53 protein-coding genes (1 of these 53 cut by a window edge) are annotated in these 56,127 nt (G+C 70.0%); 32 read left to right on the top strand and 21 right to left on the bottom strand.

The genetic code is table 11. The features are described from left to right. From ABB55_RS09465 to ABB55_RS09425, 9 genes are all read left to right on the top strand, one after another. Positions 1-67 carry the 3' portion of an ABC transporter ATP-binding protein gene (locus ABB55_RS09465; protein ID WP_054358590.1) on the top strand. Its footprint begins 1,538 nt before the window's first position, so 67 of the gene's 1,605 nt are visible here — the last part of the coding sequence; the start codon falls outside the window, past its left edge; it ends in the stop codon at positions 65-67. Then, on the top strand, positions 57-1,142 hold the full coding sequence (locus tag ABB55_RS09460) for an ABC transporter permease (protein WP_054358589.1): 1,086 nt from the start codon (positions 57-59) through the stop codon (positions 1,140-1,142). The genes ABB55_RS09465 and ABB55_RS09460 overlap by 11 nt, the downstream gene beginning before the upstream one ends. After that, positions 1,135-2,049 carry an ABC transporter permease gene (locus ABB55_RS09455; RefSeq protein WP_054358588.1) on the top strand — a complete coding sequence of 305 codons (915 nt, stop codon included), beginning with the start codon at positions 1,135-1,137 and terminating at the stop codon, positions 2,047-2,049. Before ABB55_RS09460 ends, ABB55_RS09455 begins: the two co-directional genes overlap by 8 nt. A 159-nt stretch (positions 2,050-2,208) precedes the next feature. Beyond that, a complete protein-coding gene (locus ABB55_RS09450; protein WP_054358587.1) occupies positions 2,209-3,288 on the top strand; it encodes a BMP family ABC transporter substrate-binding protein in 1,080 nt (359 codons plus the stop codon). 434 nt (positions 3,289-3,722) lie between these two features. After that, the gene (locus ABB55_RS09445; protein ID WP_054358586.1) at positions 3,723-4,904 is read left to right on the top strand and encodes a urate hydroxylase PuuD; all 1,182 of its coding nucleotides are present in this window, start codon (positions 3,723-3,725) and stop codon (positions 4,902-4,904) included. A 13-nt stretch (positions 4,905-4,917) separates the two neighbouring features. Further along, on the top strand, positions 4,918-5,430 hold the full coding sequence (uraD, locus tag ABB55_RS09440; protein ID WP_054358585.1) for a 2-oxo-4-hydroxy-4-carboxy-5-ureidoimidazoline decarboxylase: 513 nt from the start codon (positions 4,918-4,920) through the stop codon (positions 5,428-5,430). 19 nt (positions 5,431-5,449) lie between these two features. After that, complete coding sequence (locus ABB55_RS09435; protein ID WP_054358584.1) at positions 5,450-6,715, top strand: allantoate amidohydrolase; 1,266 nt, start codon at positions 5,450-5,452, stop codon at positions 6,713-6,715. Between the two features lie 11 nt (positions 6,716-6,726). Continuing rightward, positions 6,727-8,028 carry a guanine deaminase gene (gene guaD, locus ABB55_RS09430; protein ID WP_054358583.1) on the top strand — a complete coding sequence of 434 codons (1,302 nt, stop codon included), beginning with the start codon at positions 6,727-6,729 and terminating at the stop codon, positions 8,026-8,028. Between the two features lie 420 nt (positions 8,029-8,448). Beyond that, entirely contained in the window at positions 8,449-9,051 is a 603-nt protein-coding gene (locus ABB55_RS09425) for a transglutaminase-like cysteine peptidase (RefSeq protein ID WP_054358582.1), read from the top strand. Between the two features lie 165 nt (positions 9,052-9,216). Here the strand turns inward: ABB55_RS09425 and ABB55_RS09420 are convergent, their stop codons facing one another. The 7 genes from ABB55_RS09420 to ABB55_RS09390 all read right to left on the bottom strand — a co-directional run bounded on the left by ABB55_RS09420 (position 9,217) and on the right by ABB55_RS09390 (position 18,812). Next, complete coding sequence (locus ABB55_RS09420) at positions 9,217-10,548, bottom strand: M16 family metallopeptidase (protein ID WP_054358581.1); 1,332 nt, start codon at positions 10,546-10,548, stop codon at positions 9,217-9,219. A 58-nt stretch (positions 10,549-10,606) separates the two neighbouring features. Continuing rightward, entirely contained in the window at positions 10,607-12,112 is a 1,506-nt protein-coding gene (locus ABB55_RS09415; RefSeq protein WP_244472009.1) for a M16 family metallopeptidase, read from the bottom strand. A gap of 431 nt (positions 12,113-12,543) precedes the next feature. Further along, positions 12,544-13,161: a hypothetical protein gene (locus ABB55_RS09410; RefSeq protein WP_054358580.1), complete on the bottom strand. Its 618-nt coding sequence runs from the start codon at positions 13,159-13,161 to the stop codon at positions 12,544-12,546. Positions 13,162-13,298: 137 nt separating this feature from the next. After that, on the bottom strand, positions 13,299-13,799 hold the full coding sequence (lspA, locus tag ABB55_RS09405; RefSeq protein WP_054358579.1) for a signal peptidase II: 501 nt from the start codon (positions 13,797-13,799) through the stop codon (positions 13,299-13,301). A gap of 80 nt (positions 13,800-13,879) precedes the next feature. Further along, on the bottom strand, positions 13,880-16,876 hold the full coding sequence (gene ileS / locus ABB55_RS09400) for an isoleucine--tRNA ligase (RefSeq protein ID WP_054358578.1): 2,997 nt from the start codon (positions 16,874-16,876) through the stop codon (positions 13,880-13,882). Between the two features lie 291 nt (positions 16,877-17,167). Next, positions 17,168-18,172, bottom strand: a complete 1,005-nt coding sequence (locus tag ABB55_RS09395; protein ID WP_054358577.1) for a bifunctional riboflavin kinase/FAD synthetase — start codon at positions 18,170-18,172, stop codon at positions 17,168-17,170. A gap of 190 nt (positions 18,173-18,362) precedes the next feature. After that, on the bottom strand, positions 18,363-18,812 hold the full coding sequence (locus tag ABB55_RS09390) for a MaoC family dehydratase (protein ID WP_054358576.1): 450 nt from the start codon (positions 18,810-18,812) through the stop codon (positions 18,363-18,365). Between the two features lie 324 nt (positions 18,813-19,136). Between ABB55_RS09390 and ABB55_RS09385 the strand changes: the two genes are divergently transcribed. After that, positions 19,137-19,520, top strand: coding sequence for a response regulator (locus ABB55_RS09385; RefSeq protein WP_054358575.1), 384 nt, complete (start codon positions 19,137-19,139; stop codon positions 19,518-19,520). 70 nt (positions 19,521-19,590) lie between these two features. Beyond that, positions 19,591-20,262: a protein phosphatase CheZ gene (locus ABB55_RS09380; protein WP_054358574.1), complete on the top strand. Its 672-nt coding sequence runs from the start codon at positions 19,591-19,593 to the stop codon at positions 20,260-20,262. A 60-nt stretch (positions 20,263-20,322) separates the two neighbouring features. Here ABB55_RS09380 and ABB55_RS09375 read toward each other — a convergent pair whose 3' ends face one another. Beyond that, entirely contained in the window at positions 20,323-21,810 is a 1,488-nt protein-coding gene (locus ABB55_RS09375) for an EAL domain-containing protein (RefSeq protein WP_054358573.1), read from the bottom strand. Positions 21,811-22,257: 447 nt separating this feature from the next. Here ABB55_RS09375 and ABB55_RS09370 point away from each other — a divergent pair, with 447 nt between their 5' ends. Further along, on the top strand, positions 22,258-22,452 hold the full coding sequence (locus ABB55_RS09370; RefSeq protein WP_054361941.1) for a heavy-metal-associated domain-containing protein: 195 nt from the start codon (positions 22,258-22,260) through the stop codon (positions 22,450-22,452). Here ABB55_RS09370 and ABB55_RS09365 read toward each other — a convergent pair. The 3 genes from ABB55_RS09365 to ABB55_RS09355 are packed head-to-tail and all read right to left on the bottom strand — an operon-like array spanning position 22,434 to position 25,518. After that, positions 22,434-23,216, bottom strand: a complete 783-nt coding sequence (locus ABB55_RS09365) for an ABC transporter ATP-binding protein (protein ID WP_244472008.1) — start codon at positions 23,214-23,216, stop codon at positions 22,434-22,436. The two genes, ABB55_RS09370 and ABB55_RS09365, sit on opposite strands and share 19 nt — an antisense overlap. After that, positions 23,213-24,454, bottom strand: a complete 1,242-nt coding sequence (locus tag ABB55_RS09360; RefSeq protein WP_054361939.1) for an ABC transporter permease — start codon at positions 24,452-24,454, stop codon at positions 23,213-23,215. The genes ABB55_RS09365 and ABB55_RS09360 overlap by 4 nt, the downstream gene beginning before the upstream one ends. Continuing rightward, complete coding sequence (locus ABB55_RS09355) at positions 24,454-25,518, bottom strand: efflux RND transporter periplasmic adaptor subunit (RefSeq protein ID WP_083463487.1); 1,065 nt, start codon at positions 25,516-25,518, stop codon at positions 24,454-24,456. The genes ABB55_RS09360 and ABB55_RS09355 overlap by 1 nt, the downstream gene beginning before the upstream one ends. A 133-nt stretch (positions 25,519-25,651) precedes the next feature. Here ABB55_RS09355 and ABB55_RS09350 point away from each other — a divergent pair, with 133 nt between their 5' ends. Next, a complete protein-coding gene (locus ABB55_RS09350; RefSeq protein WP_244472007.1) occupies positions 25,652-26,122 on the top strand; it encodes a cupin domain-containing protein in 471 nt (156 codons plus the stop codon). Between the two features lie 85 nt (positions 26,123-26,207). On the opposite strand, the gene ABB55_RS09345 is transcribed toward ABB55_RS09350, so the two are convergent. After that, positions 26,208-26,768, bottom strand: a complete 561-nt coding sequence (locus tag ABB55_RS09345) for a DNA-3-methyladenine glycosylase (protein ID WP_054358572.1) — start codon at positions 26,766-26,768, stop codon at positions 26,208-26,210. A 163-nt stretch (positions 26,769-26,931) separates the two neighbouring features. On the opposite strand from ABB55_RS09345, the gene ABB55_RS09340 reads away from it, so the two are divergent. The 3 genes from ABB55_RS09340 (at position 26,932) to ABB55_RS09330 (ending at position 29,718) form a co-directional block, all read left to right on the top strand. After that, complete coding sequence (locus ABB55_RS09340; RefSeq protein WP_054358571.1) at positions 26,932-27,513, top strand: hypothetical protein; 582 nt, start codon at positions 26,932-26,934, stop codon at positions 27,511-27,513. Between the two features lie 30 nt (positions 27,514-27,543). After that, positions 27,544-28,158 carry a LysE family translocator gene (locus ABB55_RS09335; RefSeq protein WP_244472006.1) on the top strand — a complete coding sequence of 205 codons (615 nt, stop codon included), beginning with the start codon at positions 27,544-27,546 and terminating at the stop codon, positions 28,156-28,158. Positions 28,159-28,302: 144 nt separating this feature from the next. Then, positions 28,303-29,718, top strand: coding sequence for an RtcB family protein (locus ABB55_RS09330; RefSeq protein ID WP_054358569.1), 1,416 nt, complete (start codon positions 28,303-28,305; stop codon positions 29,716-29,718). A gap of 103 nt (positions 29,719-29,821) precedes the next feature. On the opposite strand, the gene ABB55_RS09325 is transcribed toward ABB55_RS09330, so the two are convergent. The 3 genes from ABB55_RS09325 to ABB55_RS09315 all read right to left on the bottom strand — a co-directional run bounded on the left by ABB55_RS09325 (position 29,822) and on the right by ABB55_RS09315 (position 31,609). Then, on the bottom strand, positions 29,822-30,061 hold the full coding sequence (locus ABB55_RS09325; protein WP_054358568.1) for a CDGSH iron-sulfur domain-containing protein: 240 nt from the start codon (positions 30,059-30,061) through the stop codon (positions 29,822-29,824). A 133-nt stretch (positions 30,062-30,194) separates the two neighbouring features. After that, complete coding sequence (locus ABB55_RS09320) at positions 30,195-30,893, bottom strand: ribonuclease HII (RefSeq protein WP_054361937.1); 699 nt, start codon at positions 30,891-30,893, stop codon at positions 30,195-30,197. A gap of 62 nt (positions 30,894-30,955) precedes the next feature. Next, on the bottom strand, positions 30,956-31,609 hold the full coding sequence (locus ABB55_RS09315) for a DedA family protein (RefSeq protein WP_054358567.1): 654 nt from the start codon (positions 31,607-31,609) through the stop codon (positions 30,956-30,958). 211 nt (positions 31,610-31,820) lie between these two features. On the opposite strand from ABB55_RS09315, the gene ade reads away from it, so the two are divergent. Further along, positions 31,821-33,614 (top strand): adenine deaminase, encoded by a 1,794-nt coding sequence (ade, locus tag ABB55_RS09310; protein ID WP_054358566.1) that lies wholly within the window; start codon positions 31,821-31,823, stop codon positions 33,612-33,614. A 4-nt stretch (positions 33,615-33,618) separates the two neighbouring features. Here ade and ABB55_RS09305 read toward each other — a convergent pair whose 3' ends face one another. Continuing rightward, on the bottom strand, positions 33,619-33,948 hold the full coding sequence (locus ABB55_RS09305; RefSeq protein ID WP_054358565.1) for a type II toxin-antitoxin system YafQ family toxin: 330 nt from the start codon (positions 33,946-33,948) through the stop codon (positions 33,619-33,621). Then, complete coding sequence (locus ABB55_RS09300) at positions 33,926-34,183, bottom strand: type II toxin-antitoxin system RelB/DinJ family antitoxin (protein ID WP_054358564.1); 258 nt, start codon at positions 34,181-34,183, stop codon at positions 33,926-33,928. The genes ABB55_RS09305 and ABB55_RS09300 overlap by 23 nt, the downstream gene beginning before the upstream one ends. A gap of 103 nt (positions 34,184-34,286) precedes the next feature. Here ABB55_RS09300 and ABB55_RS09295 point away from each other — a divergent pair, with 103 nt between their 5' ends. From ABB55_RS09295 to glyS, 9 genes are all read left to right on the top strand, one after another. Beyond that, on the top strand, positions 34,287-34,805 hold the full coding sequence (locus tag ABB55_RS09295) for a DUF721 domain-containing protein (protein ID WP_054358563.1): 519 nt from the start codon (positions 34,287-34,289) through the stop codon (positions 34,803-34,805). Positions 34,806-34,954: 149 nt separating this feature from the next. Beyond that, on the top strand, positions 34,955-35,602 hold the full coding sequence (locus ABB55_RS09290) for a DsbA family protein (protein WP_054358562.1): 648 nt from the start codon (positions 34,955-34,957) through the stop codon (positions 35,600-35,602). Between the two features lie 93 nt (positions 35,603-35,695). Next, positions 35,696-39,154: a chromosome segregation SMC family protein gene (locus ABB55_RS09285; RefSeq protein ID WP_054358561.1), complete on the top strand. Its 3,459-nt coding sequence runs from the start codon at positions 35,696-35,698 to the stop codon at positions 39,152-39,154. Between the two features lie 454 nt (positions 39,155-39,608). Then, on the top strand, positions 39,609-39,914 hold the full coding sequence (locus ABB55_RS09280; protein ID WP_152981989.1) for an AtpZ/AtpI family protein: 306 nt from the start codon (positions 39,609-39,611) through the stop codon (positions 39,912-39,914). A 189-nt stretch (positions 39,915-40,103) separates the two neighbouring features. Continuing rightward, positions 40,104-40,862: a F0F1 ATP synthase subunit A gene (locus tag ABB55_RS09275; protein WP_054358560.1), complete on the top strand. Its 759-nt coding sequence runs from the start codon at positions 40,104-40,106 to the stop codon at positions 40,860-40,862. Between the two features lie 86 nt (positions 40,863-40,948). After that, entirely contained in the window at positions 40,949-41,173 is a 225-nt protein-coding gene (locus ABB55_RS09270; RefSeq protein ID WP_054358559.1) for a F0F1 ATP synthase subunit C, read from the top strand. A gap of 140 nt (positions 41,174-41,313) precedes the next feature. Next, complete coding sequence (locus ABB55_RS09265; RefSeq protein ID WP_054361936.1) at positions 41,314-41,865, top strand: F0F1 ATP synthase subunit B; 552 nt, start codon at positions 41,314-41,316, stop codon at positions 41,863-41,865. Between the two features lie 9 nt (positions 41,866-41,874). Next, positions 41,875-42,366 (top strand): F0F1 ATP synthase subunit B family protein, encoded by a 492-nt coding sequence (locus ABB55_RS09260; RefSeq protein WP_054358558.1) that lies wholly within the window; start codon positions 41,875-41,877, stop codon positions 42,364-42,366. A 274-nt stretch (positions 42,367-42,640) separates the two neighbouring features. Continuing rightward, positions 42,641-44,917 (top strand): glycine--tRNA ligase subunit beta, encoded by a 2,277-nt coding sequence (gene glyS, locus ABB55_RS09255; protein ID WP_054361935.1) that lies wholly within the window; start codon positions 42,641-42,643, stop codon positions 44,915-44,917. A gap of 332 nt (positions 44,918-45,249) precedes the next feature. On the opposite strand, the gene ABB55_RS09250 is transcribed toward glyS, so the two are convergent. Continuing rightward, the gene (locus tag ABB55_RS09250) at positions 45,250-46,398 is read right to left on the bottom strand and encodes a site-specific DNA-methyltransferase (RefSeq protein WP_083463485.1); all 1,149 of its coding nucleotides are present in this window, start codon (positions 46,396-46,398) and stop codon (positions 45,250-45,252) included. Between the two features lie 172 nt (positions 46,399-46,570). Here ABB55_RS09250 and mutY point away from each other — a divergent pair, with 172 nt between their 5' ends. Then, positions 46,571-47,629: an A/G-specific adenine glycosylase gene (gene mutY / locus ABB55_RS09245; protein WP_054358556.1), complete on the top strand. Its 1,059-nt coding sequence runs from the start codon at positions 46,571-46,573 to the stop codon at positions 47,627-47,629. Between the two features lie 101 nt (positions 47,630-47,730). Beyond that, positions 47,731-48,846: a trypsin-like serine peptidase gene (locus ABB55_RS09240; protein WP_054358555.1), complete on the top strand. Its 1,116-nt coding sequence runs from the start codon at positions 47,731-47,733 to the stop codon at positions 48,844-48,846. 108 nt (positions 48,847-48,954) lie between these two features. Here ABB55_RS09240 and ABB55_RS09235 read toward each other — a convergent pair whose 3' ends face one another. After that, the gene (locus tag ABB55_RS09235; RefSeq protein ID WP_054358554.1) at positions 48,955-50,430 is read right to left on the bottom strand and encodes an AMP nucleosidase; all 1,476 of its coding nucleotides are present in this window, start codon (positions 50,428-50,430) and stop codon (positions 48,955-48,957) included. Between the two features lie 88 nt (positions 50,431-50,518). Beyond that, positions 50,519-51,187, bottom strand: coding sequence for an HAD family hydrolase (locus tag ABB55_RS09230; protein ID WP_054358553.1), 669 nt, complete (start codon positions 51,185-51,187; stop codon positions 50,519-50,521). Positions 51,188-51,463: 276 nt separating this feature from the next. On the opposite strand from ABB55_RS09230, the gene ABB55_RS09225 reads away from it, so the two are divergent. Further along, a complete protein-coding gene (locus ABB55_RS09225) occupies positions 51,464-51,820 on the top strand; it encodes an ArsR/SmtB family transcription factor (protein ID WP_054358552.1) in 357 nt (118 codons plus the stop codon). Between the two features lie 102 nt (positions 51,821-51,922). Then, positions 51,923-52,492: a molybdenum cofactor biosynthesis protein B gene (gene moaB, locus ABB55_RS09220; RefSeq protein ID WP_054358551.1), complete on the top strand. Its 570-nt coding sequence runs from the start codon at positions 51,923-51,925 to the stop codon at positions 52,490-52,492. 65 nt (positions 52,493-52,557) lie between these two features. On the opposite strand, the gene ABB55_RS09215 is transcribed toward moaB, so the two are convergent. Further along, complete coding sequence (locus ABB55_RS09215; protein ID WP_054358550.1) at positions 52,558-53,235, bottom strand: glycosyltransferase; 678 nt, start codon at positions 53,233-53,235, stop codon at positions 52,558-52,560. Positions 53,236-53,459: 224 nt separating this feature from the next. Here ABB55_RS09215 and ABB55_RS09210 point away from each other — a divergent pair, with 224 nt between their 5' ends. Both ABB55_RS09210 and ABB55_RS09200 read left to right on the top strand, forming a co-directional pair. Next, positions 53,460-54,587, top strand: a complete 1,128-nt coding sequence (locus ABB55_RS09210; RefSeq protein WP_054361934.1) for a PA0069 family radical SAM protein — start codon at positions 53,460-53,462, stop codon at positions 54,585-54,587. Positions 54,588-55,219: 632 nt separating this feature from the next. Then, positions 55,220-55,822, top strand: a complete 603-nt coding sequence (locus ABB55_RS09200; protein ID WP_054358548.1) for a VOC family protein — start codon at positions 55,220-55,222, stop codon at positions 55,820-55,822. The last annotated feature ends 305 nt before the right edge of the window (positions 55,823-56,127 follow it).

The following is a 56,127-nucleotide window of genomic DNA, read 5'->3' as shown; positions in this document are numbered from 1 at the left end:
CCATGGCGACAGTGCCGCGGTCGAGACGGCGGAGCGGCTGAGGGAGGCGGACGGCCATGCGCATTGAACTGGAGAAACGGCCGGAGCGCGCCGAGATCTTCGCCTGGGCCTCGCCGCTGATCGCCGTGGCGTTGACGGTCGTCACCGGCGGGCTGATCTTCGCGCTGGCCGGCATCAATCCGCTGAAGGGCCTCTACGTCTTCTTCATCGAGCCGTTCACCTCGCTTTGGTCGATCGAGGAACTGATCGTCAAGGCGACGCCCCTCGTGCTGATCGGCGTCGGCCTGTCGATCGCCTACCGCGCCAATGTCTGGAATATCGGCGCGGAGGGGCAGTTCACCATGGGGGCGATCTTCGGTGCGGCGGTGCCGATCCTCCTCAACGGCTGGAACGACCCCTCGACGCTGGTCGCCATGCTGGTGCTGGGCACGATCGGCGGCATGGTCTGGGGCGCGATCCCGGCCCTGCTCAAGGTCCGCTTCGGCGCCAACGAGATCCTGACCAGCCTGATGCTGGTCTATGTCTCGCAACTCCTGCTCGACTGGCTGGTGCGCGGCATCTGGCGCGATCCGAAGGGGTTCAACTTCCCGAAATCGGTCGGTTTCGACGGCTGGCAGACCATGCCGGTGATCGGCGACGGCCGCGTCAATCTCGGCACCGCCATCGCGCTCGTGATCGCGGTCCTGCTCGCCGTCCTGATGAGCCGCACGCTGAAGGGTTTCGAGGTCCGCGTGCTCGGCCAGGCGCCGCGCGCCGGCCGCTTCGCGGGCTTCTCGTCGGAGCGGATGGTGGTGTTCGCCTTCCTGCTCTCCGGCGGCCTCGCCGGTCTCGCCGGCATCATGGAGGTCGCCTCGACGATCGGCCAGCTGCAGCCGAACATCTCGCCCGGCTACGGCTTCACGGCGATCATCGTCGCCTTCCTGGGCCGGCTCAATCCGATCGGCGTGATCTTCGCCGGCATCGTGCTGGCGGTCAGCTATCTGGGCGGCGAGGCCGCGCAGGTCGGGCTCGGCATCTCCGACAAGACCGCCCGGGTCTTCCAGGGCATCCTGCTCTTCTACATCCTCGCCTGCGACACGCTGATCCTCTATCGGATCCGTCTGGTCGGCCGGGCTCCGGCGGAGGCGCGCGCGCATGCTTGAGGCCACCATCCTGACCATCATCACGGCCGCGACGCCGCTCCTGCTGGCGGCGATCGGCGAACTGGTCACCGAACGGTCCGGCGTGCTCAATCTCGGCGTCGAGGGCATGATGGTGATGGGGGCGGTCGCCGGCTTCGGCGTCGCGCTGATGACCGGATCGGCGCTCCTCGGCGTCGTCGCGGCGGCGCTCGCCGGCATGGCGCTTGCGCTCCTGTTCGCGGTGCTGACCCAGACGCTGGTCACCAACCAGGTCGCCACCGGCCTCGCCCTGACGCTGTTCGGCATCGGCCTTTCGGGGCTGGCCGGCGAGCGCTTCGTCGGCCAGCCGGGCGTGCGCCTGCAGAAGCTCGACATCCCGGGCCTGACCGACCTGCCCTATGTCGGCAAGATCCTGTTCGGGCAGGACATCCTGGTCTATTTCTCGGTCGTGCTGGTGCTGGTCGTCGGCCATGTCCTGTTCCGCACCCGGATCGGGCTGGTGCTGCGCGCGGTCGGCGACAATCACGGCTCGGCCCATGCGCTCGGCTACCGGGTGATCGCGGTGCGCTACGGGGCGATCCTGTTCGGCGGCGCGGCCTCCGGGCTCGGCGGCGGCTACCTGTCGCTCGCCTACACGCCGCAATGGGTCGAGAACATGACCGCCGGGCGCGGCTGGATCGCGCTGGCGCTGGTCGTGTTCGCCTCCTGGCTGCCCTGGCGCGCGATGGTCGGTGCCTATCTGTTCGCCACGGTGACCATCCTGGGCTTCGCCGCGCAGGGCATGGGGCTCGGCATTCCGGCCCAGTTCCTGTCGTCGCTGCCCTATCTGGTCACCATCCTGGCGCTTGTGATCATCTCGAAGAACCGGCTGGTCATGCGCGCCAACACGCCCGCCTGCCTCGGTCAGAGCTTCGTGCCCGACCGCTAGCGGTCGAAGCGTTCGTGGTTCGGATTCACGAGACGGTTGGGTACCATCCGTCTCGATCGAACCTCTAGCCGGGTTACGGTCAGAAGGCCCCGCGGCTGCGGCCCGGCGCGGAGGCCTGATACGAAAGAGAGGGGCCGCGAGGGTTACGGAGGTACTCGGATGAAGAGGTTTGTGGCGATCGCCGCCGCGCTCGGGCTCGGCCTGGCGGGTGGACTGGCGGCCGGTGCCGCGAAGGCGGCCGAGAAGCTGAAGGCGGCCTGGGTCTATGTCGGCCCGGTCGGCGACTTCGGCTATTCCTACCAGCACGACCTCGGCCGCAAGGCGGTCGAGAAGGCGCTCGGCGACAAGGTCCAGACGACCTATGTCGAGAACGTCCAGGAAGGTCCCGACGCCGAGCGCGCCATCGAGCGCCTCGCCCGCGACGGCAACAAGATCATCTTCACCACCTCGTTCGGCTTCATGGATCCGACCATCAAGGTGGCGAAGAAGTATCCGAACATCTATTTCGAGCATGCCACCGGCTTCAAGCGCGAGAAGAACGTCGCGACGTTCTCGGCGCGCTTCTACGAGGGCCGCTACGTGATCGGCCAGATCGCCGGCAAGATGAGCAAGACCAACACGGTCGGCTACATCGTCTCCTTCCCGATCCCGGAAGTCGTCTCCGGCATCAACGCCTTCATGCTCGGCGCGCAGTCGGTCAACCCGAACATCAAGGTCAAGATCGTCTGGGTGAACAGCTGGTACGATCCGGGCAAGGAAGCCGATGCGGCCAAGGTTCTGGTCAGCCAGGGCGCCGACATCCTGGTCCAGCACACGGATTCGACCGCGCCGCTGCAGGTCGCCCAGGAAAAGGGCATCCTCGGCTTCGGCCAGTCCTCCGACATGGCCAAGTTCGCTCCGAAGGCCCAGATCACCGCCATCACGGACGACTGGGATCCCTACTACATCTCGCGCGTCAAGGCCGTGCTCGACGGCACCTGGAAGTCGACCGACACCTGGGACGGCATGAAGGAAGGCATGGTCGTGCTGCCGCCGATCCAGAACGTCCCGGCCGACGTGAAGGCGCTCGCCGAGGGCACCATGGCCAAGATCACCGCCGGCACGCTGAAGCCCTTCGCCGGCCCGATCTTCAAGCAGGACGGCAGCCAGGTCATCCCGGCCGGCAAGGAACTCGACGATCCGGCCATCCTGAGCATGAACTGGTACGTCAAGGGCATCGACGACAAGCTGCCGCAGTAAGGCCGACCGGATCGGCGGGCGTCCGCACGCCCGCCGATGCCTGCCGATGCCCGGAACCGCGACGGGATGCGGGTATCCGCTCCGGACGGGCGATCGAGGGTCGCCCGGACCGATCTGCGGCACCTTTCGCGCTGGGGGATGTCGGCCCGCCCGGCCCGCAGCGCGTGCCGACCCCGGGGCGCCGGCCCCGGCCTCGGAACCGCCCGATCGGCGGACCGCCGGTCCGGCGTGCTGCGTGTCCGACGTGCCACGTGTCCGGCGAACCGGCGGGCCGGCCGTGTCCCGATCCGGCGCCGCGCCGACCGTCCGCCGGGTCCTCCGGCACCCGAACGACCCGCGCCCGCACACCCTGCCGCAGCGCCATGCACGAAACTTGCTAGGCCCCACGCGCGCCGGCATCCGCCGGACCGCGATCCTCCCGGACGGACCCGCCCATGGAAGCCTTCGCCGCCGACTGGCTCAATCTCCTGACCCGCTGGTTCCACATGGTCGTCGGCATCGGCTGGATCGGCGCCTCCTTCTACTATATCGGCCTCGACGTGACGCTTCGGAAACGCGAGCGCATGAACGAGGGCGTCTACGGCACCGTCTGGCAGGTCCATGGCGGCGGCTTCTATCATGTCGAGAAGTATCTGGTCGCCCCGAAGGCGCTGCCGGACGATCTCGTCTGGTTCAAATGGGAAGCCTATCTCACCTTCCTGTCCGGCTTCGCGCTGCTGATCGTGCAATACTATTGGAACGCCAAGGCGTTTCTGATCGACCCCAAGGTGATGGCGCTCGCCCCCTGGCAGGCGATCGCGATCTCGGTCGCCGGCCTGGCCGCAGGCTGGGCGGTCTATGACGCCGTCTGCCGGTCGCCGATCGGCCGCAACACCGCCCTGCTGGCGGCAACGGTGTTCCTGATGATCGTCGCGGCCTCCTGGGCGTTCAGCCAGGTCTTCTCGGGCCGCGGCGCGCTGATCCATGTCGGTGCCTTCGTGGGCACGATCATGGCCGCCAATGTGTTCATGATCATCATCCCCAACCAGCGCAAGATCGTCGACGCGCTCCTGAAGGGCGAGGCGCCCGATCCGAAATACGGCGCCATCGGCAAGCAGCGCTCGGTGCACAACACCTACCTGACCCTGCCGGTCCTCTTGATGATGGTCTCGAACCACTATTCGATGCTGACCGGCCATCCGCAGGCCTGGGCGGTGGTGGCGTTGATCCTGATTGTCGGCGGCATGGTCCGGCATTTCATGGTCCGCCACGAGGCCGGCGATCCGGTCGCCAAGGTCGCCTGGGCGCTCGGCCTCGCCGCGCTCGGTCTCGTCGGGGCGCTCTGGCTGACCGCGCCGAAGACCGATCCGCGGCTGGCGGGGCTTGCGGCGAGCGATCAGGACGTGATCAGGATCACCGCGAAGCACTGCACCATGTGCCATGCCGCCAAGCCGCGCCACGAGGGTTTCGGCGAGCCGCCGAAGGGGGTCATGCTGGAGACGATCGAGGACATCCGCCGCTATGCGGTGCTGATCGACCAGCAGGCCGTGAAGTCCGATGTGATGCCGCTGGGCAACGAGACCGGGATGACCGACGACGAGCGCCGCACGCTCGGCGCCTGGGTCGCCCGCCAGTGAGGGCCGCGATCCGGTGATCAGCCTTTCCGACGTGAACGTCCTGCCGATCGACAGCTTCGTCGATCGCTTCGGCGACGTGGCCGAACATTCGCCCTGGGTGGCGGAGGCGGCCGGTGCGCTGCGCCCGTTCGCCTCGCGCGAGGCGATGGTGCTGGCCTTCGCGCAAGCCGTGCGCACGGCGCCGCGCAGCCTGCAGCTGAAGCTGGTCAACGCCCATCCCGATCTCGCCGGCCGGGCCGCGCGGGCCGGCAGCATGGCGGCGGATTCGGTGAAGGAGCAGGCCGGCGCCGGCCTCGACACGCTGACGGACGAGGAATATGCACGGTTCACCGATTTGAACGATCGCTACCGCGCCCGCTTCGGCTTCCCCTTCATCCTGGCCGTCAAGGGCGCCACCAAGCACCGCATCCTCGAATCCTTCGCCGAGCGCGTCGGCAATGCGCCGGCGGTGGAATTCGAGAACGCGCTCGGACAGATCGCCCGAATCTTCCGCTTCCGCATCGAGGATCGGGTCTCGCCCGATTGAGCCCTTCGAAGAGCCCGCCATGGCCGACATGATGATGATCCACGATCTCGGAACCCGGACGCTCGACCTGCTCGACCGTCTGGCCGCGATCACCGACGAGCCCGGCCGCATCACGCGGCTCTATCTCTCGCCCGCCCACCGGCGCGCGGCCGATCAGGTCGCCGACTGGATGCGCGACCGCGGTCTCGACGTGACGGAAGACGCGATCGGCACCGTGCGCGGCTTCCTGGCCCCTGCGGCCCCGGGTCCGCAGGCCAACCGGCGCCTTCTGATCGGCTCGCATATCGATACGGTCATCGATGCCGGCAAATATGACGGCAATCTCGGCGTCGTCGCCGGGCTGATGGTGGTCGAGGAGCTGCGCGCGCGCGGCATCGCGCTGCCGTTCGGACTGGAGGTCCTGGCCTTCGGCGACGAGGAGGGCGTCCGCTTTCCGAGTTCGCTGTCCTCCTCCGCCGCGGTCTCCGGCACCTATCGCGGCGAGTGGCTGGACACGGCCGACCGCAACGGCGTCAAGCTGCGCGACGCGCTCCGCGCCCATGGCGGCGACCCGGCGCGCATCCGCGAGGCGGTCATCCCGCCGGGTTCGGTGATCGGCTATGTCGAGCTGCATATCGAGCAGGGGCCGGTGCTCGAGCATCAGGGCGAGCCGCTCGGCGTGGTCACCTCGATCGCCGGCCAGTCGCGCTTCCGCATCCTGATCACCGGCGAGGCCGGCCATGCCGGCACCGTGCCGATGGGCCTGCGTCGGGACGCCTTCGCGGCGCTGGCGGAACTCGCCACCTTCATCGAGCGCGCGACGCGCGAGGGCACCGCCAACCTGGTCGCCACGATCGGCCGGGTCGACGTGAAGCCGGGCGCCACCAACGTCATCCCGTCGGAGGTCGAGGCGACGCTCGACATCCGGGCCAGCGCCGACGCGCCGCGTCTGGCCGCCATCGAGCGCATCCGCTACGAGGCCGACCAGATCGCCCAGCGCCGCGGCGTCAAGATCCGCTTCGAGCGCTTCGCCGACGTGCCGACCTGCCCGATGAACGAGGACCTGCAGACCGGGCTCGCCGCGGCGGTCGCCTCGCTCGGCGAATCGACCCGCCGCCTGCCCTCCGGCGCCGGCCACGACGCCATGGCGATGGCGCGCGCCTTCCCGTCGGCCATGCTGTTCGTCCGTTCGCGCGGCGGCATCAGCCACAACCCGGCCGAGTTCACCAGCGTCACCGATCTGGGTCTGGCGGTCGAGGCCATGATCCGCTTCGTCGCCGGCATGGCGGCGCGCCACGCCGCCTGAAGGATAGTGCCATGAAGCTCCTCACCGGCCGCACCCTGTCCTTCACCGGCGATCCCGAGATCGACGGCAGCGGCGCGCTGCGCTGGGAGGAGCACGGCGCCATCGCGATCGGCGACGACGGCCGCATCGCCTGGGCCGGTCCGCTCGCCGAACTGCCGCCCGGCCTCGCCATCACGGCGCGCGAGGATTTCGGCGAGATGATCCTCGCCCCCGGCTTCATCGACGCGCATATCCATTTTCCGCAATACCGGATGCTGGCCGCCCCCGGCCGCGACCTGCTCGACTGGCTGTCGCGCTTCACCTTCCCGGAGGAGGGCCGCTTCGCCGACCGCAGCCATGCCGAGGTCGCCGCGGAGATCTTCCTCGACCGCCTGGTCTCGAACGGCACCACCGCGGCGCTCGCCTTCTCGTCGGTCCACAAGGGCGCCGCCGAGGCACTGTTCGAAGCGGCAGAGCGGCGCGGCATGGCGCTGGCGACCGGCAAGACCATGATGGACCGCAACGCGCCGCCGGTCGTGCTGGACGATGCCGAGAGCGGCGCGCGCGACACCGAGGACCTGATCGCGCGCTGGCACGGCCGCGGCCGCCTGCGCTACGCGATCAGCCCGCGCTTCGCCATCACGTCGACGGAGGCGCAGCTCGAAGCCTCCGGCGCGCTCCTCAAGGCCCATCCCGACTGCCTGATGCAGACGCACCTGTCGGAGAGCCGGCGCGAGATCGAGACCGTCCGCGCCCTGTTCCCGAACGATCGCGACTATACGGCGGTCTACGAGCGCTTCGGTCTGGTCGGCCCGACCTGCCTGTTCGCCCATGGCATTCACCTGTCCGACGACGAGTGCCGGCGCCTGTCGGCGACCGGCTCGGCCTTGGTGCATTGCCCGACCTCGAACACCTTCCTGGGCTCCGGCCTGTTCGATCTCGGCCATGTCGGCGCCGCCGCGCGCCCGGTCGGCTTCGGACTCGCGACCGATGTCGGCGGCGGCACCAGCTATTCGATGCTGACCACCATGGGCGAGGCCTGCAAGGTCGCCATGCTGGCCGGCCGCCACCTTGCCGGCGCGCGCGCCTTCTATCTGGCCACGCTGGCCAATGCCCGCCTGCTGCATCTCGATGCCGAGATCGGCAGCCTGGAGGCCGGCAAGTGGGCCGATATCGTCCTGCTCGACCCGCGCGCGACGCCGGTGCTGGCCGCCCGCGACGATCTCTCCGAAAGTGTCGAGGATCGTCTCTTCGCCCTTGCGGTGCTCGGCGACGACCGCGCCGTGGCCGGCACCTGGGTGGCCGGCCGCAAGCGCTTCGCCCGCGCCGGCTGACGCCGGCTACCTGAGCGGTCGGCGTCCGATCTCCCATCATCGAGCCGAGAGGCCCGGCCGGCGGCTGCCTGCCGGCTGGCGGCTGCGTGCCGGCGCCCGCCGGACGGGGATGCCGGACGGGCTTGCCGGTTTCGGCGCCTCCGCGCGCCTCCGGTGCGGCTCCGGCCGTCCGCATCTGTCGTGCCCGAAAAATAGCCGTGCGGAAATTGTAGTCAGTCGTTCTGGAATGTTTCTTCTTAACACAAGACATGGAAATGAAGAGAGCCGGAGCGAACAGAAAGCATTACACACTTTCCTCGCAGATCGTCGTTAAATGTGTTCGATTTGTAATTAACTCATCGATTTCCGAAATTTCATTAATATTGAATTCGATGAATACTGTAGATAAACCTCCGCGCATCGAAGCGGGAAATTTCGACGATGCGCAAGGCCAAAGTTCTCATTGCTGCCGCCACCGCCATTTGGGCAATGTCCGGGACCGTCCAGGCGCTCAACCTTGCGGGCACCGGGACCCACTTCAAGAAGGTCCGGGCCGGCCTGATCCGGGAAGGTGGCTGGTCGGTCAGCCCGATGGGGCACGTGATGTTCTGTCAGGCCCGCCCGGCCGAGTGCCGCAAGCCGAGCCTGGTCCATGTGACGCGGGTCTCGATGACCGGCGGCCGCTTCGCCGCGCTTCGGACGATCAACACGGCCGTCAACCGGGCGATCATCCCGCTCAACGACCGATCCGGCCCCGGCGTGATCGACCAGTGGAGCCTGGAGCCCAGGGCCGGCGATTGCGAGGACTTCGCCATCACCAAGCGTCACCGCCTGATCGCGGCCGGCTGGCCGGCTTCGGCGCTGCGCCTGGCGATCGGACGCCTGCCCAGCGGCGAAGGCCACGCGGTGCTGATCGCCAGGACCGACAAGGGTGACTACGTCCTCGACAACCGCACCGACGACATCCGGCCGTGGCGGCAGACCGACATCCGCTGGCTTTCGATGCAGTCCGGGGCCAATCCGCAGTTCTGGCGCAGCATCTGATCAACAAGAAGAGCCGGACCGACCTCAGGCCGACATCCCGTCGATCGGCCGCGCCGCAGAAGCGCATACCGGCCGCAAGAGTCCCCACAGACACTCAAAAAAACCCGCCGCTCTCTGACCGAGCGGCGGGCTTTTTCCTTGTCGATTGTCCGGGTCTTCGGCGGTTCAGCTGCCGCCGGGGCCGACGGTGACGACGGTCAGGGGCTTGGACAGCAGCCGGGCGGCGACCCGCTTCACGTCGGCGAGCGTGACGGCTTCGATCAGCGCATTGCGCTTGTCGATATAGTCGATGCCGAGATCGTCCATCTGGATGGCGAGCAACTGGCCGGCGATCTTGTCGGAGGTGTCGAAGCGCAGCGCATAGGAGCCGGTCAGATAGGACTTGGCCTTGTCGAGTTCGGCCGTCGTCGGGCCGACCTCCGCCATCCGCTTGATCTCGTCGCGGATCACCCGGATGCTCTCCGCGGCCCGATCGGCCCGCGTCCCGAGGCCGCCGTAGAAGATGCCGGCATGGTCGTAGGGGGCGAGCGAGGTATAGACCGAATAGGCCAGCCCGCGCTTCTCGCGCACCTCCGTGTAGAGCCAGGACGAGAACGACCCGCCGCCGAGGATGTGGTTCATCACATAGGCGGCGATGAAGTCCGGATCCTTGCGCTTCAGGCCTTCGGCCGACAGGCGGATCACGGTCTGCGGGTTCGGGATGGTCTCGGAGACGGTCAGCCCGGACAGCGGGGCGACCTCGGCGACCGGCGTCAGGCGCTGGCGGGCCGGCAGGTCGCCGAAGACGCGGTCGAGCAGCGGGGCCAGCGTCTTGGCATCGATCGCGCCGACCACGCCGATCTTGAGCCCGTCGCGGGCGAAGACGCGGCCATGATAGTCGCGAATGTCCTGGCCGGTGATCGCCGCCACCGAGGCCTCGTCGCCGTTGGCGGGGCGGCCATAGGGATGGTTCGGGAAGATCGACCGGGCCCACAGCCGGCTCGCGACGGTGTCCGGATCGCGCTTCTCGCGGCGCAGCCCCGAAATCGCCTGCACGCGCATCCGTTCGACGGCGTCGTCGTCGAAGCGCGGCTTGGTCAGCGACAGGCGGAGCAGGTCGAAGGCCTCGTCGCGATGCGCCGACAGCGTCTTCATCTCGCCGTAGAAGGCGTCGCGCGAATCCTCGAAGGCGAGGCGGATCGACAGATCTTCGAGACGGCCCTGGAAGGTCTGCCCGTCCATCTCGCCGGCGCCCTCGTCGAGCAGGGTCGAGAGGAGATTGGCGAGGCCGGCCTTGCCGTCCGGGTCCTGGGCATTGCCGCCCTTGAAGGCGAAGTTGACGGCGATCAGCGGAACCGCCTGCTCCTCGACCAGCCAGGCCTCGATGCCGCCGGGGCTGACGACGCGCTGGATCTGGACCGCCTCGGCCGGGCCGGCGGCAAGCGCCGACAGGCCGATGCCGGCGGCGAGGGCGAGGGCGCCGGTGGCTCGGCGGATGTGGCGGACGACGGACATCATGCCGGATCGTTCCTTGTGGTCGTTGCGGCGCGGGGCGAGAGAGCGGGGGGCGATCCGGTCAGCGGATCGCGCCGGAACCCGGACCGGCAACCGGCCATTGCGCGCGGGCGGTCGGCTTCTTGCCCGTCGGCGGGGCGGAAACCAGGAAGGCGGTGGTGGCGATGTCCTTGCGCAGATAGGTGGTCGCGACCTTCTTCACGTCGTCGGGGGTGACCGCATAGACCTTGGCCGGCCAGGTGCGCACATCCTCGACGGTCGATCCGGTGGTCAGCGCCGTTCCGAAGATGCGGGCGAGCGAGGCCTGGCTGTCCTGGGCGTGGATGGCGTTGGCGACGATCTTGCGCTTGGCGCGGTTGAGCTCGGCCTCGTTGACCCCATCGCGGACGACGGCGGCCAGGACCTCGTCGACGGCCGCCTTGAGCTGGTCGAGGGTGACGCCGTCGCGCGGCGTCGCATAGAACATGATCTTGGTGTCGTCCCAGGCGGTCGACTGGTAGTAGCCCCCGGCCGAGGCGGCGAGCCCCTTCTCGATGACCAGTTCGCGATAGAGCCGGCTGGTCGGACCCGACCCGACCACTTCGGCGAGGAGGTCGATGGCCTCGGCCTCGCCCTTGGCGGCGGTGCGGTAGGACGGCACCACCCAGGCCATGCGCAGGCTCGGCTGGTTGACGCGCTCGTCGGCGAGCGTGACGGTCCGGCTGGCCAGGGCCTCGGGCTCGGTCGGCCGGATGCGCACGCCCGGCTCGGCCCGGCGCGCCACCTTGCCGTAGGTCTCCTCGGCGAGCTTGCGCACGCTGGCGGGGTCCACGTCGCCGGCGACGATCAGCACCGCATTGTTGGGCGTGTACCAGAGATCGTAGAACGCCATGGCGTCCTTGTAGGTCAGCTGCTCGATCTCGTGGCGCCAGCCGATCACCGGAATGCGGTAGGGGCTCGCCTGATAGAGCGTCGCCTCCATGGCCTCGCCGAGCTGCGCGGAAGGATCGTTGTCGGTGCGCTGCGAGCGCTCCTCGAGCACGACCTGAAGTTCGGGCTTGGCGGTCGCCTCGACCAGCTGCAGGTTGGCCATCCGGTCCGCCTCCAGCCGCATCATCAGCGGCAGGTGTTCCTTGGCGACGCGCTGGAAGTAGCCCGTATAGTCGTTCGACGTGAAGGCGTTCTCCTGGCCGCCGATCTCCGAGACCTTCTTGGAGAAGGCGCCGGCCGGATTGTCGCGCGTGCCCTTGAACATCAGATGTTCGAGATAGTGGGCGATGCCGGACTTGCCCTTGGGCTCGTCGGCGGAGCCGACCTTGTACCAGACCATGTGGGTGACGACCGGCGCGCGGGCGTCGGGCACGACCACGACCTGCAGCCCGTTGGCGAGCGTGAAGCTGGTGACGTTGCCGCCGATCTCGGGGGCGGGGGGAAGCGCATTCGCGGCGGTCGCCGTCGCGCTGCCCTGCAACGCCGTGTCGGCACCGGCCGGGATCGGCAGGCCGGCCAGGGCGGCGGTGAGGAGCGCGGCGGCGAGGCGCGCGCGGAGCGGACGGACGGTATCGGGCACGGAGACCGGTTGCGTCACTGGGCTTTGTCCTCGAAGTCTCGGGTTCGGTCGGTGCAACACTATAGCGACAGTCAATCGAGTGCCTATGCCGGCCGCGTCACGCTTGCGTGACCTTTCGGTGCCATCGGCCGCGTCACGCTTGCGTGACCCCTCGGTCACCCGGGGGCCGGTCGCGCCTGCGGGACCCGCCCGGCGTCGGTTCGCCTCACTCTACGGTCGGACGGGCAGGACGGATCGCCGGGGCCGGACGCGCAAGACCCGCGTCGCGCTGGGCCATGCCGCCCAACCGCGCGCCGTCGATGGCCGCGCGCCGCAGCGAACCTGCGGCGATCGCAGGGCCCGAAGTCGCGTCGACGCCCGGCAGGGCAGGCAGCCGAGCCCGTCCGCTGCCATGGGGGCGGCGCGATCGACATTCGAGAACCGGTCACGAATCGCTGCGGTGGCGCCGCTCAGAGCGGCCACCAGGTCGGCTTCCAGCTGCTCGACTTCTGCTCGGCGGCTTCCGGATCGACCGGGGCCTTGGGCGAGGGGGTCCGATAGTCCTTCGGCAGGTCGGTCAGACCCTTGTTGCGGCCTTCGCGCGCCGCGATGGCCTCGCGGTTGACCTTGAACTGGCCGGCCATCTCGTCCGGCGTCAGCCGGCGCGAGGTGTCGCCCGGGCCGCCGGAGGTGCCGGCCGGCCGGCTCGCCAGCTTGTACTTGGCCAACTGATCCGGCGTCCAGGTCTTGGACGCGTCCGGATCGTCGCGGCTGATCTTGTCGAGATCGCGCTGGCGGTCTTCCGGGTTCTTCGGGAAATTGCTGCGCGACAGCGCGGTGTCGGCATCCTGCGGCGCCGGCAGGTCGCGCTTCGGCGGCACGACCAGCGGCGAGCGCGGCTTGTATTCGACCGCCTTCTCGCTCGGGTCGATCGCCCCGATGCCGGCCATGAAGCCCTTGACCAGGTTGGTGTCGCGCTGTTCGCCGGTCTGCTCGTCCTCGAAGCCGTTGGTCGCGCTGGCGCAGCCGCCGAGTGCGATGAGGCCGGCCAGGACCGCAGGTCGGGCGAGACGGATCAGGTGGATCATGCGCTATCCCTGCTGTTCGGCCCGCCCCAGGCAGGTCGCCCGGACCGTGTCGCGGTCCGGATGGTCGTTGCGACGCCACCGTTGCCGATGCGTCGATGGCGACCGACTCCCGTTCGTCCGCCGATCAAAATCACGTCTCACGAAGAGCCCGACTTTGTGGCGCTCTTGGGGCCATGGAAGGTCATGTCATACAGGAGCCCGGCCACACCGGCAACGATCCACATGTCGGCGAGGTTGAACACATACCAGGACAGCGACCGGTCCGGCAGGAACAGATGCACGAAGTCGATCACCGCGCCGTAGATCGCGCGGTCGATGGCATTGCCGATCGCCCCGCCGAGGATCAGGCCGAGCGAGACGGCGACGAGGCGCGACGGGCTGCGCGCCATCCAGACCAGGATCGCCACCGAGGCGGCGACCGACAGGGCGACCAGCAGCCAGCGGCCGAGATCGCCCTCCTGCCGGAACAGGCCGTAGGAGATGCCGTAGTTCCAGATCAGCCGGAACTCCGCGAAGGGCGCGACCCGGACCGGGCCGTTGACGCCCAGTTCGATCCCGTTCAGCACATATTGCTTGCTCGCCTGGTCCAGCACGAGGCCGAGGGCGGCGACGATCAGGCCGAGAAGGCGGGGCGACATGGCGGGCTCCGGTCGGTCGTCGGAAGCCCTCCGCGCCCGGTCGGGACGCGAAGGGGGGAGGGCCTTTGCGGGCCGTCGGGTCAGGCGGCGGCCCGGCGGGCTTCCCACTCGCGCATCGCGGCCGCGTCGCGCGGGGTCAGGTCCGGATAGTCCGGATCGCTGCCGACATCCGCCGTGATCCTCCAGGACCGGGCGCATTTGCGGCCCTCGGCCCGGGCGGGCTCGACGGCGACGCCGGCGACCTCGTCGATGCGGATCGCCGCCGCCGGGCCTTCGCCGGCGGCGACCGTCACGCCGCTGGTGATGGCGATCTCGGCGAGATCGATGCCGGCGACCGCGGCGAGGAGGTCCGGATCGGCGATATGGACGACCGGTGCGGCTTCGAGCGAGGAGCCGATCCGCTTGGCGGCGCGCTCCAGTTCCAGAGCGCCGGTGATCGCCCGGCGCACCCGGCGGATGCGCGCCCAGCGGGCGGCGAGCGCGTCGTCGCGCCAGGCGGCGTCGGGCGCCCGGAACAGTTCCAAATGCACCGAACGCTCCGGATCGCCGTGGCGCAGCGTCCAGGCCTCCTCCATGGTGAAGGGCAGCATCGGGGCGAGCCAGGTGACGATCGCGTCGAACAGGCGGTCGACCACGGTCAGCGCCGCGCGCCGGCGCACCGAGGAGTGCGGGTCGCAGTAGAGCGCATCCTTGCGGATGTCGAAATAATAGGCCGACAGGTCGACCACCATGAAGTTCATCAAGGCGTTGACGACGCGCTTGAAGTCATAGCCGGCATAGCCCTCGCGCACCGCCTCGCCGACCTCCCAGAGCCGGTGCAGCATGGAGCGTTCCAGCTCCGGCATGTCGGCGAGCGCAACCTCGGCGGCCGGATCGTGATGGGCCAGCGTGCCCAGCATCCAGCGCAGGGTGTTGCGCATCTTCCGATAGGCCTCGGCATTGGTCTTCATGATCTCCGGGCCGATGCGCAGATCGTCGGCATAGTCGGAGGTCACCACCCAGAGCCGCAGGATGTCGGCGCCGGAGGTCTTGATCACGTCCTGCGGGGCGACGATGTTGCCGAGCGACTTCGACATCTTGCGCCCGTCCTCGGCCATGACGAAGCCGTGGGTCAGCACGGAATCGTAGGGCGCGCGGCCGCGCGTGCCGCAGCTCTCGATCAGCGAGGAATGGAACCAGCCGCGATGCTGGTCCGAGCCCTCGAGATACATGTCGGCCGGCCATTTCAAGTCCGGGCGCTTCTCCAGCACGAAGGCGTGGGTGGAGCCGGAATCGAACCACACGTCGAGAATGTCGGTGACCTTCTCCCAGGCGTCGAGATCGTTGACGAGGCCGCCGAGGAACCGCTCGCGCGCCTCCGGCGTGAACCAGGGATCGGCACCTTCGGCCTCGAAGGCCGTGCGGATGCGCCCGATCAGCTCGTCGTTGCGGTCGAACTCCGGTCCCGGCGCGAGGCGGCCGGTCTCGCGGTGGCGGAACACGGCGATCGGCACGCCCCAGGCGCGCTGGCGCGAGACGACCCAGTCGGGCTTCGCCTCGATCATGCCGCGCAGCCGGTTCTGGCCCTGCGGCGGATAGAAGGTGGTCTCGCCGATCGCCTTCAGCGAGCGGGCGCGCAGCGTGTCGCCCGCGCCGGCAATGTCGCGGTCCATGTGGATGAACCATTGCGGCGTGTTGCGGAAGATGACCGGCTTCTTGGAGCGCCAGGAATGCGGATACTGGTGCTTCAGCCGTCCGCGCGCCAGGAGCGCGCCGGCCTCGATCAATGCCGCGATCACGGCGCCGTTGGCGTCGCCCTTCTCGCCCTTGTCGGTGATCACGCGCCGGCCTTCGAGGCCCGGCGCCTCGCGGGTCAGGAAGCCGTCGTCGTCGACCGTGAACGGGATGGCGGTATCGATGCCGCGGGCGGCGAGTGCGCGGGCATTGTGGGTCCAGATCTCGAAGTCCTCGCGACCGTGACCGGGCGCGGTGTGAACAAAGCCGGTGCCGGCATCGTCGGAGACATGGTCGCCGTCGAGCAGCGGCACCTGGAAGCCGTAGCCGAGCGCGGCCAGCGGATGGGCGCAGACGAGACCCGCCAGCACCTCGGCCGGCACGGCGGCACGCCTCTCCCAGGCCGTCGCCTTGGCTTGCTTCAGGACCTCGTCGGCGAGCTTGTCGGCCAGGATCAGCCGGTCGCCGGCCTTGGCCCAGTTGCCCTCGGGCGCCTCGGTGACCTCATAGAGGCCGTATTCGATCTTGGACGAGAAGGAGATCGCCCGGTTGCCCGGGATGGTCCAGGGAGTGGTGGTCCAGATGACGACGGAGGCACCTGTCAATCTTGCTGGGAATACCGGACCTTTGACAGCAGGAAGCAGCGTTCCTGATGTGTAATCAGAGATCTGCAATGTGTTTCGAACCGGGAACTTCACCCAGATCGTATCCGACTGGTAATCCTGATACTCGACCTCGGCCTCGGCCAATGCGGTCTTCTCGACCACCGACCACATGACCGGCTTGGAGCCGCGGTAGAGCTGGCCGGAGACGGCGAATTTCTGCAGTTCGGCGGCGATCACGGCCTCGGCCCGGAACGCCATGGTGGTGTAGGGATCGGCGAAATCGCCGGTCACGCCGAGGCGCTTGAACTCGGCCGCCTGCACGCCGATCCAATGCTCGGCGAACTGCCGGCATTCCTGGCGGAACTCGACGATCGGCACTTCGTCCTTGTTCTTGCCGGCGGCGCGATACTGCTCCTCGATCTTCCATTCGATCGGCAGGCCGTGGCAGTCCCAGCCCGGCACGTAGTTGCTGTCGAAGCCGTCCATCTGCTTGGCGCGCGTGATCACGTCCTTCAGGATCTTGTTGAGCGCGTGGCCGATATGCAGGTTGCCGTTGGCATAGGGCGGGCCGTCATGCAGCACGAACAGCGGCCGGCCCTTGGCCTTCTCGCGCAGGCGCCGGTAGAGGTCGCCCTTCTCCCAGCGCGCCAGGATCTGCGGCTCCTTCTCGGGCAGGCCGGCGCGCATCGGGAAATCGGTGACGGGCAGAAAAAGCGTCTCGGAATAGTCGCGGGCGGCGGGTGCGGCGGTTTCGGTCATCGGTCTTCTCGAAGCGATCGGGACGGGCCGGCCGCGGCGGACGAGCCGCAAAGGGCCGGCGGGGAGGTCGGGTGTCGGCACGCAGGTCCCGGACTTCGGCCGGTCGCGATCAATCGCGCCCGGACGAAGCCGGGCCCGTAATTCGGCGGGCGGGCCGCAGGATCGCAAAGAACCGGCGCATGCACTGGAGTCCCAGGGTGGAACGATGGCCCGCGGTTCTATCAGCCGCACGCCCGCGAGGGAAGTCCGCTTCAAACCCGGCGGCCGGTGGCGCGGGCCGAGCCGGTACCACTACGCCAGTTCGGCCAGCCGGCGGTCGAGCGCGGTCCCGGGACCCATCGCGGTCAGCACGGCGCGCGCCTCGGCGCAATCCTCGCCCATCCGGGCGACCAGCGCGTCGACGCTCGGGAAGCGCAGTTCGGGGCGCAGATAGGAGGCGAAGCCGATCTGGACGGTGCGGCCGTAGAGGTCGCCCTTGAAGTCGAACACGAAGGTCTCGAGCAGCGGCGCGCCGTTGTCGAATTGCGGCCGGCGCCCGTAATTGGCGACGCCGAGATGCTGCACTCCGTCGACCGTGAAGGTGACCGCATAGACCCCGTGGGCCAGCCGGCAATCGGCGCCGAGCCGGACATTGGCGGTCGGGAAGCCGAGATCGCGGCCGCGCTTCTCGCCGTGGATGACGGTGCCTTCGACGAACCAGCGATAGCCGAGCAGGCCGTTGGCGAGGCCGAGATCGCCGGCCGCCAGCGCATCGCGGATGCGGCTCGACGAGACCGGCCCGCCGCCCTCGTCCTGGAAGGCCTCGATCACCGAGACGGCGAAGCCGCGCGCCGCCCCCTCGGCCGCCAGAAAGGCCGGCGAGCCGCCGCGTCCGCGCCCGAAATGGAAGTCCCAGCCGACCACCGCCTCGGCGACGCCGAGCCGGTCGACCAGGATGTCGCCGACGAAATCGTCCGCCGAGCGGGCCGCGAAGTCGCGATCGAACGGCAGCACCAGAAGCCCGTCGAGCCCGGCGGCGCGGATCAGCCGGGCCTTCGGGCCGGCCGGCGTCAGGCGGAAGACCGGCGTCTCGGGCCGGAACACGCTGCGCGGATGCGGCTCGAAGGTCATCGCGAAGGCCGGCCGCCCGGCCGCCTCGGCGCGCGTCAGGGCCGCGTCGAGCACGGCCTGATGGCCGCGATGCAGCCCGTCGAAATTGCCGATCGCGACGATGCCGCCGCGGAGGCTCTCCGGAAACGCATCCAGGCTTTCGGCGAGGGCGAAGGGGCGGGGCGCCGGAGCGGCCGGATCATGCATGGGCGGACGGGATCTTCCGAGGGAACCAAGTCGGCCGGACCCTGCAACGCCACGCCGTCAGGGTCAAGCGACCGAAGGTCCGTCGACCGCCCCCGGTCCGTGCCGCAGGCGCGGATGGCGCCGCCGCGCGCCCGAAGACGCCGGCTTGGCCGGTAGCCCCTATCCGACAGCCGGCTTGGGCCGATGGTTCCTATCCGATGGCCGGCTTGGGCCGGCCGGGCACCATCACGGTCGCCTCGCCTTCCAGGACGACCTGGTTGTCGACCGAGCATTCGCAATGCAGCCGGCAGCGGCGGCCCTTCTCGACCAGTTCGATCACCTCGACATCGACCACGACCACGTCGCCGATCCGGACCGGACCCATGAAATTCAGCGTCTGCGACATGTAGACGGCGCCCGGCCCCGGCAGGCGGGTGCCGAGCACGGCGGAGATCAGGCTCGCCGTATAGAGGCCGTGGGCGATGCGCTGGCCGAAACGGGTCTTGGCCGCATAGACGTCGGACAGGTGCAGCGGATTGTCGTCGCCGGAGATCTGCGCGAAGCCGACCACATCCGAATCCATGACCGTCTTCAGGATGGTCTCGCGCATTCCGACCTTGAGGTCTTCGAAATAGTAGGAATTCAGGACCGGCACGGTCATGGAGCGGCCTCGCTGCAGGCGATTGTCGCACGCCGGCGCCGGCTCGGCCGGGCAACGGCGCCTGCCGGACCCCGCCGGCATCGATGCGGGCGGACCTTGGCGCCGGGCGCCGCGCTTGGCAAGTCACCACATGGTCTCGTCCCGGTGACGTGCGGTCGCGGTCTCATTCAAAGCGAATTTTCGGCATTAACGGAAATTTTCGAAGGTCTGGCTAATGTGACGGTCGGGAAGCGGGCGGGGGCACATGAGGGCTCACCAACCGGAACCGAAGTGTTACGGCACCGCCCGGAGGGGACTGGGCCGCCGAGGAGTGGAGTTTAACAGATGGCGCTCGATCTTTCGATGCCGATCCTCGTCGTCGATGACTACAAGACCATGATCCGCATCATCCGCAACCTGCTGAAGCAGCTCGGTTTCGAGGATGTGGACGAGGCTTCCGACGGAACCGAGGCTTTCGCCAAGATGAAGGATCGGCGCTATGGTCTGGTCATCTCCGACTGGAACATGGAGCCGATGACCGGTTACGAGCTGCTCAAGCATGTTCGGGCCGACACGTCGCTGGCCAAGACTCCGTTCATCATGGTGACCGCCGAGTCCAAGACCGAGAACGTGATCGCCGCCAAGAAGGCCGGCGTGAACAACTATATCGTGAAGCCGTTCAACGCGCAGACGTTGAAGGGCAAGATCGAAGCGGTCTTCAACGACTGATTTGGCGACTTCCGGAAGCATCACGGCCGGCCGGGCCATTCGGCATCCGGCCGTGGAAGGGGACTTGCACATGGCGCAGCCGACGGCGACCGAGATCGGCCGGGTGGTGGAATTCCTCCAGCAGGACCGCGAGGACGTCAAACTCAACGACGTCATGGATCTGGCCGAGCGGATGGCGCAGAGCCTCGACGAGGCTGTGGCGACCACCGACAAGATGCTTCACGCGGAATTCCGCAGCATCGCGGAGCAGATCTCGTCCCTGAAGCGGGAAATCCGCGACCTGCGGCCCGATCAGTTCCGTTTCGAGCGCATCCCGGAAGCCGGCCGCGAGCTCGATGCCGTGGTCGAGTCGACCCAGGATGCGACGGAAACGATCATGGCGGCGGCCGAGGCGATCATGGCGGCCGATGCCTCGGACCCGGCCGCCTACAAGGCCCTCGTCGACGACAAGATGATCGTCATCTTCGAGGCCTGCTCGTTCCAGGATCTGACCGGCCAGCGCATCCGCAAGGTCGTCAAGACGCTGTCCTGGATCGACGAGCGCATCGAATCGCTCGCCCAGCGGCTCAACCTTGCCGAGACCGGGCCTGCGGAGGCCGTGGAGGAAAGCGAGGACGAGCGCCGCATGCGCGAGTTGATGCTGAACGGTCCGCAGATGAAGGGCCAGGGCGTCTCGCAATCCGATGTCGACGACTTCTTCTCGATGTCCGACCAGGAAGACATCGACAAGCTGTTCGACTGATCCGAACGGACTGGGACGACCGCGCGCCGGCTTCACCGGACCCGCGGTCGCGTCCACCCCTCAGGTCTTTTGAGCGATGGCCCGCCCGAGCGCGTTGCGACGCGGCTCGGCCGCGGGCTTCGGCCTGTCCGCGCGCGCGGGCGGTTCCATCCGGGCGGGCGCTTCCATCCTGGAGGGCGGGGGTGCCGTCGGCGGCGTCATGCCGGGCGTCGCCATGGTGGCGGTCGGCGCGACGGTCGGGACCGGTTCGGCGGCGGGCGGATCGATCGTGCTTTGCAGCACGTCGCTGCGCACCGGGCGCGGCGGCGAGAAGACGAAGCCCTGGCCATAGCGCACGCCGAAATCGAGCAGTTCCACGACCTGCGTCTCGCTCTCGACACGGTCGACGATCAGGTCGATGCCGAAGCGGGCGAAGAAATTGGCAAGATCGGCCGGGTGGATGTCGGCGCCGAGTTCGTCCATCCGGTTGAGGATGCGCTCGGCACCGATCTTGGCGAACTTGAAGCCGCGCTCGGCCATCAATTGGAAGCTCGGCCTCAAGTCCGAAACCTGGTCGACCGAGAAGCGGAAGCCGGTCGACTGCAGGCTGCGCAGGGCCTCGTATTCGATCGGGTTCATCGATTTGATCTGGCGCTGGGTGAACTCGAACACCAGCGTGTCGGACAGCGCGCGGTTGGCCTCCAGGAAGGCGACGAACTCGCGGAAGAAGGCCGTGTCGCCGAGGCTCGCCATGGAGATGTTGCAGAAGAGCCCGATATCCTTGGTCCGGGTGACCAGCCGGCGCAGGATCTGCACGGTGCGGAACAGGATCTGGTTGTCGAGCATCGGCATGATGCCGGAGGCTTCGGCGAGCGGAATATAGTCGGACGGGTAGATCGTATCGCCGTCCTCGGTGCGCAGCCGCGTCAGCGCCTCGTAGTAGCGGATGCGCCGCTGCGGCAGCGTCACGATCGGCTGCAGGTGGATGTCGATCCGGTTGGCCTCGATGGCGCGGCGGACGAGATCGAGAAAGCCGGCCTCGCCGAGATGGGCGAAGCGCCGCGGCAAGAGCGGCGGCTCCTCGACCACCGGTGCGGGCGGCGGCGCGGGCTTGGGCTGTGCCGCGGCGGCGGGTGCCGGCCGGCTGCCGGCAGCCCCGGTCCGCACCTGGTGCGACAGGACGCGCGTCTCCATGTCGGCGACCGATTCCACCACCTGCCGGACCAGTGCGCCGATCACCTCGACCTCGGCGACCACCGCCTCGACATCCTGGTTCTGCCGGCGTCCCTGGTTCTGCTCCAGCCCGCCGACGCGGCGCTGCAGGTTCGCAACGTCCTGGCCGAGTTCGCCGAGCCGCAGCGTCAGCCCGGCGACCTCGGCGGCCAACCGGTCGCGGTCGCGCCGGCCGTTGCCCTGGATGTTGACGATGGTCAGTACGGCCAGCATCGAGATCCCGCCGACCAGCGCGGTCTCCCAGCCGAATCCGGCCTGGAAGCGCAGCACCACCGCGGCCGCGATGGCGACGACGATGATGCAGGTGGTGATGAAGAGATCGGCGAAGCGATTCATGGACCCGCTCGAGTGCCCGGACCGGCGCGGGCCGGCCCCTCGAATCAGCTGCCACTATGCGTGATTCACGGTTTCGAAACCATTCTCTACGGCCGTCGGCTGACGGTCCGCAGCGCGATCCCGGACGGTCTGCGCAAAGCGCTCTATCCGCTTGACCGGAAAGCCGGTTGCCGCCCCGGGCTTGAGGCCGTCGGCGCGCCGCCGCGGTCGTGGCCGCATCCGCAATCGACCGGGCGCCGGCGCCCTTGACCTTGCCCCGAGGGGAAGGTCCATATCCCGCTATGAATGTCGGGATCGGACGGCCGGGCGCGGCCGATGCCGCCGGCATGGGGCGCCGCCGCCCGCACAGCGCTGCCGAGGTCGGCGGCCGGGATCGGCGCGACGGACCGCACCGACCCGTCCGACCGGACCCGACCGGGCCGTTCGAAGCCATTGGAGACCACGACCATGATCACCCTCAAAGTCGAAGGCATGACCTGCATGGGCTGCGTGCGCAGCGTCGAGAAGGCCGTCGGCCGCGCCGATCCAGGCGCCCGCGTCGAGATCGACCTGCCGAGCGGCAAGGTCGCGATCGACTCCGCCACCCCGCGCGAGACCTTCGTCGCCGCCATCGAGGATGCCGGCTACGACGTCGCCGCCTGAGTTTGGGCCACCTGATTGAGGCCGGCCTGAGGGCCGGCCGCCGCCGGGCTGAATTCGTCGGAGACGATCCGGCCGTCGACCAGGTGGATGCGCCGGCGCATGGCCTCCGCGAAGGTCAGGTCGTGGGTCACCGCCACCACGGTCCGGCCCTGCTCGGCGACCAGCCGTGCGAGAATGTCGCGCACCTGGGCCGACGAGCGCGTGTCCAGGCTGCCGGTCGGCTCGTCGGCGAGGATCACCGGCGGATCGTTGGCGAGCGCGCGCGCCATGGCGACGCGCTGGCGCTGCCCGCCGGAGAGCTGTTCGGGCAGCTTGTCGAGATGGCCGCCGAGGCCGAGCTGTTCGAGCAGCAGGGCGGCACGCTCGCGCATCGCCCGGGCGTCGAGCCGTCCGAGCTTGCGCATCGGGATCATGACATTGCCGAGCGCGCTGAATTCCGGCAGCAGGAAATGAAACTGGAAGACGAAGCCGAGCGTCGCCAGCCGGGTCGCGGCGCGCTCGGCTTCGTCCATGGCGTGGGTCGGCCGGCCGCGGATCAGGACCTCGCCCGCGGTCGGCAGGTCGAGGAGGCCGAGGAGATAGAGCAGCGACGACTTGCCCGACCCGGACGGGCCGGTCACGGCGACGAATTCGCCGGCGCCGATCGACAGGCTGACGTCGCTGACCAGCGTCGTCTCGACCGCGCCCGACAGGATGCGGGTCACGCCGCGCGCCTCGATCAGCGGGATCGCGGCGGCGTCCGGGGCCGGGCCGGGCGCGGTCACGTCGCCCCCCGGATGATGTCGACCGGCTTGACCTTGGCGGCCTTGCGGGCGGGCAGGAAGCCGGCGACGCCGGCCGAGCCGAGCGCGAAGACGGCGGCGATCAGATAGTGCAGCGGATCGCGGGCGACCGGCAGGTGGGTCACCTCGGTCAGGCCGCCCTTGAGCTCGAAGCGGATCGAGCCGAGCAGTTCGGTCAGGCCGAAGCCGAGCGCCCAGCCGGCGGCCGAGCCGAGCACGCCGATCATCAGCCCCTCGATCAGGAAGATGTGCCGCATGTCGGCTTCCGCAAAGCCGAGCGACTTCAGGATGGCGATGTCGCGCGCCTTTTCGTGCACGATGGTCGAGACGATGTTGTAGATGCCGAAGCCGGCGACCAGCAGGATCGCGCCGACCACCGTGAACATGATGATGTTGCGGATCTTGAAGGCTTCCAGGAGGCTCTGGTTGGCTTCCTCCCAGGACAGCGACTTGTAGCCGATCTCGCGCTCGATCCGGGCCGCGACCGCGCGGGCCTGGCCGACCTCGTCGAGGCGGATCTTGATCTGGTTGATGGCGTTCGGCCGCTCGAACAGGATCTGCGCCGCCTTCAGGCCGACATAGCCGGTGCCGTCGTCCTGGGTGGTGACGCCGGTATGGAACAGGCCGACGATCTTCAGGCGCTTCAGGATGCCCCGGCTGGTCGAGACCGTGATCTGGTCGCCGAGCCCGGCGCCGAGCTTGCGCGCCACGCCGTCGCCGATGACGATGCCGTTCGGATCGGCCGCGAGCGTATCGAGCGAGCCCTCGCGCATGTCCTTGGCGATGCGCGAGACGCGCTTCTCCGCCGCCGGCTCGATGCCGGCGACCGCCAGCCCGACATCGCCGCCGCCGTAGCGGGCGACCGCCTGGCCGGTCAGGGCCGGGGCGATCCGGCCCGGCACGAGGGCCTTCAGCAGGGCCAGCACCTCGGTCGGGTTGCGGATGCCGCGCCGGTCGTCGTCGGGCTTCAGGCCGAACATCTCGACGGCGTCGAAGCGGTCGAGCGCCGGCTGGCGCGGCGGCTGGCGGGTCTCGTCGCTGACCGAGACATGCGGCAGCGCATCGATCAGCTGGGTGACGAAATCGTCCTGCGAGCCCTGCATCAGCGCCGCCATGGCGATCGAGAAGCCGACGCCGAGCATCACGCCGACGATCGACACCACCGTCTGCCGCAGCCGGCCGGCGATATGCGTATAGGCGATGTCGAACAGGAGCCGGATCACGGCGCCGCCCCCGGCCTTGCCCCGGTCGCGGCCGGCCCGCCCGCCGCGGCTCCGGAAACCGGGACCGCCCGCACCCGCCGCCCGGCTTCGAAACCGGCCGGCACCGGGGCGATGACGCGGTCGCCCTCGGCGAGATCCGACAGGATTTCGACCTCCGTCGCGCTGCGGATGCCGAGCCGCGGCCGGATCGCCACCGCCCGGCCGTCCGCCCCGATGCGCCAGAGCCGGTCGCCGTCGAGCGCCGTGCGCGGCAGGATCAGCGTGCCGGCCTTGCGGCGGATGACGACATTGATGTCGACCGTCATGCCGATCATCAGGGGCGTCTCGTCCGGCAGCTGGATGCGCACCCGGTAGGTCTTGGCGACCGGATCGCCCTTCGGCGTGATGCGCGAGACCGAGCCCTCCAGGCGCCGGTCCGGAAAGGCGTCGGAGCGCAGCAGCACCTCCTGGCCGGCCTCGATGCGCGGAATGTCCTCCTCGTTGACCTCGGCCAGCACCTCCAACGGCCGCGGCATGCCGATCCAGAACAGCACCGTCGCGGTGTCGGCGACCTCGCCGATCTCGCCGTCGCGGCGCAGGATGGTGCCGTCCATGGGCGCGCGCAGGACATAGTCGTCGAGCCGCGCGGTCTGCGCCGCGATCGCGGCCTGGATCTGCGACAATTCGCTGACCGCCCGGTCATAGGCCTGCTGGCTGACCACGCGGCGGGAGAGCAGTTCCACGGTCCGGTCGAGTTCGCCCTTGGCGAAGGCCTCGCGCGCCTGCAGTTCCTTGAGCGAGGCCTTGGCGACGCCGTCGTCGAGCCGTCCGATCGGTTCGCCGAGCCGGACCGTCTCGCCCTCGCATTTGCGGCACAGATCGACGATGCGCCCGCGCACCACCGGCTGCACCTTGGCCCAGCGCGCCGGCTCGACCACCCCGGTCGCATAGACCACCTCGGCCGCCGAGCCGCGCCGGACCGCGACGGTCTCCACCGCCAGCGGCTGCTGCCACCAGGCCCAGCCGGCGCCGACGCCTGCGGCGATCAGAATGAGAAGGAGGAACCAGCGGGTCGGGCGCATGCGGGTCTCGCGGTTCTGGCAGGCGGAGGCGTTCCGCCCGTCGGACGAACGGCACGGTGACGATGCCGGTCGGGGGCGTCAATCCGGGGGATGACGATGTCGGGCCCCGGCCGCCGCAGATGCCGGCCCCCGGTTGTCGACCCCGGGCGTCGGCCCCGGTCGTCGACCCGCCATCCTGATCGACACGGTGCGGCGGCCGGGAACCGGCTGGGCCGAGGACATCCGCTCGTGCCACCATGGCGCCATGACCAATCTCCTCGATGCCAACCTGCTCGACGCCAACCTCCTCGACGGTTGCCCGGACCGGCCGCTCGCCGACGAGATCTTCAGCGAGATCCTCGCCCGGGACGGCATGCGCATCGAGCGGATCGTCTCGACCGGGCAGGCGACCCCGGCGGAGGCGCCCTGGGATCAGGACCATGACGAATGGGTCCTGCTCCTGGCCGGTTCGGCGTCGCTCCGCCTGGACGGCGAGGCCGACCGCATCTTGAGGCCGGGCGACCACGCGTTCATTCCGGCGCGGCGCCGCCACTGGGTATTGTGGACCGATCCGGCACGGCCGACCGTGTGGCTCGCCGTGCACTGGCCGCCGAAGTCGGCATGATCGCGCGCGCCTGTCGGCCTCGGCTCGGCCGGAACCTCCGCGCGCCATGGTCGTCCGGCGGCGAAGGCCGAAGACTGCCTGGGTCTCACGATCGGAACGGCCGGCTGAGATAGCGCGAGCCGTCCAGGCCGAAGCGCCAGGGCCGTTCGATCGCCCGGCTGATGCCGATGCGCGGCCCGGTCCGGATCGGCACGGTCTCGTCGGACGGCGCCAGCCCGAACGGGGGCTCGGCAACGTCGAGCCCGTTCTCGGCGATCGTGATGCCGAGCGCCTGGCACAGCCGGCCCGGGCCGGAGGCCAGCAGGCGCGGATCGTCGAGGCCGCGCCGGGCCGCCATGGCGTCGAGCCCGTCGAGCGGCTCGAGCGCCCGGATCAGCACCGCCGCGCCGTGGCCGTCCGCGCCGGTGACCAGGTTCAGGCACCAGTGGATGCCGTAGGACCGGTAGACATAGACCCGTCCCGGCGGGCCGAACATCACGGCGTTGCGCGCGGTCGGGCCCATGAAGCTGTGCGAGGCCGGGTCGGTGCGTTCATAGGCTTCTGTCTCGACGATGCGGCCCCCGGCGCCGGCGAAGGTCAGGCGCGCACCGATCAGATCGCGCGCCACCGTCGCCGCGTCGCGCTCGAAGAAGCTGCGCCACTCCATGGCTCTGACCCTGCGTGGCGTTCGCGCCGGCCTCGGACTATGCTCCGCCACCCGACAGGCGGAGCCTCGAATCATGCGTCTCGATCCTGCCCCGACCGACCGGCCCGCGACAGGGGCCGTCCGTCCGCCCTGCCGGCTTGCGGGGCGGCAGGGGCGGGGGCGCGTGTCCGGTGCCGTCCTGCTGCTGGCCGCCGCATGCCTTGGGGCCGGTTTCCTGTCCGCCGGCACGGTCCCGGTCCGCGCCGGGCCGATCGCCGATGCGGCGGCGGAGGCCGAAAAGCTCGCCGCCGAGGGCCGCAACCGCGAGGCCTTCGACGCCCTGGCGCGCGCCGCCGACACGCTCTGGACGGCGGCGCCGCTGGAACTGCGCAAGCTCCTGTTCGTCGAGGGCGATCCGAAAGGCTTCGGGGTCTACGATCCGCGTCCCGGGACCGGCTTCAAGGCCGGCGAGGCCCTGCGCATCTATGCCGAACCCTTCGGCTTCGGCCATGTCCGCGAGGGCGACTGGTACAAGATCGCGTTCGAGATCCGGATCGCGGTCGCCAATCCGGACGGCAGCGAGGCGATCGCGCCGCGCGCCGGATCGCTGCAGCTGAAGAGCCGCAACCCGAATCGCGAGTTCATGCTGCATTTCGCCTATGTGCCGAAGGGCCTGAAGCCGGGCGGCTATCTGCTGCTGGCCGAGGTCAAGGACACCGCGACCGGCAAGATCGCGCAGATCCGCATGCCGTTCCAGCTGCAATAGACCTATGATTAGCCGGCCAAGGAGTCGATCGTGACCCTGGAGCTCTACCTCGCCTTCGTCGCCGCCTGCGTGGTGCTGATCCTGATTCCCGGGCCGAACGTGGCGCTGATCGTCGCCAATGCGCTGGCCTATGGCTGGCGCTACGGGCTCGTCACGGTCGCCGGCACCTCGTCCGCCATGGTGCTGCAACTCGCCCTCACCGTCGCCGGCATGACCGCTCTGGTCACCACCATGGCGGGGCTGTTCGACGTCCTGCGCTGGGTCGGCGCCGCCTATCTGGTCTATCTCGGCATCCGCGCCTGGCGGGCACCGCCGGCCGATCTTGCCGGCACCCGCGCGCAGCCGAAATCCATGCGCGCCATCTGGGCGCGCGGCTTCCTGGTCTCGATGACCAATCCGAAGACGCTGATCTTCTATGGCGCCTTCCTGCCCCAGTTCGTCGCGGAAGGAGCGGACCCGGGCCGGCAGTTGATGGTGCTGGCCGCCACCTTCCTGGTCCTGGCCGTGGTGCTCGACGGCGTCTGGGCGATCCTTGCCGACCGCTTCCGCAGCGTGCTCGCGCTCAAGGGACGCCTGACCAACCGGATCACCGGCGCCCTCCTGGTCTGCGCTGGTGCCGGCCTGGCGCTCGCCCGGCGCAGCTGACCGTCCGCAACAGACCCGCCTCCCAGCGCTTTGCCGGCCGGCGCCGCCGCTTTCGGCTGGGTCGACCGTTGATTTGCCGCAGGCATTCAAGGCATATTCAGCACGCTCGGACTATCGCCGGGATCACAGAACAGGATCCGCGATATGAGCATTACCGGACATCAATTGATCGAATGGGGCTTCGCGCCCGGCATCTGGTTCAAGGATGCCCTGCCGGTGGCGAACCGACTTGCGGCCGAAGGGGCCGACGAGGCGGCGATCCGGGCGGCCGTCGCCGGGATGGCGCCGCCCGCGACCGTGCCGCTCAAGCCGGCCGGAGAGGTCGCCTATCACCTCAACATCGAGGCGGAGCACCCGCACGAAACCGACAACATCGCCGCGGTCGAACGCCACATGGCGGCGCTGATGCGTCTGCCGACGGCGGTCGCCGGCGCGATCATGCCCGATGCCTGCCCGGCCGGCGCCGCGCTCGGCACGATCCCGGTCGGCGGCATCGTGGCGACCGAGAACGCCATCCATCCGGGCATGCACTCGGCCGACATCTGCTGCTCGGTGGCGATCTCCATCCTGGGCGATGTCGATCCCAAGCGCGTGCTCGACCTCGGCATGGTGCTGTCGCATTTCGGACCCGGCGGCCGGGCGCCCGACCGGCGCCTCGCGCCGCCGGACGACGTGATCGCGCGCTTCGACGGCAATCCGTTCCTGTCCGGCCTGCAGCAGCCGGCCGCGGAGCATTTCGGCACCCAGGGCGACGGCAACCACTTCTTCTTCGTCGGCCGGCTGAAGTCGTCCGGGGCGGTCGCGCTGGTCACCCATCACGGGTCCCGGAAGCCCGGCGCCATGGTCTACAAGCGCGGCATGACGGTCGCCGAGCGCTGGCGCCAGACGCTGTCGCCGGAGACGCCCGAGCACAATGCCTGGATCCCGGCGGAGACCCACGAGGGCCGCTACTACTGGGAGGCCCTGCAGACGATCCGCGCCTGGACCAAGGCGAACCATTGGGCGATCCACGACCTCGTCGCCGACGCGCTCCAGGTCACGCCCGAGGACCGCTTCTGGAACGAGCACAATTTCGTCTTCCAGCGCAGCGACGGCCGCTACTACCACGCCAAGGGGGCGACCCCGGCCTGGGCCGATTTCGCCGCGGATTCGAGCGGCTTGACGCTCATTCCGCTGAACATGGCCGAGCCGGTGCTGATCACCCGTGGACGTGACGCGGCCAACGGGATCGGCTTCTGCCCGCACGGCGCCGGCCGCAATTTCGGCCGCCGCGAGCACATGCGCCGCAACGCGCATCGCGCGGAGGCCGACATCCTGGCCGAGGAGACGAAGGGCATCGACGCGCGCTTCTATGCCGGCATCCCGGATCTGTCGGAGCTGCCGAGCGCCTACAAGGACGCCAAGGCGGTGCGCCGCCAGATCGAGCGCTTCGGTCTTGCCGAGGTGGTCGACGAGGTCGTGCCCTACGGCTCGATCATGGCCGGCGACTGGGAGCGGCCGCACCGGGAAAGCCGGATCGCCGCCAAGGCGCGCCGCCAGGGCGATCAGGCCGCCGGATGATGTGCGGCGGCGCGGGGTCCGACGAGGAGCCCGCGCCGTCCATCCGTCCCGCCCGTTGATCAGGAACGGGCGGCGGTCATGCCGGCGGCCCCCGCCCGCAGGGTCAGAGGGCCTTGTGGCTGCCGTCGCACATGGTCGGCGACTTGGTCGCCTTGCAGCCGCAGAACCAGGCCTTGCCGTCCTTGTCGGATACCCATTCGACCGGCGTAATGTCGGTGCCCTGGTGCGAACCGTCGCAGAAGGGCTGGTTGGCCGAACGCCCGCAGGCGCACCACCAATAGGACTCGCCCTTGACGACGTCGACCGGGTAGGGCGCCTTCTGTGCAACGACGGGCTCGGTCATGTCTTCCCCCTGATGGCATCGGATGACCAATCGGCATCCGGTCCGCGCTTGTTCCGAATGCGAATTGGAACAATTCCAGGGAGGTTATCGCAACGTCGCGGGCTTGTCTGTTCATGCCGGTCGAACAGACGGTTCACACCAGCTGGGGCACGGACCCGTTCGCCGGCCCCGCCGCCGGCGCGACGAGGCTCTTGACCGGCTCGAAGCTGCGCCGGTGATGCGGGGAGGGGCCGAGCGCCAGGATGGCGGCGCGATGCGCCGCGGTGCCGTAGCCCTTGTGCTGGTCGAAGCCGTAGCCCGGGCACTGTGCCGCCAGCCGGACCATCAGCCGGTCGCGCGTCACCTTGGCGACGATCGAGGCGGCCGCGATCGACAGCGAGCGGGCATCGCCCTTGACCACCGCCTCGCCGGGGCAGCCGAGGCCGGGCGGCACGTCGAGGCCGTCGATCAGCGCGAAGGCCGGCGCCTCGGCGAGCGACCGGACGGCCTGCGCCATCGCCCAGAGCGTCGCGCCGCGGATGTTGAGCCGGTCGATCCGGGCGACCGACGCGCAGGCGACCGCGACCTGGTGGCCGGCGCAGATCTGTTCGAACAGCCGTTCCCGCGTCGCCTCGTCGAGCTTCTTGGAATCGTCGAGCCCATCGGGAATGCGGGCCGGGTCGAGCACCACCGCGGCCGTCACCACCGGCCCGGCGAGCGGCCCGCGCCCGGCCTCGTCGACCCCGCAGACGCAAGCGCCGCGGATCAGGCCGCGGCCGACGCGGCGCTCGATCGACAGATCGGGGCCTTGCGCGAGATCGAACAGGGCGGGCGATTCGGAACGTCTGGCCATGACCGGGATGCTGGCCTGGCCGGACCCGCGCCGCAACCGGGCCTGCGCGCCGGCTTCGATCTTCAAACGCCGCCGTCGGGCCGCCCATTGCCGAGGATGCGCGGCGCGTAGCGGCGGACGGCGACGACCGCGCCGAGGATGGCGGCACCGAGCACCAGGCCGATCAGCACGGCGCCGGTTTCGTTGCCGGACCGGAACTCGTCGACCAGGATCGTCGCGGCGGCGCCGGGAACGATCAGGACCGGAATCCAGACCACGGCCGAGCCGATATTGGCCATCTGGAAGGCCGCCGGCCGCATCGCCAGCATGCCGGCGGCGAGCGGGATGGTGGCACGCAGCGGCCCGATGAAGCGCCCGAAGAAGACCGCCGCCCAGCCCCACCGCGTGAACACCCGCTCGGCCGCCGCGAGCAGGTGCGGGCGCGTCCGGAACGGCGGATAGCGCTGGATTTCAGGGCCGAAGCGCCGGCCGAACCAGTAGCTGATGGAATCACCCAGCACCGCGCCGACCGTTCCCCCGATCCACAGTTCCCAGAACGAGATCACCCCGGCACCAACCAGCGCTCCGGCGGCGATCAGCACGCCCGTCGCCGGCACCAGCATGCCGATGAAGGCAAGGGATTCGCCGAAGGCCAGCAATGCGAACACCACCGTGCCCCAGGCCCGGTTGGCGGCGATGAAGGCGAGAACGGCGTCGATCGACCAGTCGGCGGGCATGGCGGCTTCCGGTGGGGGACTGCATCCCGGGATACCGTCACGTAGTCCAGCCCCACGCCGCCGTCCAGGGGCCCAGGGTCCCGGAAGATTGCGGCACCGCTGCGGCCGCGCGCCGGACGGTGCGGCGACCCGCCCGCCGGGGGGCGCTGACGCGCGGCGGCGGCTCGGCTATTGTCGGGCGAGACAAGAGAAAACGCGAGGATGGCTGCCGATGACCCTGAAACCCTGGAGCGAATGCGCCGCGCGGCTCGTCGACGTGGCCACCGGCCGCAGCCCGGCCGACATGGTCGTGCGCGGCGCGCGCTGGGTGAACGTGCATTCCGGCGAGATTCTCGGCCGCCGCGACGCGGCGATCGCGGCCGGGCGCTTCGCGGCGATCGCCGAGGATCTGTCCTACGCGATCGGACCGGACACGGTCGTGGTCGAGGCCGACGGCCGCTACATGGTGCCGGGCCTGTGCGATGCGCACATGCATGTCGAATCCGGCATGGTCACCGTCACCGAGTTCGCCCGCGCGGTCATCCCGCACGGCACCACCTCGATGTTCATCGATCCGCACGAGATCGCCAACGTGCTCGGCCTGCCCGGGGTTCGGCTGATGCACGACGAGGCGCTGACCCTGCCGGTCAACATCTTCGTGCAGATGCCGAGCTGCGTCCCCTCCGCCCCCGGTCTGGAGAATGCCGGCGCGGCCATCGGGCCGGCCGAGGTCGCCGAGGCGATGACCTGGCCGGGCATCGTCGGGCTCGGCGAGATGATGAACTTCCCGGGCGTCGCCGCCGCCGATGCGCGCATGCTCGGCGAGATCGCCTCGACCATGCAGGCCGGCAAGACCGTCGGCGGCCACTATGCCTCGCCGGATCTCGGCCGCAACTTCCTCGGCTATGTCGCCGGCGGCCCGGCCGACGACCATGAGGGCACGCGGCTGGTCGATGCCGTCACCCGCGTCCGCCTCGGCATGCGCGCCATGCTGCGGCTGGGCTCGGCCTGGTACGACGTCGCCAGCCAGATCAAGGCGGTCACCGAACTCGGCCTCGATGCGCGCAACTTCATCCTGTGCACCGACGACAGCCATTCCGGCACGCTGGTCCACGAAGGCCACATGAACCGCGTCGTGCGCCATGCCATCCAGCAGGGCTGCAAGCCGGTCACCGCGATCCAGATGGCGACGCTCAACACCGCCGCCCATTTCGGCCTGGAGCGCGAACTCGGTTCGATCGCGCCCGGCCGCCGCGCCGATCTGATCCTGACCTCCGACCTCGTCACCCTGCCGGTCGAGACGGTGATCGCCCGCGGCACGGTGGTGGCCGAGCACGGCCGGCTCGTCGTCGACGTGCCGCCCTACGCCTATCCGGCGGCGGCCCGCGGCACGGTCAAGCTCGGCCGCCCGCTGACGGCCGCCGATTTCGAGGTCGCCGCCCCGGCCGGGGCCGGCGAGGAGGTCGAGGCCCGGGTCATCGGCGTGGTCGAGAACCAGGCGCCGACCCGCGCGCTGACCCGCCGGCTTCCGGTCCGCGACGGCAAGGTCGAGACCGACCCGAAGGAGGACGTCTGCCGCATCGCGCTGGTCGAGCGCCATCGCGGCCTCGGCACGCTGACCAACGGCTTCGTGCACGGCTTCGGCTACGACCGGCCCTGCGCGATCGCCTCCACGGTCGCCCATGACAGCCACCACATGATCGTGGTCGGCACCGACCGCGACGACATGGCGCGCGCGGCGAACCGGCTCGGCGAGGTCGGCGGCGGCGTCGTGTGCATCTCCGGCGGCGAGGAACTGGCGCTGGTCGAACTGCCGATCGCCGGCCTGATGTCCGACGAGCGCGCCGAGATCGTCGCCGAAAAGGCCGCCAAGCTGGTCGCCGCGATGCAACTCTGCGGCTGCCGGCTGAACAACGCCTATATGCAGCACTCGCTCTTGGCCCTGGTCGTCATCCCCGAACTGCGCATCTCCGACATCGGCCTGGTCGACGTGACCAAGTTCGAGAAGGTGGAGCTGTTCGTGTGAGGGCCTATTCGAAAAGAGCCGCATGGGTGCCGAGGCGGACGAAGACGACCTGCTCCTTGGGCTGCGTCCCCGACAGTTGGTAGATCATCAGGAAATCGCCGCCGATGTGGCATTCCCGATACCCGCTCCAGTCGCCCTTCAGCGGATGATCGAGCCATTCGGCACCGAGGGGACCGTCATGGGCGATCAGTTCCAGCATGGCCTGCTTGACGCGGGCCATGTCGTACCGGCCGGACCGGTTGGCCGCGTCCCAGTCGGCCCGGAACTGCCGCGTGTAGTCCGAGGCTCTCGGCAGTTTCGAGCGCTTGCGGTCAACGTTCCGCTTCGAGGTCATCGAACAGGGCCTCGGCGGTCGCGAAGCGGGCCGACAGCGCCTGCGCCTCGCGCATGGCCGCGACCGTCTCGGCATTGGGCACCTTGATCGCGAACGGGATCGCCTGGTCGGCGACGACGCGCTTCAGAAAAAGCCGCACGGCATCCGAGCAGGTCAGGCCCATCGCCTCCAGCGTCGCGGTGGCGTCGCGCTTCAGGTCGTCGTCGATCCGGATATGCATCATGCTCGTGGCCATGGCCAATCCTCCGAGCTTCAAGATAGGCAGGTATCAATTGAGATACAAGCGATACTCGCCACGAGCCCTTGCATCCTGGCAGGCCGGCCCGCATCCTGAGGCCATGTCCGAACCCGATGCCAAGGCCAACCGTTACGGCGCGCGCCCCGTCGCCGACCTGATCCCGGCGCTGATGCGGCCGGCGGCCAAGCGGCGCGGCTTCGCGTCGGTCGACCTGGTCGCCTATTGGGCCGACATCGTCGGGGCGGCCTATGCCGACTGCACGCGCCCCGAACGGTTGACCTGGCCGAAGCGCATCGAGGATGGCGGCGAGCAGGCCTATGAGCCGGCGACGCTGACCGTGGCGGTGGAAGGTTCGCGCGCGCTCCTGTTCCAGCACGAGGCGGCCGACATCGCCCGGCGCATCAATGCGGTCTACGGCTTCAAGGCGGTCGGCCGCATCCGCATCGTCCAGAAGCCGATCACCCGCATCGCCGTCGAGCCCTCGCCGCGCCCGCGCGCCCTGTCGCCGGCCGAGGAAAAGCGCCTCGCCGCCAGCCTCGACGGCATCGAGAACGAAGGCCTGAAGGCCGCCCTCGAACGGCTCGGCCGGGGCGTCATGGGGACCGAGCGGCGGCGCTGATCTGACGGCAACGTGACCTCGCCGCCCACGGTTTCGCCATCTTCCGCCCGTTGCGTGATGGCGGCATTCGCGCGATGGTCCGCCCCGGATGGCCCGGCCGGCGATGGTCGGCCGGAGACCCGCGCGCCTCAACAAGGAACGATACCGCGATGCTTACCCGCCGCCGCTTCATCGCCCACACCGCCATCGCGCCCCTCGCCGCGACCGCTCTCGGCGGCTCGGCCTCCTTCGCCTTCGCCCAGGCCGGCGTCGACGTGGCCGAACTGATGCAGCCGGGTCCGCTGCCGGAGAAGTGGCTCGGCGACGAGAAGGCGCCGGTGACGGTCGTCGAATATGCCTCGATGACCTGCGGCCATTGCGCCAACTTCCACAAGACCGTTCTTCCCTACATCAAAGAGAAGTACATCGACACCGGCAAGGTGCGGATGATCATGCGCGAGTTCCCGCTCGATCCGCTTGCCGCCGCTGCGTTCATGCTTGCCCGTTGCGCACCGGAAGACAAGTATTTCGACATGGTCTCGCTCTTCTTCGAGCAGCAGCCGGCGTGGACCCGGACCGACAAGCCGGTCGACGCGCTGCTCGCGCTGTCCAAGCAGGTCGGTTTTACACCGGATTCTTTCAAGCAATGCTTGACGAATCAGACCCTGCTGGATGGTGTGAACGCCGTGAAGGACCGCGGCGCCGACAAGTTCAAGGTCGACGCGACGCCAACCTTCTTCGTGAACGGCATGCGCGCCAAGAATTTCCAGTCGACCGACGGGGTCGACAAGACGCTCGCGCCGCTTCTGAAGAGCTGACGTCGCGATTGAGCCGCGGTCCGTCCCGGACATGACCGGGGCGGCCGGCCGGTCCTGGTCCGGCGCGCCGCCCGGGTGCGGAGTGGGCGCCTCGTGAGATTCACCAAGCTCCGGCTCGTCGGGTTCAAGACCTTCGTCGAGCCGACCGATTTCCTGATCGAGACTGGCCTCACCGGCGTGGTGGGGCCGAACGGCTGCGGCAAGTCGAACCTTGTCGAGGCCATGCGCTGGGTCATGGGCGAGAATTCCTACAAAAACATGCGCGCGTCCGGCATGGACGACGTGATCTTCTCTGGCAGCCACCAGCGCCCGGCCCGCAACGCCGCCGAAGTCACCCTGTTTCTCGACAATGCCGACCGCCGCGCGCCGGCCGCGCTGAACGACCACGACCTGTTGGAGGTTTCGCGTCGGATCGAGCGCGAATCCGGCTCGGTCTACCGGATCAACGGCCGCGACGTGCGCGCCCGCGACGTGCAGATGCTGTTCGCCGATGCCTCCACCGGCGCCCGTTCGCCCGCCATGGTGCGCCAGGGCCAGATCGGCGAGCTGATCGCCGCCAAGCCGACCCAGCGCCGCGCCATCCTGGAGGAGGCCTCGGGCATTTCGGGCCTGCATTCGCGCCGCAACGAGGCCGAGATCCGCCTGCGCGCCGCCGAACAGAATCTGGAGCGGCTCGAAGATGTCCTGACCCAGATCGACGGCCAGCTCGACGGCCTCAAGCGCCAGGCCCGCCAGGCCTCCCGCTACCGCCTTCTGTCGGCGGAGATCCGTCAGGCGGAGGCGGCCATCGCCTGGCTGAAATGGATCGCGGCCCGCGAGCAGCTGGCCGAGGCCGAGGCCGCGCTCACGGGAGCCGAACGGCGCCAGACCGAGGTCGCCGAGGCCCAGGCGCATGCCGCGCGCGATCAGGCCGTCGCCGCGCATGGGCTGCCGGGGTTGCGCGAAGCCCATGCGGCGGCCGGCGCGACCCTGCAGCGCCTGCGTCTCGCGGTCGGCGAGATCGAGGCGGAGGGGCGGCGGGTGCGCGAGCGCCTGGCCGAGATCGACCGGCGCCTGATCCAGCTCGCCGAGGACCGGCTGCGCGAGGAGCGGCTGGCCGGCGATACCGGCGAGGCCGTCTCGGTCCTCGACGCGGAGGCGGCCGACCTGACCGCGGAGGCCGAGGACGGCGCCGAGCATGCCGCCGAGCTGGCCGACCAGCTGGCCGACGCGGAGGCCCGTCTCGCCGAGGCCGAGGCCGAGGAGCACGCCCTGCGCAGCGCCGCCGCCGATGTGGTCGCGCGCCGCGCCGCGCTGGAGCGCGATGTTGCCGCCGCCGCCGACCGCGTGGCCCGGCTGGCCGCTCAGTCCGAGACCGTCGCCGCCGAGCGCGACGCCCTGGCTGGGCGGATCGCCGCCTATGACGGGCTCGTGGCCGAGCGGGAGGCGGCCGAGGCCGCCGCGGAGGCGGTCGAGGCCGCCGAAGCGCACGCCCTGGAAACCGAGGAGGCGGTGCGCACGGCGCGTGCGGCCGCGGAGCGCGCCCGCGGGCCGCTGACCGAGGCCGAGCGGACGGTCCAGCGCCTGGAGACCGAATCACGGACGCTGTCCGGCCTGCTCAATGTCGGCGGGCTCGATCTGTGGCCGCCGGTGATCGACCAGATCGAGGTCGAGGCCGGCTGCGAGGCCGCGCTTGCCGCCGCGCTCGGCGACGATCTCGATGCCGGCACCGATCCGGCCGCGCCGGTTCATTGGCGCCCGCCCGGATCCGCCGAGGCCGACCCGGCCCTGCCGGAGGGCGCCGCGCCGCTCGCCGCCCATGTCCGCGCGCCGGCGCTTCTGGCCCGCCGCCTCGCCCAGGTCGGCCTGGTCGATCCGGCCGATGGCCCGGCGCTGCAGAAGCGGCTCGCCGCCGGGCAGCGTCTCGTCTCCCGCGCCGGCGATCTCTGGCGCTGGGACGGCCTCGCCATGACGGCCGGCGCGCCGACCGCGGCGGCGCAGCGCCTGTCCGGACGCAACCGGCTCGCCGCCCTCGAAGGGCTCCTGGACGCGGCCCGCGCCACCCAGCAGGCGCTGAAGAGCGAAGCCGAACAGGCCCGCGCCGCGATCGGGACCGCCGAGGCCGGCGAACGCGCCGCCCGCGAGACCCTGCGCGAGGCGCGCCGTCGCGCCGAGACCGCCCGCGACACGCTCGCCAAGGCCGAACGGGCCGCCGCCGACCTCGCCGCGCGGCTCGCCGCCGAGGAGGCCGCGCTCGCCCGGCTGGTCGCGGAGGCCGCCGACGCCGAGGCCGCCGCAGCGGCGAGCCGCGCGGCCCTCGATGCCCTGCCGCCGGCCGCAGGCCTGGACGAGCGGCTGGCCGTTCTCCGCGCCGCCGTCGCCACCGCGCGCGCCGAGGCCGTGGAACGGCGCGCCGCCGCCCAGGGCCTCGCCCGCGAGGCCGATCTGCGCCGGCGCCGGCTGGAGGCGATCGGCCGGGAGCGGTCGGCCTGGCTCGCCCGGGCCGAGAATGCGCGCAGCCAATTGGCCGTGCTCGATCGCCGGCGCGAGGACGCGGAGATCGAGAAGGAGGCGCTGGTCGACCGGCCCGAGGAACTGGCCGAGCGCCGGATCGCGCTCGCCGCCGAGATCGCCCGCGCCGAGGGCGCGCTGGCCGCCGCCGATGCCGCCCTCGACACCGCCGAGCGCGACGCCAAGGAGACCGACCGGATCGCCCGCGCCGCGCTCGACGCGCTCTCCGCCGCCCGCGAGGCGCGCGGCCGCGCGGAGGAGCGCCAGGCGGCGGCGCGCGGCCGTGCGGCCGAGATCGAGCAGGCGATCGCCGAGACCTTCGACAGCGCGCCGGCCGGGCTCGCCGCGCTGGCCGGGCTCGATCCGGCCGCCCGGCGCCCGGATCTCGGCGCCCTGGAGACGCGCGTCGAGCGTCTGAAGGTCGAGCGCGAGAAGCTCGGCGGGGTCAATCTGCGCGCCGACGACGAGGCGCGCGAGGTCGAGACGCGGCGCGATACGCTGGTCGGCGAGCGCGACGATCTGATCGAGGCGATCAAGCGCCTGCGCCAGGGCATCGCGAGCCTGAATCGGGAGGCCCGCGAACGGCTGATGGCGGCCTTCGAGACCGTCAACGGCCATTTCCGCTCGCTCTTCACCCATCTCTTCGGCGGCGGCACGGCCGAGCTCCAGCTGGTCGAATCCGACGATCCGCTGCAGGCGGGCCTGGAGATCATGGCCCGGCCGCCGGGCAAGAAGCCCTCGACCATGACGTTGCTCTCCGGCGGCGAGCAGGCGCTGACCGCGATGGCGCTGATCTTCGCCGTGTTCCTGACCAACCCGGCCCCGATCTGCGTGCTCGACGAGGTCGATGCGCCGCTCGACGACGCCAATGTCGAGCGCTACTGCGATCTCCTCGACGACATGAGCCGGCGCACCGACACCCGCTTCGTGGTGATCACCCACAACCCGATCACCATGGCGCGGATGGACCGCCTGTTCGGCGTGACCATGGCCGAACGCGGCGTCTCGCAGCTCGTCTCCGTGGACCTGGAACGCGCCGAACGCTTCCTGGAAGCGGTCTGACCGCACCGTCTCCGGTGGCCGGCTGCCGTCCCGACGCTGCACTGCGGCAACTTCGACCAATTGCGAGGGTGCGGAGCCGTGCGGCGAATTCGTCGCAAACGGTGTTCGTGTCGTGAAATCAATGAGATAATAGATAATCCGCGATCCTTGACAGGCTCCTGACGGGAAACTATGGTGCCGCCGGCTTCGGGGTGGCGTCACGTCGTCTTGTCCATGCTGACCGCATGCGTGAACCGAAGGGGCGGGAACCCGTTCTTTCGGTACGGCATGGTGTCGAATGGATAAAGAGCGGGGTGAGGCAATGTCCGCAGACCAGTCCTCCGGGGAACGTGGATCGCAAGATCGCGGATCGGACGCGACCGATCGGAACCGCCCAGCGGGTCCGTCGGGGGCGCCGGATCGGGCGGAATTCGACGATCGGCTGAAGCGGCTCGAGCGCGAGCTCGATGCGCGGATGCCGGCCAGGGCGGCGCAAGCCGGCGGGCCGGCGCGGCAAGGCGGCGGGTTCGCCGAGGCGCTGAAGGTCGGGTCGGAATTCGTCGCGGGGGTGCTGGTCGGTGCCGCGATCGGGTATGGCATCGACTGGGTGGCGGGAACGCGGCCGTTCGGTCTGATCCTGTTCCTGATGCTCGGTTTTGCCGCCGGGGTGCTCAACGTCCTGCGCTCGCAGGGCGCCATCGCCCAGCCGACCGAACGGCTCCGCAAGCGCGGATCCGATCCGGGCGGCGGGCCGGGTGCCGGCGGTTCGCCGAAGGGCTGAGCGGCTTCCTGACGGGCGACAAGGCCGGGCAGGACGCAAAGAATTCGGATGCCATCGGCGTCCGCATCTGCTAGCGCTTCGCGCGCTTGACGTTTCGAGGAGCCGATCGTGGGTGATAGCCCGCCGGTCGGCTCCGATCATGTCGGAGGCGGGGTCCATCGGGCCCCCAATGGTTGCGAGGACCGAGCGGTGGCGAGCGAGAAGGTCGATCCACTTCACCAGTTTGCGATCGTGAAGATCCTTCCGATCAAGGTCGGCGGTCTCGACCTGTCCTTCACCAATTCCGCGCTGTTCATGGTCCTGACGGTCGCCGCGATCACGCTGTTCGCCACCTGGGCGACCACGAGCCGCGCGCTGGTTCCGGGCCGCGCCCAGTCGGTCGCCGAGATGCTCTACGAGTTCGTCGCGACCACGCTGCGGAATGCGGCCGGCCAGGAAGGCATGAAGTTCTTCCCGCTCGTCTTCTCGCTGTTCTCCTTCGTGCTGTTCGCCAACCTGTTCGGCATGGTGCCCTACTTCTTCACTGTGACCAGCCACATCATCGTGACCTTCGCGCTCGCCATGGTGGTCATCCTGACGGTGGTCGGCTACGGCATCTGGCGGCATGGCCTGCACTTCTTCGGCCTGTTCGTGCCGCACGGCGTGCCGATGGCGCTCATCCCGCTGGTCACCGCGATCGAGGTCATCTCGTTCCTCTCGCGTCCGATCAGCCTCTCGGTCCGTCTCTTCGCCAACATGCTGGCGGGCCACATCACCCTCAAGGTCTTCGCCGGCTTCGTCTTCTCGCTCGGTGCGCTGGGCGGTATCGGCGTCGTCGGTTCGCTTCTGCCGCTGGCCATGACGATCGCGCTGACCGCGCTGGAGTTCCTGGTCGCGTTCCTGCAGGCCTACGTGTTCACCGTGCTGACCTGCATGTACCTGAACGACGCGGTGCATCCGGGCCACTGAGCCCGGGCGTCCCGCCGAGAGCCTACCCATCCACGATCCCCAATCCGATCGCGAGATCGCCGGATCACCCAAGAAGGAGCATCGACATGAACGCTGACGCTGCCGCTCTCATCGGCGCTGGTATCGCTTGCCTGGGCATGGGCGGCGCCGGCATTGGTCTCGGCACCATCTTCGGCAACTACCTGGCGGGCGCCCTGCGCAACCCGGCGGCTGCCGACGGCCAGTTCGGCCGCCTGATCTTCGGCTTCGCCGTGACCGAAGCGCTGGGCATCTTCTCGCTGCTCGTCGCGCTGCTGCTCCTGTTCCGTTGATCGATCCGCTGCCGCCGAGGCCGGCGCCCTGACGGGGCCGGTTGCGGCGGCAGACGGCCGGCACCGGCAAGAAGACCGTATTCGGCTCCCCCGACGGATCGGGGCGGGCCGAATCCGTCCATCCTCCTCCGGGGACCATCATGGCTCAGACTCCCACGACTCATGCCGAGGTCGGCCACGGCGGCGGCGAGGCCCATGCCGGCGGCTTCCCGCCGTTCGACTCCTCGACCTTCGCCTCCCAGCTGCTCTGGCTCGCGATCACCTTCGTGGCCCTTCTGTGGGTCGTCTCCAAGGTGATTCTGCCCCGGATCGGCGGTATCCTGGAGGCCCGCAGCGACCGGATCGCGCGTGATCTGGCCGAGGCCCAGCGCCTCAAGGCCGAGACCGACGCCGCGCTCGCCGCCTATGAACAAAGCCTCGCCGCCGCCCGCGCCCGGGCGCAGGCGATCGCCACCGAGACCCGTGCGGCGCTCAACGCCGACATGGACGCCAAGCGTGCCGCTGCCGAAGCCTCTCTGGGCGCCCGGTTGGCGGAAGCCGAAAACCGGATCGGCGAGATCAAGGCGCGCGCCCTGGGCGAGGTCGGCTCGATCGCGATCGAGACCGCCGAAGCGCTCGTGTCGGCGCTGACCAGCGTGTCGGCGAGCCGCGACGAGGTCGCCGGCGCGGTCGGCACCGCGATGGCCAAGTGAGGACGACCGATGGACGCGACAGGTTACGCTAGCTTCTGGGCCTTCGTTGCCCTGGTGATCTTCCTGGTTGCCATGGTGGTCCTGAAGGTGCCGGGCAAGATCGCCGGTGCCCTCGACGACCGGGCCAAGAAGATCGACGACAACCTTGCCGAGGCCGCGCGTCTGCGCGCCGAGGCGAGTGCGCTCCTGGCCGAGTACAAGGCCAAGACGGCCGGCGCCGAAGCCGAGGCGGCCAAGATCGTCGAGGAGGCCAAGGCCGAGGCCGCGCGCCTCACCGCCGAAGCCACCAAGTCGCTCGAAGAGATGATCGCCCGCCGGACCAAGGCGGCGGAAGCGAAGATCGGCCAGGCCGAGACCCAGGCGCTCGCCGAGGTCCGTGCCCGTGCGGCGGATGTCGCCGTCGAGGCCGCCACGGCGCTGCTGGCCGTCAAGGTCAAGGGCGATGTGGCCGACGCGCTGGTGCGCAACGCCGTCTCCGACGTGCGCGCCAAGCTGGCCTGACGGACCGACCGTTTCGAACCCGACAGGGCCCGCGTCCGGAAACGGTCGCGGGCCTTCGTCTTTTCCGGGCGCCTGCTTTTCGGGGGCCTGCTTTTCGGGACGCCCGGGGCTGACAAAGCCGCGCGGCGGGGCTAGACGAGAGCCGTCCCGAGGTGCGGCCTCGCGCGCCCGCGGGCGTCGCGTCCTCGCGCCCGTCCGCCCTCGGTCGCGCCTGCCCGTCGCGGGCCGGACGTTCCTTCGCGCCTCAGCCGGCGCCCTGCCGTGAGCCATGACCATGCCCGATCTGCTGCTCGAACTCTTTTCCGAAGAAATCCCCGCGCGCATGCAGCGCAAGGCCGCGGAGGACCTCAGGAAGGCGATCACGGACGGTCTCGTCGCGGCGGGTCTCATCTACGAGGGCGCCAAGGCCTATGCGACGCCGCGCCGGCTGGCGCTACAGGTGACCGGCGTGCCGGCCCGGTCGCCCGACCAGACCGAAGAGAAGAAGGGGCCGCGCGTCGGCGCCCCCGAGGCCGCCCTGCAGGGCTTCCTGAAGGCGGCCGGCCTCGCCTCGATCGACGAGGCGGAGATCGTCGCCGACGCCAAGAAGGGCGAGTTCTACGTCGCCCGCCAGAAGAAGCCGGGCCGGGCGGCGATCGACGTGATCGCCGATCTGGTGCCGCAGGTGGTGCGCAACTTCCCCTGGCCGAAGTCGCAGCGCTGGGGCACCGGCTCCCTGCGCTGGGTGCGGCCGCTGCATTCGATCGTCTGCACCTTCGGCCCGGAGACCGAGGAGCCCGACATCGTGCCCTTCGAGATCGACGGCATCCGCTCCGGCAACGTCACCTACGGCCACCGCTTCATGGCGCCCGGCCCGATCACGGTGAAACGCTTCGACGACTATTCGGCCAGGCTGCAGGCGGCCTACGTGATCCTCGACGCCGACCGGCGCAAGGACATCATCCTGCACGACGCCAAGGATCTGGCGCTCGCGCAAGGGCTCGAACTGATCGAGGACGACGGCCTCCTGGAGGAGGTCGCCGGGCTGGTCGAATGGCCGGTCGTGCTGATGGGTGCCTTCGAGGAGGCCTTCCTGGCGGTGCCGGGCGAGGTCATCCGCGCGACCATCCGGGCCAACCAGAAATGCTTCGTGCTGCGCTCGCAACATGTCGACCAGCGCCTCGCCAACCGCTTCATCCTGGTCTCCAACATCATCGCCAGCGACGACGGCGTCGCAATCACGGCCGGCAACGGCCGCGTGGTGCGCGCGCGCCTGTCCGACGCGCGCCATTTCTGGGAGACCGACCAGCGCGACCTGCCGGGCTACGGCGACCGCGGGCTGAAGCCGCTCGACCAGCGCCTCGCCAAGATGCGCGACCTCGGCATCGTCTTCCACGAGAAGCTCGGCACCCAGGCCGAGCGCATCGAGCGCATCGTCCGGCTCGCCCGCGACCTGGCGCCCGCCGTCGGTGCCGACGCGGACCTTGCCGCCCGGGCGGCGACGCTCGCCAAGGCCGACCTCCTGACCGAAGTGGTCGGCGAGTTCCCGGAAGTGCAGGGCCTGATGGGCGGCCGCTACGCCGCGCTGCAGGGCGAGGATCCGGCGGTCGCCCGCGCGATCGAGGACCACTACCGGCCGCAGGGCCCGTCCGACCGCGTGCCGACCGACCCGGTCGCGATCGCGGTCGCGCTGGCCGACAAGCTCGACACCCTGATCGGCTTCTGGGCGATCGACGAGAAGCCGACCGGCTCCAAGGACCCCTACCAGCTGCGCCGCGCCGCGCTCGGCGTGATCCGGATCCTGTTGTCGAACGGCGTGCGGCTGCCGCTGCTGGCCGCGATGCCGGCGCCCTTCGGCGAGATCATGCTCGACAAGCGCCTGGTGGCGGTCGACCGGCAGATGGATATCGCCGATGAACTGGCCTCCGCCGGCGTGCCGGAGACCGTCATGGTCGCCTTGCGCGAACGCTTGCTGGCGCCGGTCGCCGATCCGCGCGCGGTCGAATCCTATGCCGAGGCGACCGTCCAGGAGGCCTGGCTGAAGAGCCTCGACCTGCTCGCCTTCTTCGCCGACCGCCTCAAGGTGCAGCTGCGCGAGCAGGGCGCCCGGCACGATCTGGTCGACGCGGTCTTCGGGCTCGGCGGACAGGACGACGTGGTCTCGATCGTCCGCCGGGTCGAGGCGCTCGGCGGCTTCCTGTCGAGCGAGGACGGGCGCAACCTGCTCGCCGGCTATCGCCGCGCGGTCAACATCCTGAAGGCCGAGGAGAAGAAGGACGCCGCCGCCGTCACCGGCGCGGTCGATCCGGGCCTCCTCGCCGAGGCCGAGGAACAGGCGCTCGCCGCCGCCATCGCAACCGCCGCCCCGGCCGCCGCCGCGGCCGTGGCGCGCGAGGATTTCGCCGCCGCCATGACGGCGCTTTCCGCCCTGCGTGCTCCGGTCGACGCCTTCTTCGACAAGATCCTGGTCAACGCCGCCGACCCCGCCCTCCGCCTCAACCGCCTCCGCCTCCTCGACCAAATCCGCGCCGCCTGCCACGCCGTCGCCGATTTCTCGAAGATCGCCGGGTAGGCCCGAGCCGGTGTGACGGCGCGCGGCGGCCGGGTAGCCGGACCGCCGCCTTGGGGCGTTGACGCACGATCGACCCCCTCATCCGCCCTTCGGGCACCTTCTCCCCCCTTGGGGGGAGAAGGGAGTAACGCGTTGAGGGATTGGGGGAAGTCCGCGCACCCGGGTTGAGGGATAGCGGAAATCGGCGCACGCGATCTCGCGGCTCCTTCCCCTTCTCCCCTTGCGGGAGAAGGTGCCCGAAGGGCGGATGAGGGGTTGCGATGACGCGGCAGGATGAAGGTCTTGCGGTCCGGCGCGACCTGCGGCCGGGCCGACGGCCCAGGGGCCTGGCGTCAGCCGTCGCCGAGGGCGTCGCGGACGGTCTTGCGGAGGTCGTCGATCAGGACCGGGCGGCCGTCGCGCAGCACGTGCCAGAAGGTCCAGCCGTTGCAGGCGTCGAGTTCCTGGAGCACGGCGCCGACGCGGTGGATGGAGCCGGTGGTCTCGCCGGATTGCAGCGAACCGTCGGCGCGGACCGTCGCCTTGTGGCGGCCGCGGGCGTCCTGCACGGTCTCGCCGGGGGCGACCAGGCCCTGTTCGACCAGGCTGCCGAAGGGAATGCGCGGTTCGGCCCGCTTGCCGCGCATGACGGCGAGCGCGGCGTCGGAGGCCGGTTCGACGGTGGCGATGCGGGCCTCGGCGGCGGCCGCATAGGTGCGGTCGCGCTCGATGCCGATGAAGCGGCGGCCGAGGCGGCGGGCGACGGCGCCGGTCGTGCCGGTGCCGAAGAACGGATCGAGCACCACATGGCCGGGCTCGGTCGAGGCGAGCAGCACGCGGTGCAGCAGCGCCTCCGGCTTCTGGGTCGGGTGGACCTTGTCGCCGCCCTCCGATTTCAGCCGTTCGCCGCCGGTGCAGATCGGGATCAGCCAGTCGGAGCGCATCTGCAGGTCCTCGTTGAAGGCCTTCAGGGCGTCGTAGTTGAAGGTGTAGCGCTTGGCCTCCTGGCTGCGCGAGGCCCAGATCAGGGTCTCGTGGGCATTCTGGAAGCGGCGGCCCTTGAAGTTCGGCATCGGGTTGGTCTTGCGCCAGACCACGTCGTTTAGGATCCAGAAGCCGAGATCCTGCAGGATCGTGCCGACCCGGAAGATGTTGTGATAGGAGCCGATCACCCACAGGGCGCCGTCGGGCTTGAGCAGGCGGCGCGCCGCAATCAGCCAGGCGCGCGTGAAGGCGTCATAGGCCTCGAAGCTGTCGAACCGGTCCCAGGCGTCGTCGACTGCGTCGACCCGGCTCTGGTCGGGCCGGTGCAACTGGCCTTCGAGCTGCAGATTGTAGGGCGGGTCGGCGAAGACCAGATCGACGGAGGCGGCCGGCATGCGGGCCATCTCGGCCACGCAGTCGCCGATATGGATGCGATCGAGCCAGGCCTCGGCCGGTGAAGCAACGGAGGACGAGGGGCGGACGGCACGCGCCGTCGCAACCTTACGCACTATACTCATGAACACCACTCGTCCGGGTTACGCGGATACCAACATTAAGGTTACCCAATTCGGTAAAAGCGACGTTAAGCGCCGGAACGGGCGATGAAAGCTGGGCGCCGGATCGACGGCGCCGCACCGCCGGCGGCGTCCGCGGCTTTTCCCGCGGCTCCGGCATTGCCAGGATCGCCCCATGACGACGCGACCCGATTCGGCAGCCCTTCTCGCCTGGTACGACCGCCACCATCGCCGCCTGCCCTGGCGGATCGGCCCCGCCGACCGGGCGGCCGGGGCGAAGCCGGATCCCTATCGGATCTGGCTGTCGGAGGTCATGCTGCAGCAGACCACCGTGACGGCGGTGAAGCCCTATTTCGAAGCCTTCCTGGCGCGCTGGCCGCGGGTCTGCGATCTCGCCGCCGCCGACGAGGCGGAGGTGATGAAGGCCTGGGCCGGGCTCGGCTACTATTCTCGCGCCCGCAACCTGAAGGCCTGCGCCGATGCCGTCGCCGAACGGCATGGCGGACGGTTTCCGGACACAGAAGCCGCGCTGCTGGCGCTGCCCGGGATCGGCGCCTATACGGCCGCGGCGATCGCGGCGATCGCCTTCGACCGGCCGGCCACCGTGGTCGACGGCAATGTCGAGCGGGTGGTCTCCCGGCTGTTCACTGTCGAGGAGCCGCTGCCCGATGCCAAGCCGGCCTTGAAGCGGCTTGCCGCGACGCTGACCCCGCAGCGGCGGGCGGGCGACTTCGCGCAGGCCATGATGGATCTGGGCGCCACTCTGTGCACGCCGCGCAAGCCGGCCTGTCCGCTCTGCCCCTGGTCCGAGGCCTGCCGCGGTCGCGCCGCGGGCGCGCCGGAGACCTATCCGCGCAGGAGGGCGAAAGCCGAACGGCCGACCCGGCGCGGCATCGCCTATGTGGCGATGCGATCCGACGGCGCGGTTCTGCTCCGCCGCCGCCCCCCGAAGGGCCTGCTCGGCGGCATGAGCGAGGTGCCGTCGACCGACTGGACGCCGGCCGCGCCGGCCGAGAGCCCGCCTCTGCCCGGCCCCTGGGCGGCGGCCGGCCGGATCGAACACACCTTCACGCATTTCCATCTGATCCTGGAGGTCCGGCTGGCGCGCCGGCCGGCCGGCGATCCCGCTCCGGACGGCTTCTGGTGGTCGACCGCCGCCGATCTCGCCGGCGAGGCGCTGCCGAGCGTGATGCGCAAGGTGGTCGGCGCCGCCCAGAAGGCGTTCGGATCCTGACAATCGCGCAGTTGCACACAATTTGACGGATCGGCGGCAATCTTCCGTAACGGGAGCACGTTACAAGCGGAAACAGGATCGACCGCAAACCGGATTGCCGCATGTCCCGCACAATTCTTCTCGCCGTTCCGGCCCTGGCCGCCACCCTGACGCTTGCCGGCGCCGGCGCGGCCGCCGCACAGACCTGGATCGTCAATCCGAGCCGGCAGAAGCCGGCCGACCTGACCACCGAACAGCTGCGCGCGATCGCCCCGCTGCCGCTGCCCAGGGAAAGCAAGGGCTCCGGTGGCAAGGCGGCCGCCAAGGGCACGCCGCAGGTCTTCCCGGGCTTCGTGCCGGCCGACGAGCCGGTGCCGGCCGAGTCCGACGCCCTGCCGCCGCCGGCCGACTGGAACGGGCCTCTGATCCGTTACGATGCCGGCAACGACGACAGCCGCTCGAAGGGCACGTCGGGCTATCCGTTCACGACGACACGGGTGTTCCCGGACACGGCGGTCTCGACGGCTCCCTACCGCATGGCCGGCAAGCTGATCTTCCGCGATAGCACGACCAACAGCTGGTACATGTGCACGGCGGCGATCATCTCCTACCGCCTCGTGCTGACCGCGGGCCATTGCGTCTACAACGCCACCGGCAAGCGCTTCTACACCGACTTCCGCTTCACGCCCGGCTACAATGCCACGCTCGGCACCCAGCCCTACGGGCAGTGGACCTGGTCGGCGGTCTACACCACCCCGGCCTGGCAGAATGGCGGCGGCACGGTTCCGAACGTCTCGGACTTCGGCATCATCGAGATCGCCAACCAGACCATCGGCGGCGTGTCGCGCACCATCGGCGGCTATCTCGGCTACTATGCGACGGCGACCGCCCGGCTCAACTACAACCACCTGACCGCGCTCGGCTATCCGGGCAACATCGACTCGGGCGGACGGATGATCGCCAACCAGGGCGAGACGCGTCCCTATGGCTCGTCCTCGGGCGTGATGGGGTCGTCGATGGCCGGCGGCTCGTCGGGCGGCCCCTGGATCGAGGATTTCGGCGTGGTCGGCTCCGGCCAGCTGATCGCCAATTCGGTCGCCAACCGCATCGTCGGCGTCACCTCCTACGGCCCGGCCGGCGGCCCCTCGCCCTCCTTCTACCAGGGCTCCTCGATCCTCAACGCCGATTTCACCGCCATGCGCACGACCGCCTGCGCGCGTCTCGCCGGCAATTGCTGACCGCTTGATCGGCCGCGAGCCGGTCGCTCCGATACGAAAACCGCCGGCGCGTCGAACGCGGCCGGCGGTTTTTGTTTGCCGCCGGCGGGCAGACACCGGGGCGGACGTCTACTGGAACGCGACCTCCTCGAAGCTGCGCAGCTTGCGCGAATGCAGCCGTTCCGACGGCATGGCGCGCAGCTTGTCCATGGCGCGGATGCCGATGGCGAGGTGCTGGTTGACCTGCCGGCGATAGAATTCGCTGGCCATGCCGGGCAGCTTCAGTTCGCCGTGCAGCGGCTTGTCGGAGACGCACAGCAGCGTGCCGTAGGGGACGCGGAAGCGGAAGCCGTTGGCCGCGATGGTGGCGGATTCCATGTCGAGCGCGATGGCGCGCGACTGCGAGAAGCGGCGGACCGGCTCGGAATGGTCGCGCAGCTCCCAGTTCCGGTTGTCGATGGTGGCGACCGTGCCGGTGCGCATGATCGACTTCAGCTCCCAGCCGGTCAGACCGGTCACTTCCGCAACCGATTCCTCCAGCGCCACCTGGATCTCCGACAGGGCCGGGATCGGCACCCAGACCGGCAGGTCGGCGTCGAGCACGTGGTCCTCGCGCACATAGGCATGGGCGAGCACGTAGTCACCGAGCTTCTGCGTGTTGCGCAGGCCGGCGCAGTGGCCGAGCATCACCCAGGCATGCGGCCGCAGCACCGCGACATGGTCGGTGATGGTCTTCGCATTGGACGGGCCGACGCCGATATTGATCATGGTGATGCCGGCATGACCGGGCCGGACCAGATGATAGGCCGGCATCTGCGGCAGCCGCGCCGGCGCCTGGCCGCCCGACGGCGCCGAGGCGCCCGGCCGGGTGATGACGTTGCCGGGCTCGACGAAGGCCTCGAAGACGCCGTCGCCGCTGGCCATGCGGGCGCGCGCCAGGGCGACGAACTCGTCGATATAGAACTGGTAGTTCGTGAACAGCACGAAGTTCTGGAAATGCTCGGCTTGCGTCGCCGTGTAGTGGGCGAGCCGGTGCAGCGAATAGTCGATGCGCGGCGCCGTGAAGGGCGCGAGCGGTCCGGGCGCGCCCGGCGCCAGCCGCTGCTCGCCATTGACGATGGCGTCGTCGGTATTGGCCAGATCCGGCACGTCGAACACGTCGCGCAAGGGCCGGTCGAGCCGGGCGGCGCTTTCGAAGGACAGGCCCGCATCCCCGGCCAGGGCGAAATGCAGCGGGATCGGGGTCTGCGATTCGCCGATGCCGACCGCCACGCCGTGATTGCGGATGACCTGCCCGATCTGCTCGACCAGATAGCTGCGGAAGAGATCCGGCCGGGTGATCGTGGTCGCATAGGTGCCGGGGCCGTGCACGAAGCCGTAGGCGAGCCGGGAATCGAGCCGGGCATGGGTATCGGTGCCGACGCGGATTTCCGGATAGCAGGCCCGGACCCGACCCGACGGCATCGCGCCGGACATCACCGCCGCGAAGCGTTCGGCCAGGAAGCCGGTATTGCGGCGATAGAGAGCTTCGAGCCGTTCGACGGCCGGCTCGGCGGCGGTGAAGTCCTCGAAGGCGATCGGCGGCGGCGAATCGACGCCCAGCATGGCGGAACTCCGGATGGCTCGGACGGTCCGGACCATCGGCGCCGATCCGGCAGGGGTCAAGGGGCCGCCCGACGGTCCGCGCCGCCGATCAGACGCCGAAATGCGCGGCGGCGATGCGCGGCAGGTCGCGCATGGCGGACAGCACCACGGCGGCGCCGGCGGCGCTCAGCCGGTCGGCCAGTTCGTCGTCGGCATGCCCGCCGCCGGTGAAGCCGATCACCGGCATGCCGGCCCGGCGCGCCGCCGTGACGCCGGCAACCGAATCCTCGACCACCAGGCAATCGGCCGGATCGGAGCCCATCTGCGAGGCGGCGAGCAGGAACACGTCCGGTGCCGGCTTGCCGCGCGCGCACTGGCTGGCCGAGAAGACATGCGGATCGAACACGTCGAGCAGGCCGGTCGTGGTCAGGTTGCGGCGCAGGCCCTCAAGCTGGGTCGAGGAGGCGATGCAGCGCTTCAGCCCGAGGCCGGCGACCGCCGCGACCGCGTCATGGACCCCGTCGATCACCGTCAGCTCCTCGGCGAAGCGCTTGTGCGAGACCGTCTTCATCTCCTCCAGGAAGCCGTCCGGCAGCGGGCGGCCGAGTTCCTGCTCGATCAGCGCCCAGATGTCGCGGTAGGGGATGCCGGTGAAGCGGCGGGAGAATTCCGCCGGCGTGGTCGGCCGGCCGAGCCGGGTCAGGGCTTCCGCGTCGATGGCCGAGGCGATGATCTCGGAATCGATCAGGGTGCCGTCGCAGTCGAATATCACCAGCATGTCGGCCTTCCGTCTCCAGGTCAGGCGCCGTCATAGCGCCTCGGGCGACGGAACGGAACGCCCCGCCGGGCAGGCGAGCCCTGCCGGCCCCGCATCCGCGCGGACCCAAGTGCCCGATTTGCGCGGGCAAACCGGCCGCCGGCCTTCACGTCTGCGCCAGCCGGCGGCATCGGCGATTGAATCCGCGGGCGCGGCGAACCACATTGGCATTGGCGGCGCGGACCCCGGGCCGCCTTTCCAGCGCATGCCCGGCAGGCGCCCGAGAACGGACAGGACATGCGCCCACTCTCCCATCCGGCGATCGAAGACGTGACGCTTGCGGCCCTGCTGCATGCGCTGTCCGATCCGGTCCGTCTCGATATCGTGCTCTGCCTGTCGACGGCGGGCTGCGAGATGAACTGCATCTCGTCGGCCAAGGAGCTGCAGGGGCTGTCGAAGTCGACCCTGTCGCACCATTTCCGCATCCTGCGCGAGGCCGGCCTGGTGCGCAGCGAGCGGCGCGGCGTCGAACTGCTCAACCGCCTGCGCATCGACGAGGTCGAGCGGCGCTTCCCCGGCGTGATCGCCAGCGTGCTGGCGGCCCGGCGCAGCGAGTCGATCTGCGTCCGCGGCCATGTGGCCGCCGCCGTCTGACCGCGTCATCCGGGGAGGGCGGACCCGGCATCCTGCGGATTGGCGCCGGCGCGCCGCTGGCTTAGACCAAGGCGATCGCGCATTGAGACGGAGCGGGCCACCATGTCGAGACTGGACGAAACCAAGCCCTTCATCCCGGTCAGGATCGCGCTCCTGACCGTCTCGGACAGCCGCACGCTGGCCGACGACAGGTCGGGCAACCTCCTCGCCGAGCGCATCGCGGCGGCCGGTCACGAACTCGCCGAACGCGCGATCGTGCCGGACGCTGTCGACGAAATCCGTATGATCGTCGGGACCTGGATCGCCGAGGAGCGGATCGACGTGGTGATCACCACCGGCGGCACCGGCTTCACCGGCCGCGACGTGACGCCCGAGGCGGTCGAACCGCTGTTCGACAAGCGCATGGATGGCTTTTCGATCGTGTTCCACCGCCTGTCCTACGACAAGATCGGCACCTCCACGATCCAGTCGCGCGCCACGGCGGGCCTCGCCGGCCGCACCTTCATCTTCTGCCTGCCCGGTTCCCCCGGTGCCTGCCGGGACGCCTGGGACGGCATCCTGGCGGCGCAGTTCGACTATCGCCACCAGCCGTGCAATTTCGTGGAGATCATGCCGCGGCTCGACGAGCACCTGAAGCGCGGCAAGCTGCGCGGCCAGCCGGTTCCGGGCTGAGGCCCGGCCGGACGGCCGCAGGCGTGCCGATATCGGCAGGGACGCCGCGATCAGGCGCCTCGCGGTCAGGCGCCCGTGGCGCGGATCGGCACGCCGAGGGCGGCGAGCACATGACGGGCGATGGCGCCGCCGGCCGGAAGTTCGCGGCCGTCGTGCCGGCTGGCGATCGCGACCGCGTTGGACCGCAGAATATGGATGGACCGGCGCCCGATCCGGCCGATCAGGTCGCGGTGGTCGCGGATCGGGGCGTGCCGACGCGCCGTGTCCCAGGCCCGCCGGCTCAGGATCAGACCCTGCTCGGGCAGCGGCAGCCCGAAGACCGAACTGGCCACCCCGACGGTGCCCTCCGCAACCCGGGCGCGCCAGCCGAAAGCGTCGAAGGCCAGCCGGAACGCCGCCGCCTCGCCGGCCGCGCCGTTGCGCTCGGCCCGCTCGGCAAAGGCCATCACCTCGCGGAACCACTCGCCTTCGAGCAGCACGTTGGGCGGCAGGATCATCAGCCAGGGCGCCCGGCGCGCGATGGCGACGCCCTGTCCGACGCGCTCGCCCCACGGGCCGGGATGCTGCAGCAGCGTGCAGCCGGCCGCCTCGGCGACCTTCTCGGTGCCGTCGCGCGACCCGCCGTCGACCACGACGACTTCGCGAATGGCTCCCTCCGCTGCTGCCGGGACCAGCGAGGCCAGCGTGCGCAGGAGACCTTCTTCGGCATTGAGGGTCGGGATGACCACGGAAAGCATGGCCATGTCATAACAGGTCAGCCATGCTGTCGGGAGTCGCCCAAGAGGCCATCTGTCGAATTTTCGTGAATGTTCTTGATTTGTTCGGTGCGGCTTGGTAGCTTTTTACCATGGCCCCGCTTCGAAACATTCAAAACTCGGCTCCGGATGCGCCTGTCCGGCGCACAACGCGCGGCGGCGCGGCCCGGCGGGTGGTCGCCGATGGCGGGATGGCGGCATCGCCGGACGAGATGTTCGAGCCGTCGCCCGAGGAGGTGTTCGAGCCGGCACCGGAGGAGATCGGCGCCCGGATCGACGCCGAGCGGCGGCGCGGCCGGGGTGCGGTGACCAATGCCAGCGGGCGCTACGAGACGGAAGTGCGCGTCGCCGTCGACGACGGCTGGGACAGCCTCGACGACCTGCCGCCGCTGAAGACCGAGGTCCAGGTCGAGAAGCCGAAGCGGATCATCACGCGCAACCAGTCGCCGGACATTTCCTTCGACCGCTCGATCAACCCCTATCGCGGCTGCGAGCACGGCTGCGTCTACTGCTTCGCCCGGCCGACCCACGCCTATATGGGCCTGTCGCCGGGGCTCGATTTCGAGACGAAGCTGTTCGTCAAGCCGAATGCGGCGGCGATGCTGGAGCGCGAACTGGGCGAGCCCGGCTACCAGTGCCGCACCATCGCGATCGGCACCAACACCGACCCCTACCAGCCGATCGAGAAGACGCACCGGATCATGCGCGAGGTGCTGGAGGTGCTGGAACGCACCAACCACCCGGTCGCGATCGTGACCAAGTCGCATCTGGTCACGCGCGACAAGGACATTCTCGGCCGGATGGGCGCCAAGGGCCTCGCCAAGGTGGCGCTCTCGGTGACGACGCTCGACGGCCGGCTCGCCCGCGCGATGGAGCCGCGCGCCGCCAGCCCGCGCCGGCGGCTGGACGCGATCCGCGAACTGTCCGAAGCCGGCGTGCCGACCGCCGTGATGGTGGCGCCGATCATCCCGGCGCTGACCGATCACGAGATCGAGCGCATCCTCGATGCCGCCCAGGCGGCCGGCGCGCGCGAGGCCGGCTATGTCCTGCTGCGCCTGCCGCTCGAGGTCTCCGAACTCTTCCGGCAATGGCTGCTGGTCAACCGGCCGGACAGCTATCGCCATGTCATGTCGCTGATCCGGGCGATGCGCGACGGCAAGGATTACGATTCGACCTGGGGCAAGCGCATGCGCGGCGCCGGCCCCTATGCCTGGCAGATCGCCCGCCGCTTCGAACTGCAGGTCAAGAAGCTCGGCCTGCAGAAGGGCGGCCGCACCCGGCTCAGGGCCGACCTGTTCGAGCCCCCGGTCGGACGCGGTGTGCAACTCAGCCTGTTCTAGAACCGGCTGCCGACGGCGCGGCGGGGCGGCGGGGGCCGGCGACGGTGCGGCGCCCCAGGCAGGGTGCGGCATCCCGGGCTGGTGTAAAGCCGTGCCGGTTCGCCGGTGCCGGCAGAAGGAAAGCCGGGCCGGTTTGCTGGCGTCGGTAGAAGGAAAGCCGGACCGGGTCGCCGGTGTTGGCCGATGGAAAGCCGAACCGGTTCGCCGGCGTCGGTCGATGGAAAACCGGACCGTTTCACCGGTGTCGGCTGATGGAAAGCCGGACCGGTTCGCCGGTGTCGGTCGATGAAAAGCCGGTCCGGTTCGTTGGCGTCGGCCGATAGAAAGCCGGGCCGGTTCGTTGGCGTCGGCCGATGCACAGGCGGACCGTTTCGCCGCCGCGGCCGATCCCACCGTGGAGCGGTTCGCAGGCGCGACCGATCCCAAGGCTGACCGGTTCGCCGCCGCGGCCCCCGGGCCCTCCCGCACGGACCGCCGGCATGGCGGCGGCGGATGCCGGGATCCGGCCGGAACGCGGGCGGACGACGTCTTTGTCTGGCACAAGGGCATCGGCACGCGGACCGGACCGGACCGGCTCCGGCACCGAGACCGCGGCCCGGATTGGACGAACAACGCTGGAGAGGAGGACGAAGATGGTCCCGCGCATTCATCTGATCACGCTCGGCGTCGCCGATGTCGAGGCGAGCGCCGCCTTCTACGAGCGGCTCGGCTTCGTCCGCTCCGCGCAGAGCGTGGCCGGGGCAGTGGCCTTCTTCCAGGTCGGCCCGCTGGTCCTGTCCGTGTTCGGCCGGGCGGCCCTGGCCGAGGATGCCGGCCTGACCGCCGCCGCGGGCCGGCCCGACGCCCCCCGACCGACTGACGGAAGCCCGGACGGCACGAAACCGGACGGCGATCGGCCCGCCGGGCAGGGGGCCATCAGCCCCGAGAGCCCCGCAGGCCCCGAGAGTCCAGCAAGCCCCGTGAGCACCGCAAGCGCCGAGAGCCCCGCGGGCACCGGAGGCCAAAGCGCCTTTTCCGCCGTCACCATCGCCTGCAACGTCGCGTCCCCGGCCGAAGTCGAGGCCGTGATGGCCCGCGCCGCCGGCGCCGGCGCCCGCGTCACCCGCCCACCCGGCAAGGCCTTCTGGGGCGGCTACACAGCCTATTTCGCCGACCCCGACGGCCATCTCTGGGAAGTCGCCCACAACCCGTTCTGGAGCTTCGACGAGACCGGCGCCGTCCGACTGCCGGATTGAACCGTCGCCCGCCGTCAGAAGCGATCGAGGACGGCCCTCGCGGCCCCATCCGCGTGCCGCAGCCTGCTAACGAGCGGTTTTCCACCAGATTCGCGGTTCGAGCGGGACCGGACAATCCGTCATGCCCGCGGCATCGCAACCCCTCATCCGCCCTTCGGGCACCTTCTCCCGCAAGGGGAGAAGGGAAGGAGCCGGGGTATCGCGTGCATTGATTTCCGAAATCCCGCAACGGTTATCCCCTTCGCCCCCCCAACGGGGGAGAAGGTGCCCGAAGGGCGGATGAGGGGGTGGATCGGGCGGTTTTC

It is taken from the genome of Prosthecodimorpha hirschii, assembly GCF_001305515.1.
GTDB classification, from domain to species: Bacteria; Pseudomonadota; Alphaproteobacteria; order Rhizobiales; family Ancalomicrobiaceae; genus Prosthecodimorpha; species Prosthecodimorpha hirschii.
This window is presented reverse-complemented; position numbering and strand designations above follow the sequence as displayed.

What these genes read in the sequence shown, in the direction of transcription:
- ABB55_RS09460 (WP_054358589.1), top strand. Translation starts at nt 57, where the DNA reads ATGCGCATTGAACTGGAGAAACGGCCGGAGCGCGCCGAGATCTTCGCC.
- ABB55_RS09455 (WP_054358588.1), top strand. Translation starts at nt 1,135, where the DNA reads ATGCTTGAGGCCACCATCCTGACCATCATCACGGCCGCGACGCCGCTC.
- ABB55_RS09450 (WP_054358587.1), top strand. Translation starts at nt 2,209, where the DNA reads ATGAAGAGGTTTGTGGCGATCGCCGCCGCGCTCGGGCTCGGCCTGGCG.
- ABB55_RS09445 (WP_054358586.1), top strand. Translation starts at nt 3,723, where the DNA reads ATGGAAGCCTTCGCCGCCGACTGGCTCAATCTCCTGACCCGCTGGTTC.
- ABB55_RS09435 (WP_054358584.1), top strand. Translation starts at nt 5,450, where the DNA reads ATGGCCGACATGATGATGATCCACGATCTCGGAACCCGGACGCTCGAC.
- guaD (WP_054358583.1), top strand. Translation starts at nt 6,727, where the DNA reads ATGAAGCTCCTCACCGGCCGCACCCTGTCCTTCACCGGCGATCCCGAG.
- ABB55_RS09425 (WP_054358582.1), top strand. Translation starts at nt 8,449, where the DNA reads ATGCGCAAGGCCAAAGTTCTCATTGCTGCCGCCACCGCCATTTGGGCA.
- ABB55_RS09420 (WP_054358581.1), bottom strand. Translation starts at nt 10,548, where the DNA reads ATGATGTCCGTCGTCCGCCACATCCGCCGAGCCACCGGCGCCCTCGCC.
- ABB55_RS09410 (WP_054358580.1), bottom strand. Translation starts at nt 13,161, where the DNA reads ATGATCCACCTGATCCGTCTCGCCCGACCTGCGGTCCTGGCCGGCCTC.
- lspA (WP_054358579.1), bottom strand. Translation starts at nt 13,799, where the DNA reads ATGTCGCCCCGCCTTCTCGGCCTGATCGTCGCCGCCCTCGGCCTCGTG.
- ileS (WP_054358578.1), bottom strand. Translation starts at nt 16,876, where the DNA reads ATGACCGAAACCGCCGCACCCGCCGCCCGCGACTATTCCGAGACGCTT.
- ABB55_RS09395 (WP_054358577.1), bottom strand. Translation starts at nt 18,172, where the DNA reads ATGCATGATCCGGCCGCTCCGGCGCCCCGCCCCTTCGCCCTCGCCGAA.
- ABB55_RS09390 (WP_054358576.1), bottom strand. Translation starts at nt 18,812, where the DNA reads ATGACCGTGCCGGTCCTGAATTCCTACTATTTCGAAGACCTCAAGGTC.
- ABB55_RS09385 (WP_054358575.1), top strand. Translation starts at nt 19,137, where the DNA reads ATGGCGCTCGATCTTTCGATGCCGATCCTCGTCGTCGATGACTACAAG.
- ABB55_RS09380 (WP_054358574.1), top strand. Translation starts at nt 19,591, where the DNA reads ATGGCGCAGCCGACGGCGACCGAGATCGGCCGGGTGGTGGAATTCCTC.
- ABB55_RS09375 (WP_054358573.1), bottom strand. Translation starts at nt 21,810, where the DNA reads ATGAATCGCTTCGCCGATCTCTTCATCACCACCTGCATCATCGTCGTC.
- ABB55_RS09370 (WP_054361941.1), top strand. Translation starts at nt 22,258, where the DNA reads ATGATCACCCTCAAAGTCGAAGGCATGACCTGCATGGGCTGCGTGCGC.
- ABB55_RS09355 (WP_083463487.1), bottom strand. Translation starts at nt 25,518, where the DNA reads ATGCGCCCGACCCGCTGGTTCCTCCTTCTCATTCTGATCGCCGCAGGC.
- ABB55_RS09345 (WP_054358572.1), bottom strand. Translation starts at nt 26,768, where the DNA reads ATGGAGTGGCGCAGCTTCTTCGAGCGCGACGCGGCGACGGTGGCGCGC.
- ABB55_RS09330 (WP_054358569.1), top strand. Translation starts at nt 28,303, where the DNA reads ATGAGCATTACCGGACATCAATTGATCGAATGGGGCTTCGCGCCCGGC.
- ABB55_RS09325 (WP_054358568.1), bottom strand. Translation starts at nt 30,061, where the DNA reads ATGACCGAGCCCGTCGTTGCACAGAAGGCGCCCTACCCGGTCGACGTC.
- ABB55_RS09320 (WP_054361937.1), bottom strand. Translation starts at nt 30,893, where the DNA reads ATGGCCAGACGTTCCGAATCGCCCGCCCTGTTCGATCTCGCGCAAGGC.
- ABB55_RS09315 (WP_054358567.1), bottom strand. Translation starts at nt 31,609, where the DNA reads ATGCCCGCCGACTGGTCGATCGACGCCGTTCTCGCCTTCATCGCCGCC.
- ade (WP_054358566.1), top strand. Translation starts at nt 31,821, where the DNA reads ATGACCCTGAAACCCTGGAGCGAATGCGCCGCGCGGCTCGTCGACGTG.
- ABB55_RS09305 (WP_054358565.1), bottom strand. Translation starts at nt 33,948, where the DNA reads ATGACCTCGAAGCGGAACGTTGACCGCAAGCGCTCGAAACTGCCGAGA.
- ABB55_RS09300 (WP_054358564.1), bottom strand. Translation starts at nt 34,183, where the DNA reads ATGGCCACGAGCATGATGCATATCCGGATCGACGACGACCTGAAGCGC.
- ABB55_RS09295 (WP_054358563.1), top strand. Translation starts at nt 34,287, where the DNA reads ATGTCCGAACCCGATGCCAAGGCCAACCGTTACGGCGCGCGCCCCGTC.
- ABB55_RS09290 (WP_054358562.1), top strand. Translation starts at nt 34,955, where the DNA reads ATGCTTACCCGCCGCCGCTTCATCGCCCACACCGCCATCGCGCCCCTC.
- ABB55_RS09280 (WP_152981989.1), top strand. Translation starts at nt 39,609, where the DNA reads ATGCCGGCCAGGGCGGCGCAAGCCGGCGGGCCGGCGCGGCAAGGCGGC.
- ABB55_RS09270 (WP_054358559.1), top strand. Translation starts at nt 40,949, where the DNA reads ATGAACGCTGACGCTGCCGCTCTCATCGGCGCTGGTATCGCTTGCCTG.
- ABB55_RS09265 (WP_054361936.1), top strand. Translation starts at nt 41,314, where the DNA reads ATGGCTCAGACTCCCACGACTCATGCCGAGGTCGGCCACGGCGGCGGC.
- ABB55_RS09260 (WP_054358558.1), top strand. Translation starts at nt 41,875, where the DNA reads ATGGACGCGACAGGTTACGCTAGCTTCTGGGCCTTCGTTGCCCTGGTG.
- glyS (WP_054361935.1), top strand. Translation starts at nt 42,641, where the DNA reads ATGCCCGATCTGCTGCTCGAACTCTTTTCCGAAGAAATCCCCGCGCGC.
- ABB55_RS09250 (WP_083463485.1), bottom strand. Translation starts at nt 46,398, where the DNA reads ATGAGTATAGTGCGTAAGGTTGCGACGGCGCGTGCCGTCCGCCCCTCG.
- mutY (WP_054358556.1), top strand. Translation starts at nt 46,571, where the DNA reads ATGACGACGCGACCCGATTCGGCAGCCCTTCTCGCCTGGTACGACCGC.
- ABB55_RS09240 (WP_054358555.1), top strand. Translation starts at nt 47,731, where the DNA reads ATGTCCCGCACAATTCTTCTCGCCGTTCCGGCCCTGGCCGCCACCCTG.
- ABB55_RS09235 (WP_054358554.1), bottom strand. Translation starts at nt 50,430, where the DNA reads ATGCTGGGCGTCGATTCGCCGCCGCCGATCGCCTTCGAGGACTTCACC.
- ABB55_RS09230 (WP_054358553.1), bottom strand. Translation starts at nt 51,187, where the DNA reads ATGCTGGTGATATTCGACTGCGACGGCACCCTGATCGATTCCGAGATC.
- ABB55_RS09225 (WP_054358552.1), top strand. Translation starts at nt 51,464, where the DNA reads ATGCGCCCACTCTCCCATCCGGCGATCGAAGACGTGACGCTTGCGGCC.
- moaB (WP_054358551.1), top strand. Translation starts at nt 51,923, where the DNA reads ATGTCGAGACTGGACGAAACCAAGCCCTTCATCCCGGTCAGGATCGCG.
- ABB55_RS09215 (WP_054358550.1), bottom strand. Translation starts at nt 53,235, where the DNA reads ATGGCCATGCTTTCCGTGGTCATCCCGACCCTCAATGCCGAAGAAGGT.
- ABB55_RS09210 (WP_054361934.1), top strand. Translation starts at nt 53,460, where the DNA reads ATGTTCGAGCCGTCGCCCGAGGAGGTGTTCGAGCCGGCACCGGAGGAG.
- ABB55_RS09200 (WP_054358548.1), top strand. Translation starts at nt 55,220, where the DNA reads ATGGTCCCGCGCATTCATCTGATCACGCTCGGCGTCGCCGATGTCGAG.